The sequence below is a fragment of the Vibrio sp. J383 genome (assembly GCF_023503985.1).
Lineage (GTDB): Bacteria > Pseudomonadota > Gammaproteobacteria > Enterobacterales > Vibrionaceae > Vibrio > Vibrio splendidus.
Genome location: NZ_CP097293.1, coordinates 1,383,850 through 1,441,520 on the forward strand (window position 1 = coordinate 1,383,850; position 57,671 = coordinate 1,441,520).

General features: G+C 44.3%; 53 protein-coding genes (2 of these 53 only partly in view). 32 read left to right on the forward strand and 21 right to left on the reverse strand.

Going from position 1 to position 57,671, the window contains the following annotated elements; all coding sequences use genetic code 11:
• The 5 genes from M4S28_RS06290 to M4S28_RS06310 form a co-directional block, all read right to left on the reverse strand.
• Window positions 1–278: the 5' portion of a hypothetical protein gene (locus M4S28_RS06290; RefSeq protein WP_249632522.1), read on the reverse strand. It extends 211 nt beyond the left edge of the window; 278 of the gene's 489 nt are visible here — the first part of the coding sequence; its start codon is at window positions 276–278; its stop codon lies beyond the left edge, outside the window.
• A gap of 175 nt (window positions 279–453) precedes the next feature.
• Window positions 454–2,430 (reverse strand): alkyl sulfatase dimerization domain-containing protein, encoded by a 1,977-nt coding sequence (locus M4S28_RS06295; protein ID WP_249632523.1) that lies wholly within the window; start codon window positions 2,428–2,430, stop codon window positions 454–456.
• A 323-nt stretch (window positions 2,431–2,753) separates the two neighbouring features.
• Window positions 2,754–3,743: an efflux RND transporter periplasmic adaptor subunit gene (locus tag M4S28_RS06300; protein WP_004736298.1), complete on the reverse strand. Its 990-nt coding sequence runs from the start codon at window positions 3,741–3,743 to the stop codon at window positions 2,754–2,756.
• A complete protein-coding gene (locus M4S28_RS06305; protein ID WP_102494554.1) occupies window positions 3,743–4,384 on the reverse strand; it encodes a magnesium transporter in 642 nt (213 codons plus the stop codon). Before M4S28_RS06305 ends, M4S28_RS06300 begins: the two co-directional genes overlap by 1 nt.
• A gap of 996 nt (window positions 4,385–5,380) precedes the next feature.
• Window positions 5,381–6,616, reverse strand: a complete 1,236-nt coding sequence (locus M4S28_RS06310; RefSeq protein WP_249632524.1) for an OmpP1/FadL family transporter — start codon at window positions 6,614–6,616, stop codon at window positions 5,381–5,383.
• A 134-nt stretch (window positions 6,617–6,750) separates the two neighbouring features.
• On the opposite strand from M4S28_RS06310, the gene M4S28_RS06315 reads away from it, so the two are divergent.
• From M4S28_RS06315 to M4S28_RS06330, 4 genes are all read left to right on the forward strand, one after another.
• Window positions 6,751–7,686 (forward strand): LysR family transcriptional regulator, encoded by a 936-nt coding sequence (locus M4S28_RS06315; protein ID WP_249632525.1) that lies wholly within the window; start codon window positions 6,751–6,753, stop codon window positions 7,684–7,686.
• 216 nt (window positions 7,687–7,902) lie between these two features.
• The gene (gene gloA / locus M4S28_RS06320; protein ID WP_004736293.1) at window positions 7,903–8,280 is read left to right on the forward strand and encodes a lactoylglutathione lyase; all 378 of its coding nucleotides are present in this window, start codon (window positions 7,903–7,905) and stop codon (window positions 8,278–8,280) included.
• Between the two features lie 14 nt (window positions 8,281–8,294).
• Window positions 8,295–9,392 carry an alkene reductase gene (locus tag M4S28_RS06325; protein ID WP_065681181.1) on the forward strand — a complete coding sequence of 366 codons (1,098 nt, stop codon included), beginning with the start codon at window positions 8,295–8,297 and terminating at the stop codon, window positions 9,390–9,392.
• Between the two features lie 110 nt (window positions 9,393–9,502).
• Window positions 9,503–10,363, forward strand: a complete 861-nt coding sequence (locus M4S28_RS06330; protein WP_076645542.1) for a DMT family transporter — start codon at window positions 9,503–9,505, stop codon at window positions 10,361–10,363.
• Between the two features lie 103 nt (window positions 10,364–10,466).
• Here M4S28_RS06330 and M4S28_RS06335 read toward each other — a convergent pair whose 3' ends face one another.
• The 5 genes from M4S28_RS06335 to M4S28_RS06355 all read right to left on the reverse strand — a co-directional run bounded on the left by M4S28_RS06335 (window position 10,467) and on the right by M4S28_RS06355 (window position 13,541).
• Window positions 10,467–10,895, reverse strand: a complete 429-nt coding sequence (locus M4S28_RS06335; protein WP_249632526.1) for a MarR family winged helix-turn-helix transcriptional regulator — start codon at window positions 10,893–10,895, stop codon at window positions 10,467–10,469.
• A 122-nt stretch (window positions 10,896–11,017) separates the two neighbouring features.
• Complete coding sequence (locus M4S28_RS06340) at window positions 11,018–11,512, reverse strand: peptidylprolyl isomerase (RefSeq protein ID WP_249632527.1); 495 nt, start codon at window positions 11,510–11,512, stop codon at window positions 11,018–11,020.
• 254 nt (window positions 11,513–11,766) lie between these two features.
• Window positions 11,767–12,366, reverse strand: a complete 600-nt coding sequence (locus M4S28_RS06345) for a thiol:disulfide interchange protein DsbA/DsbL (RefSeq protein WP_249632528.1) — start codon at window positions 12,364–12,366, stop codon at window positions 11,767–11,769.
• An 89-nt stretch (window positions 12,367–12,455) separates the two neighbouring features.
• Window positions 12,456–12,830, reverse strand: coding sequence for a hypothetical protein (locus tag M4S28_RS06350; RefSeq protein ID WP_108150694.1), 375 nt, complete (start codon window positions 12,828–12,830; stop codon window positions 12,456–12,458).
• A 102-nt stretch (window positions 12,831–12,932) separates the two neighbouring features.
• Window positions 12,933–13,541: a TetR/AcrR family transcriptional regulator gene (locus tag M4S28_RS06355; RefSeq protein ID WP_249632529.1), complete on the reverse strand. Its 609-nt coding sequence runs from the start codon at window positions 13,539–13,541 to the stop codon at window positions 12,933–12,935.
• Between the two features lie 197 nt (window positions 13,542–13,738).
• On the opposite strand from M4S28_RS06355, the gene M4S28_RS06360 reads away from it, so the two are divergent.
• Window positions 13,739–14,695 (forward strand): glycosyl transferase family protein, encoded by a 957-nt coding sequence (locus M4S28_RS06360; protein ID WP_032546021.1) that lies wholly within the window; start codon window positions 13,739–13,741, stop codon window positions 14,693–14,695.
• Window positions 14,696–14,791: 96 nt separating this feature from the next.
• On the opposite strand, the gene M4S28_RS06365 is transcribed toward M4S28_RS06360, so the two are convergent.
• Together M4S28_RS06365 and M4S28_RS06370 are read right to left on the reverse strand one after the other, a co-directional pair.
• On the reverse strand, window positions 14,792–15,088 hold the full coding sequence (locus M4S28_RS06365; protein ID WP_102449355.1) for a hypothetical protein: 297 nt from the start codon (window positions 15,086–15,088) through the stop codon (window positions 14,792–14,794).
• Window positions 15,089–15,272: 184 nt separating this feature from the next.
• On the reverse strand, window positions 15,273–15,506 hold the full coding sequence (locus tag M4S28_RS06370) for a hypothetical protein (protein ID WP_017078937.1): 234 nt from the start codon (window positions 15,504–15,506) through the stop codon (window positions 15,273–15,275).
• A 283-nt stretch (window positions 15,507–15,789) separates the two neighbouring features.
• Here M4S28_RS06370 and M4S28_RS06375 point away from each other — a divergent pair, with 283 nt between their 5' ends.
• The 4 genes from M4S28_RS06375 to udp all read left to right on the forward strand — a co-directional run bounded on the left by M4S28_RS06375 (window position 15,790) and on the right by udp (window position 21,451).
• The gene (locus M4S28_RS06375) at window positions 15,790–16,206 is read left to right on the forward strand and encodes a CBS domain-containing protein (protein ID WP_017078938.1); all 417 of its coding nucleotides are present in this window, start codon (window positions 15,790–15,792) and stop codon (window positions 16,204–16,206) included.
• A 185-nt stretch (window positions 16,207–16,391) separates the two neighbouring features.
• On the forward strand, window positions 16,392–17,855 hold the full coding sequence (locus tag M4S28_RS06380) for an MATE family efflux transporter (protein WP_017086104.1): 1,464 nt from the start codon (window positions 16,392–16,394) through the stop codon (window positions 17,853–17,855).
• A gap of 174 nt (window positions 17,856–18,029) precedes the next feature.
• Window positions 18,030–20,378 carry a zinc/cadmium/mercury/lead-transporting ATPase gene (locus M4S28_RS06385; RefSeq protein WP_249632530.1) on the forward strand — a complete coding sequence of 783 codons (2,349 nt, stop codon included), beginning with the start codon at window positions 18,030–18,032 and terminating at the stop codon, window positions 20,376–20,378.
• A gap of 314 nt (window positions 20,379–20,692) precedes the next feature.
• Window positions 20,693–21,451: a uridine phosphorylase gene (gene udp, locus M4S28_RS06390; protein WP_004736272.1), complete on the forward strand. Its 759-nt coding sequence runs from the start codon at window positions 20,693–20,695 to the stop codon at window positions 21,449–21,451.
• A 243-nt stretch (window positions 21,452–21,694) separates the two neighbouring features.
• Here udp and M4S28_RS06395 read toward each other — a convergent pair whose 3' ends face one another.
• The gene (locus M4S28_RS06395; protein ID WP_004736271.1) at window positions 21,695–22,861 is read right to left on the reverse strand and encodes a DUF1887 family protein; all 1,167 of its coding nucleotides are present in this window, start codon (window positions 22,859–22,861) and stop codon (window positions 21,695–21,697) included.
• Between the two features lie 197 nt (window positions 22,862–23,058).
• Window positions 23,059–25,050 carry a methyl-accepting chemotaxis protein gene (locus M4S28_RS06400; RefSeq protein ID WP_065607623.1) on the reverse strand — a complete coding sequence of 664 codons (1,992 nt, stop codon included), beginning with the start codon at window positions 25,048–25,050 and terminating at the stop codon, window positions 23,059–23,061.
• Between the two features lie 277 nt (window positions 25,051–25,327).
• Between M4S28_RS06400 and hinT the strand changes: the two genes are divergently transcribed.
• From hinT to M4S28_RS06435, 7 genes are all read left to right on the forward strand, one after another.
• Entirely contained in the window at window positions 25,328–25,678 is a 351-nt protein-coding gene (gene hinT, locus M4S28_RS06405) for a purine nucleoside phosphoramidase (protein WP_249632531.1), read from the forward strand.
• A 542-nt stretch (window positions 25,679–26,220) separates the two neighbouring features.
• Window positions 26,221–27,612: a COG3014 family protein gene (locus M4S28_RS06410; RefSeq protein WP_249632532.1), complete on the forward strand. Its 1,392-nt coding sequence runs from the start codon at window positions 26,221–26,223 to the stop codon at window positions 27,610–27,612.
• Window positions 27,612–27,995, forward strand: a complete 384-nt coding sequence (locus tag M4S28_RS06415) for a YcfL family putative periplasmic lipoprotein (RefSeq protein WP_017060222.1) — start codon at window positions 27,612–27,614, stop codon at window positions 27,993–27,995. The genes M4S28_RS06410 and M4S28_RS06415 overlap by 1 nt, the downstream gene beginning before the upstream one ends.
• A gap of 86 nt (window positions 27,996–28,081) precedes the next feature.
• Window positions 28,082–28,672 (forward strand): penicillin-binding protein activator LpoB, encoded by a 591-nt coding sequence (lpoB, locus tag M4S28_RS06420; RefSeq protein WP_004736264.1) that lies wholly within the window; start codon window positions 28,082–28,084, stop codon window positions 28,670–28,672.
• 205 nt (window positions 28,673–28,877) lie between these two features.
• Window positions 28,878–29,732, forward strand: a complete 855-nt coding sequence (locus M4S28_RS06425) for a phosphotransferase (protein WP_249632533.1) — start codon at window positions 28,878–28,880, stop codon at window positions 29,730–29,732.
• A 108-nt stretch (window positions 29,733–29,840) separates the two neighbouring features.
• Window positions 29,841–30,380 (forward strand): alpha/beta hydrolase YcfP, encoded by a 540-nt coding sequence (gene ycfP / locus M4S28_RS06430; protein WP_004736262.1) that lies wholly within the window; start codon window positions 29,841–29,843, stop codon window positions 30,378–30,380.
• A gap of 512 nt (window positions 30,381–30,892) precedes the next feature.
• Window positions 30,893–32,182 carry an NAD(P)/FAD-dependent oxidoreductase gene (locus M4S28_RS06435; RefSeq protein WP_004736261.1) on the forward strand — a complete coding sequence of 430 codons (1,290 nt, stop codon included), beginning with the start codon at window positions 30,893–30,895 and terminating at the stop codon, window positions 32,180–32,182.
• Between the two features lie 111 nt (window positions 32,183–32,293).
• Here M4S28_RS06435 and M4S28_RS06440 read toward each other — a convergent pair whose 3' ends face one another.
• From M4S28_RS06440 to M4S28_RS06455, 4 genes are all read right to left on the reverse strand, one after another.
• Window positions 32,294–32,839 carry a GNAT family N-acetyltransferase gene (locus M4S28_RS06440; RefSeq protein WP_249632534.1) on the reverse strand — a complete coding sequence of 182 codons (546 nt, stop codon included), beginning with the start codon at window positions 32,837–32,839 and terminating at the stop codon, window positions 32,294–32,296.
• A 129-nt stretch (window positions 32,840–32,968) separates the two neighbouring features.
• A complete protein-coding gene (locus M4S28_RS06445; protein ID WP_017086100.1) occupies window positions 32,969–33,736 on the reverse strand; it encodes a peptidoglycan binding protein CsiV in 768 nt (255 codons plus the stop codon).
• A 63-nt stretch (window positions 33,737–33,799) separates the two neighbouring features.
• Window positions 33,800–37,261: a transcription-repair coupling factor gene (mfd, locus tag M4S28_RS06450; protein ID WP_249632535.1), complete on the reverse strand. Its 3,462-nt coding sequence runs from the start codon at window positions 37,259–37,261 to the stop codon at window positions 33,800–33,802.
• 6 nt (window positions 37,262–37,267) lie between these two features.
• Window positions 37,268–37,837: a PilZ domain-containing protein gene (locus M4S28_RS06455; RefSeq protein ID WP_102315157.1), complete on the reverse strand. Its 570-nt coding sequence runs from the start codon at window positions 37,835–37,837 to the stop codon at window positions 37,268–37,270.
• 227 nt (window positions 37,838–38,064) lie between these two features.
• Between M4S28_RS06455 and lolC the strand changes: the two genes are divergently transcribed.
• The 3 genes from lolC to lolE are packed head-to-tail and all read left to right on the forward strand — an operon-like array spanning window position 38,065 to window position 41,203.
• The gene (lolC, locus tag M4S28_RS06460; protein ID WP_032546254.1) at window positions 38,065–39,273 is read left to right on the forward strand and encodes a lipoprotein-releasing ABC transporter permease subunit LolC; all 1,209 of its coding nucleotides are present in this window, start codon (window positions 38,065–38,067) and stop codon (window positions 39,271–39,273) included.
• Window positions 39,266–39,958: a lipoprotein-releasing ABC transporter ATP-binding protein LolD gene (lolD, locus tag M4S28_RS06465; RefSeq protein WP_017083246.1), complete on the forward strand. Its 693-nt coding sequence runs from the start codon at window positions 39,266–39,268 to the stop codon at window positions 39,956–39,958. Before lolC ends, lolD begins: the two co-directional genes overlap by 8 nt.
• Entirely contained in the window at window positions 39,959–41,203 is a 1,245-nt protein-coding gene (gene lolE / locus M4S28_RS06470) for a lipoprotein-releasing ABC transporter permease subunit LolE (protein ID WP_004736253.1), read from the forward strand.
• Window positions 41,204–41,416: 213 nt separating this feature from the next.
• Here lolE and M4S28_RS06475 read toward each other — a convergent pair whose 3' ends face one another.
• Window positions 41,417–41,929, reverse strand: coding sequence for a DUF2062 domain-containing protein (locus M4S28_RS06475; RefSeq protein WP_017078948.1), 513 nt, complete (start codon window positions 41,927–41,929; stop codon window positions 41,417–41,419).
• Between the two features lie 17 nt (window positions 41,930–41,946).
• Between M4S28_RS06475 and M4S28_RS06480 the strand changes: the two genes are divergently transcribed.
• The 11 genes from M4S28_RS06480 (at window position 41,947) to pyrF (ending at window position 53,547) form a co-directional block, all read left to right on the forward strand.
• Complete coding sequence (locus M4S28_RS06480) at window positions 41,947–44,274, forward strand: DNA internalization-related competence protein ComEC/Rec2 (RefSeq protein WP_249632536.1); 2,328 nt, start codon at window positions 41,947–41,949, stop codon at window positions 44,272–44,274.
• Between the two features lie 31 nt (window positions 44,275–44,305).
• Window positions 44,306–46,054, forward strand: coding sequence for a lipid A ABC transporter ATP-binding protein/permease MsbA (msbA, locus tag M4S28_RS06485; RefSeq protein WP_249632537.1), 1,749 nt, complete (start codon window positions 44,306–44,308; stop codon window positions 46,052–46,054).
• A 14-nt stretch (window positions 46,055–46,068) separates the two neighbouring features.
• On the forward strand, window positions 46,069–47,076 hold the full coding sequence (gene lpxK / locus M4S28_RS06490) for a tetraacyldisaccharide 4'-kinase (RefSeq protein WP_249632538.1): 1,008 nt from the start codon (window positions 46,069–46,071) through the stop codon (window positions 47,074–47,076).
• Window positions 47,057–47,236, forward strand: coding sequence for a Trm112 family protein (locus M4S28_RS06495; RefSeq protein WP_004736429.1), 180 nt, complete (start codon window positions 47,057–47,059; stop codon window positions 47,234–47,236). The genes lpxK and M4S28_RS06495 overlap by 20 nt, the downstream gene beginning before the upstream one ends.
• Window positions 47,236–47,982 (forward strand): 3-deoxy-manno-octulosonate cytidylyltransferase, encoded by a 747-nt coding sequence (kdsB, locus tag M4S28_RS06500; protein ID WP_009847141.1) that lies wholly within the window; start codon window positions 47,236–47,238, stop codon window positions 47,980–47,982. The genes M4S28_RS06495 and kdsB overlap by 1 nt, the downstream gene beginning before the upstream one ends.
• Window positions 47,983–48,275: 293 nt before the next feature.
• The gene (gene cmk / locus M4S28_RS06505) at window positions 48,276–48,956 is read left to right on the forward strand and encodes a (d)CMP kinase (protein WP_249632539.1); all 681 of its coding nucleotides are present in this window, start codon (window positions 48,276–48,278) and stop codon (window positions 48,954–48,956) included.
• A 106-nt stretch (window positions 48,957–49,062) separates the two neighbouring features.
• Window positions 49,063–50,733, forward strand: a complete 1,671-nt coding sequence (gene rpsA, locus M4S28_RS06510) for a 30S ribosomal protein S1 (RefSeq protein WP_017057038.1) — start codon at window positions 49,063–49,065, stop codon at window positions 50,731–50,733.
• A 121-nt stretch (window positions 50,734–50,854) separates the two neighbouring features.
• Window positions 50,855–51,139: an integration host factor subunit beta gene (ihfB, locus tag M4S28_RS06515; RefSeq protein WP_017073307.1), complete on the forward strand. Its 285-nt coding sequence runs from the start codon at window positions 50,855–50,857 to the stop codon at window positions 51,137–51,139.
• Window positions 51,140–51,268: 129 nt separating this feature from the next.
• Entirely contained in the window at window positions 51,269–51,541 is a 273-nt protein-coding gene (locus tag M4S28_RS06520) for a LapA family protein (protein ID WP_004734544.1), read from the forward strand.
• A 12-nt stretch (window positions 51,542–51,553) separates the two neighbouring features.
• Window positions 51,554–52,729 carry a lipopolysaccharide assembly protein LapB gene (gene lapB / locus M4S28_RS06525; RefSeq protein ID WP_114633217.1) on the forward strand — a complete coding sequence of 392 codons (1,176 nt, stop codon included), beginning with the start codon at window positions 51,554–51,556 and terminating at the stop codon, window positions 52,727–52,729.
• A 122-nt stretch (window positions 52,730–52,851) separates the two neighbouring features.
• Entirely contained in the window at window positions 52,852–53,547 is a 696-nt protein-coding gene (gene pyrF / locus M4S28_RS06530; RefSeq protein ID WP_017078954.1) for an orotidine-5'-phosphate decarboxylase, read from the forward strand.
• 130 nt (window positions 53,548–53,677) lie between these two features.
• Here the strand turns inward: pyrF and miaE are convergent, their stop codons facing one another.
• Both miaE and M4S28_RS06540 read right to left on the reverse strand, forming a co-directional pair.
• On the reverse strand, window positions 53,678–54,472 hold the full coding sequence (gene miaE / locus M4S28_RS06535) for a tRNA isopentenyl-2-thiomethyl-A-37 hydroxylase MiaE (RefSeq protein ID WP_017080436.1): 795 nt from the start codon (window positions 54,470–54,472) through the stop codon (window positions 53,678–53,680).
• A 102-nt stretch (window positions 54,473–54,574) separates the two neighbouring features.
• The gene (locus M4S28_RS06540) at window positions 54,575–55,339 is read right to left on the reverse strand and encodes a hypothetical protein (RefSeq protein WP_004734562.1); all 765 of its coding nucleotides are present in this window, start codon (window positions 55,337–55,339) and stop codon (window positions 54,575–54,577) included.
• A gap of 322 nt (window positions 55,340–55,661) precedes the next feature.
• Here M4S28_RS06540 and cysB point away from each other — a divergent pair, with 322 nt between their 5' ends.
• Window positions 55,662–56,636 carry an HTH-type transcriptional regulator CysB gene (gene cysB, locus M4S28_RS06545; RefSeq protein WP_009848858.1) on the forward strand — a complete coding sequence of 325 codons (975 nt, stop codon included), beginning with the start codon at window positions 55,662–55,664 and terminating at the stop codon, window positions 56,634–56,636.
• Between the two features lie 342 nt (window positions 56,637–56,978).
• Window positions 56,979–57,671 carry the 5' portion of a methyltransferase gene (locus tag M4S28_RS06550; protein WP_249632540.1) on the forward strand. 504 nt of this gene lie beyond the right edge of the window, so 693 of the gene's 1,197 nt are visible here — the first part of the coding sequence; it begins with the start codon at window positions 56,979–56,981; its stop codon lies beyond the right edge, outside the window.

Sequence of the window (57,671 nt, forward strand, 5' to 3'; positions counted from 1 at the left end):
TTGATTTCGCTGTAGTGGCCTTTAATCGCTTCAAATAGGTTGAACTCAATCTTGTTTGGATGCTCTTTGCCAAGTGCTGCTTGGATTGCAAAAAGGCGGAAATGGTCAGGCTTATTTAAATTGCCAAATTCGTCATCTTGTCGTGCATTAATGATGTTGCCAAATACTTCGAGTGAGCCCGGTTCGGTGATCAAGCTAAGCCCAGTATCCTGATGTAGGCCGCAGGCAAAAACCAGAGATGAACTGAGTGAAAGTAGCAGAGCGAAACGTTTTAGCATCTAGAAACCTTAAATTGAACGAGTAAATTTCCCATCACGTCATCATTAAAGTTGATGTGAGCGGATGAGATTAAAAAATACACAATAAGCAATAAGCAATAAGCAAAAGGGACCACGAGGGTCCCTATGTTTATCCGCTTGCTATCCTAGCGAGCCGTTAACTAACGTGCATCAGTTAACGAACGATAAGCATGATCTCTTCAGGAGACATTGATTTATCGAAGTAGCTCATGAATAGGCCAAAGGCTTGAATGTCGCCATTCGAGAACTTAAACGCGCCAGACTGCATGTTGGTACCAATCACTTGTTGAGCATTTGGACCTGCCATCAAGATTTGGTTCAATATTTGACGAGAAGTGTTGATTTGAACATCTGCGCCTTCTAGTGCTGTTTCATGAAGCTGTGCAATACCGTTACGAACTTCGATAGTGAATGATTCATTCGTATCAGAGAAGTTGTACGTTAGCGCAGTGTTCACATCTAGCGTGTTTTCTGCGATTAGCGTCGACGTCATCATATCGAAGATTTGCTTACTTGGTAGGGCCGTTAGTACGTCTACAGAAGCAAAGCTGATCATGTTAGAGAAATCACGAGTACCTTCTAGTTCAGCTGCAGCATTCAATGCCCAGTTGCGCCAGTTGATGTTCACTTGATCGGCAGACCATGCTTTGTAAGCTTGTGCTTTCAGTAAGCGTGCTTCCATGTCATCTTTGTTTACCGTGATTGGGTAAGAAAGAATCTCTGCTGCAAAGGTGTAGTTCTCTGCTTTCATCGCCGCTTTTGCTGTGTCGATGATGTTGTCACGACCGCCCATGATCTCTACGAATGCTTTAGCGCGTTGCTCGTAAGCCATTGGCTCTAGCTGCCATGGATCCGCTTCGAAGAAACCGTTGTAACCTACGTAAATCTGGCGAACGGCGTGTGCAACAGTGCCGTAGTGCTCACCTAACCAAGGGTGTTCTGCAAGGTGCTTAGGAAGTTTAACCACTTCAACTAGCTCGTCTGGCGTCATACCTTTGTTCATGTAACGGATTGTTTGGTCATGCGTGTATTGAATCGCATCACGGTAGGCCGTTAATACGTCAGATACCGCTTCTTTACCTTCAACAGGACGACCGTGAGAGTTAATCATGATCTCAGTGTCGAACTTACGCATTACGTCGATGCCCTTGAACCACATTGATGGGTCACGGAATTTAGTACCACGGATGGTGTGAAGGTTAGGGAAGTTCTCACCTTGAAGTACTTCAGCCGCGTGCAGGATTTTTTGCTCTGGGAAGTAAACCACTAACTCATCTTTAGTTTCAGATGGCACGTTCTCGATGTGCATCTTAACGCCAGCAATTTCGATTTCGATGTGGCTTTGGCTTGGTACAAGCAGGTTTGGTTCAATGAACGAGATAGCACCTTGCATGAAACGTGGACCAAGGCCGTCGTTTACTGTGCCGTGCTCACCTTCTTCTACGTGCTTAGCACCTGTGTAAGAAGTACGGTGACCAAATAGAGTACCTAGGTTTGAAGACCAGTTAGCCACTGCTGCGGTTAGGCCTTCTTCAGCGATGATTTTTACTTCGCCTGATGCTACTTCTTCATCAGTCACCCATGCACGCACACCAGAGATGTGGTCGATGTGGTTGTGAGAATAGATGATGGCTTTAACCGGCTTGTCTGTGATTTGACGGAACTGTTCTTTAACCGATTGAGCCATTTCTACCGACTCGCCTGGATCAACAATGATGATGCCGTCCGTACCTTCGATCATGACAGGAGTGTCTAGACCGAAGCCGTAACCAAGATAAATATTGTCATCCACTTTGATGATTGCTTGGTCCATTTTACGACCGTGCTTGGTGAGGATTGGATGAACGTGATCAGATTCTTCTGTGTAAGCCAGAGAGTCGCCCGTTTTCGATACAACTTGGATGCGCTCGCCTTTGCCCCAGAATAGGTTTGACTTGTGTTCGAATAGAACCTCGCTCTTGTAGCGAGCATCAAGGTCAATGTTTTGGTATTGCGCAGCATTTGCTGTCTGAAGTTCTTGGCCTACTTTCGATGTCGCTTCTACAGTTGGAGTTGCAGATGCAAAACCAGAAGCAAATAGAGCGCTCGCAACAGCAACAGGAAGTGCCATTTTTTTGAATGTATTAGTCATGGTAGTGACCTTATATTTGGATACAGGAATTGGATTTCTTGAGTCAAATAATAGAGATGGGAGAGGTCGCTATCTACGCGCTAATAGGATATCGATATATCGTTTTTTCGATGATTTATTTAACCAATGATTGTATTGACGATTTATTTTGATCTAAATCAATTAATAAGTGGGGCTTGTGACAGATACAAAAATGCCCTGAAATTCAGGGCATTTAATTTGGAACTAATGGCTGTTATATAAGTGTTTACCGAGAACCTGAGTACTTACCGAGAACCTGAGTACTTACCGAGAACCTGAGTACTTACCAAGCACCTGAGTACTTACCAAGCACCTAAGTAAGACTTGTAAGATTGTAGGCGAACCGTTGCTGCGCCGATTACATCGATGAAGCCCCAGAACGGATGCGGCTTCTCAGCCGAGATCCAAGCCGCGCCAGTTGAACCAATAGGGATGTTGTAACCTTCTGGTTCGATGATCTCAAGTACGATAGTACGACCTAAAGCATTACCGTTTCTTACTACGTGTTGACCGACACTTTGTGGCCCCTGAAGTGGAGAAATACTCGACTCACCGGTACCGGCATTAAAGCTGTGTACTTTTGCTCGGAACACGTGCCCCGGGTAGGCATCAACGAAGAACTCAGCGAAGTCTCCTACTTGAACATAGCCATAAGTTTGGTCTGAAATGCGCATCTCAAGGAACTTTTTGCTGGTGTTGTAGAGGTGCATGTTACCCATGACAGAACCTTCAGCAATATTCACTATCGATACCTGACCGTCAAATTCCGCTCTAATGGTTTTCTTCTCTTGCGCCCAGTTCACTTTTTGTAGATCGGCTTTTAACGACACAAGTTCAGCATGCAGCACTCGAAGATCGGAGTCGTACTTTTCTACGTCACGCATATTGAAGATTTCAGGTGACGTTTCAGCACGCTCTAAGTCGCGAGTCATTTGCTTGATTTCTTCTTCTTTCTGAACAATTGAAGATTCGATCTTTGCTTTGTCTGCGGCAGAATCGATGTCGACGAGCGTGTAGATTATGTCGCCTTCTTTAACCATTTGGTTGTGATCAACAAGCACTTTGTCGATCTGCTGGCCGAAGATAGGTGACATAACCGCGTGTGGTGCTTTCACTGTGGTCGAGTTCGTTAAATCAACCGGTGCCCATAAGCGAGAGATTACCGCTAATACCGCAAGAATCGTTACACCGCCAATGGCAGCCCAGGTATAGTTTTTGAAGTTCTTCTTAAGTGCGCCTGTCGCAAACAGTGACCATACAATTAGGATGTATGGAATCATCATCTCTTTCATTATGCGACCTCTTTTTCTGTAGGGGATGGTTTTGTTGGAGTTTTTTCTTCTGAAGCCTGTTCTTCTGAAGATTGCTCTACTGGAGACTGTTGTGTTTGAGATTGATTTGTTTGAGACGGCTCTGTTACCGATTGTTCAGGTGATACGTGGACAGCGGCTGTCTCTGTATTGGTCGCGTCTTGTTTAGGCTGTACACCACGGCGAATCACATCACTCAGTGATTGACCAATATGCTTCCAGTTCGCCAATGCGATAACCAAAGCGATAACCCAGAATGTTTTGCTGATGAAGAGCCCGCAAAGTGACAGTGCAAACACGATTTGTACGTGAGCGCTTTTGTGCTCTTTTGCTTTATGCACTCCCAGTTCATGCAATTGCCACATGCCGTAAACACCGGCTAATACCACAGCAATGGTCACTGAGAACAAGTAACCAGAGAAGTACTCCATCTGGAAGAAGTTCATCATCATTTCATTGGGATGATTGTTGAATTGAGACATGTCGATGTCTTTAGAATGGATAGTGCCTAACGGTGCAAGAGCCCATGCACCAGCAAACATCACCGCCATAAACAGGCAGAATTTAATCAAGACCATAGCAACGGCCCAGATCTTCTGGAAAACGATTTTTATAAAGTTCATATCTCAACCTACATCAATAAGTAGAGAGAATTTGCAGCCTAGAAGTCACCTTTAATGACATCTTAAAAAGTAGATGTCTATTATGTGGGTAGATTGGTGCTCATAATAAACAAAAGTAACAGATGATATTTAAAGTGATATTGCTCAGTCCAGACAACCGATTCTCGGTATCAAGAAGCGAATATGCTCCTCTACAAATCAATTCTTATTGTTAGCCTGAAACGCAGGTTGAATGACGATGCACTGTTGAACGAAATATTAGGCTCGTTCTTTTAGCTACTGTCTTCTTTACGTGTAAACCTCGTCTGTCGAGGGGATCTTCCATGGCAATTGACATAGTGTTGTAAAACATTTGTCAGCATTCTGTTTGGGCTAAGAATTGATTTGTTAGCAGGATAATAGGAAGAGTTTTGAGCAGTATCTACCCAGAATTACGATTTGATAATATCGTAATTACGATTAGTAGTTATAACTCTAAATCGGTAGGTCGATTTATTTGAAAAGGCTCATATACAGATAGAAAACATTGTTCATTAACTTGGTTTGGATCAATGAAATGAATAATAAAAGCATCAATAAGCAATTTGGTGGAATTAATCTTTTTACACGCTTCTTACAATAAAAGGAGTAATAGAAACGAATGATGGATGACAGATAACTGATAATAGATTTTTGAACACTGGAAAAATAGGTTTCTGTTTACGGTAGAGCGCTGGATTCGAAATATTGTAGCTTTAATTCCTCAAATGTATATCTCAATGTCGCTGAACACAGTGTCATGATAAACGAGACAATATCGTATTGTTTATGTTCTATTGAATATGTAATCTAACCCAATCAAATGCGATGTTGATTGGGGATAAAACATTGCAGTTGAAGAACAGATAGAGAAAGACCTAGCGGATAGCTAGGCCTTGATGTTGTGCACGAGTGAGGCCATGAATCAGGCACTGTGCGTTACTCATAGATAATCGACGAAAAGTCGAGACTGCCGCTTTACAGGAAGCGGTAGTTCGCTTGCATACCAAAGAAGTGCGCGCTGTTATCATAAGCGCCTTGAACATTGATAACTTGCCCCTTCGAGTAATTAAGCTCAGGCTCGTCCAGATCAATGTAATCGTAGTAAGCGCGCAGTTCCCAGTTCTTATTGAGCGCATAGGTGGCACCGGCGCCAATACGTTTGGTTTCGCCTACAGGAAGATCCATATATTGATGAGTTGCGTCATCTTGAGGCGAAGTCTCGTAGCTGATGCCTGTTTCTAGTCGCAAGGTTGGGGTGATTTGGTAATGAGTACCTATGGCTAGGTTCCACACATCGTCAAAGTTACGGTCGACAACTTTTACTGAATTATCATTGATGTCTAGCGTGAGGTCAGTCCAAGTTGATAGGTCATACCAAGTCACACTCCACAGCATGTCCCATTGGTCATTGACGGCGTGCACGCCGCTAATTTGGATGTGTTGAGGCATGACAAAGTCGAGCCCAACATCACGCTTGGTGTCGCTAGCCGAATGTTGAAGATCCCCTTCACCGTAATGAGCAAGTTCAGAGCGGTAGATAAAGCCAAAACGGTGTTGTTCGTTCGGTTGGTAAAAGGCACTAAGAGAGTAGCCAACCGTGAAATCATCCGCGTCTGCTTCGAATAAGTGTTCAGAACCAATGTCGCCAGTGCCGATAAAAGGATTCAACTCGCCGTTTGCAGTGAGGTATTCCGCATTGACTGAGGCACCCAACGAAAGCTGCTCATTCACTTTGTAAGATATCGAAGGCATTAGTTGAACAGTCATGAATTCAACATTCTTTAATAAACGCTGCCCAGAAAAGTTATCACCATAATCGATCCCTGAACCACCTTGAGAAGCCAAAGCAAAGCCAGCGTGAAATTTGTCGTTGATAGGGGTGACAAAGTAGAAGCTTCCTACCGGAGCCCAACCACCAGCATCAATGTTACTGTCAAAACGCTCTGTTGGGTCTGTGTCTGAATAGTTGATGTCTGTGTAGAGGCCTGCCAGATTGACGGTGAGTTCAGGGTTTTCTAGCTGAGACATAGCTGCAGGGTTAGTCCATGCGGTTAACGCACTTTCAGCTAACGCTGCCGATCCTGCGCCTGCGGTACTTGCGTTGAGAGAACCAAGTTCAGGAAGAAGGTGAGCCGCAGCCAGTGCTGGGTTTGAAAGCATCGCGTTACTCGTCATCATCGCAATAGTGATGGCAAGGTAGTGTTTTTTCATGGGGAAACCTATTAAGAAACTAATTACGCGGGATGTTAGTGTCTCAATTTGGGACTTTAAATGAGGGATTCTTATTTCATTCTATCGCTTTTACGATAGCATAGTACTCATGGTCGCCTAACGAGTAATGATATATGAGCAACGACATCCCCAACTTCAATCTACTTGCCGTGTTTTCTGCGGTGATGGAGCAGGGCAGTTTAAGTAAAGCTGCGGATCAACTCAGTACCAATCAATCGACCATCAGTACCGCGTTAGCTCGCCTAAAAAAAGAGATTGGCCAAGAGCTTTTTGTTCGTAAAGGAAGAGGTGTTGCGCCTACGTCTTATGCGCAAAGCTTGTATGAACAAATTAAAGCGCCGATCAATGAACTTAATGGCGTGTTTCAGTCGTTGGCTAATTTTGATGAGCAATCCTCTGAACGTAAGTTTGTGATCTCTGCGCCTGAGCACTTACAGTGGGTGCTGCTTAATAGTTTCGCGGCGCTTCCCAATCAAAATTTGTCGTTAGAAGTGTTTGATCAACCAGACAGTGATGAGCGCATTTACGAAGATCTTTTGACGCAAGAGTTCGATGCGATGATCGATATTGTGGTGCCTGAACACCCAAGTATCGTCAGTGAAACACTTTATGAAGGCGAGTTTGTGATCGTGTGTCGAGCTGATCACCCACGAATCCAAGGTGAAATCAGCGAAGCTCAGTTCCTAAGTGAAAAGCATGCCGTATTAGACAGAACACGACGCAAAGTTCGCAGTTTGAATCACTACACATCTTTGGATCTGTCCCAACGTAAAATCGTATTTCATGGGCGTTCACTATTCAGTAATATCTTGCTGTGTAGCCAATTTGATTACATTACAGTGGTGCCTTTATCAATGGCCGTGCAGTTCCAAGAAAAGTTAAGTTTGCAGCTGTTCAAGCCGCCTTTTGAATATCAGCCGATGTCTCACTACCTGATTTGGTTGAAGAAGCAGAACAGCGACCCCGCTCATAAATGGTTTCGAGAGCAAGTGATTAATACGTCTGATGCGATGTCTAAAACGCTTAAAGATAGGCGTTTGCGGTTTTAATTGAGAGTTTAATTCTAGGGAAGCATTGGCTTCCCTTTTTTGTGTCATTGAGTTCGTGTTAGTCATAAATGTCATAACAAAAAATTATCACATTGAGAATTTTTGATAATTTCCTTAATTCCTCGCTGAATCGTATTATTTCACTCAGAGATTAGTGGATAACCTCCACTCAAAATAATAATGGCGCCATGCTTGTGGTGCTAATAAGGGCGAAATATGAAATTCCTACACACAATGATCCGAGTTACTGATTTAGACAAGTCTATCGAGTTCTACACCAAGGTATTGGGAATGAAGGAACTTGAACGCCATGAAAACAAAGACTACCGCTACACATTGGTTTTTGTTGGCTACGAACAAGGCGGCACGACTATCGAGCTAACGTACAACTGGGATACTAACGAGTACGAGATGGGCAGCGCGTTTGGTCATCTGGCATTGGGTGTAGACGATATTTACGCAGCATGCGACAAGATCAAATCGCTAGGTGGCAACGTCACTCGCGAAGCAGGTCCAGTGAAAGGCGGTTCAACACACATTGCTTTCATTACTGACCCAGACGGCTACCAAATCGAACTGATTCAACTAGGTTAATCGAGGATATAACAATGACAAATGCACTATTTCAACCAATTCAACTTGGTAATATCGAGCTTAAAAACCGTATTGTTATGCCACCGATGACGCGTTCTCGCGCAACGCAACCTGGTAATTCAGCAAACGACATGATGGCGGCTTACTACGCTCAACGCGCTTCTGCAGGTTTGATTATTGCGGAAGGCACACAAATTTCACCTATGGGCCAAGGTTACGCTTGGACTCCGGGTATCTATTCTGATGAGCAGATTGCTGGTTGGAAAAAAGTCACCGATGCTGTACATGAAAAAGAGGGTGTTATCTTCGCTCAACTTTGGCATGTAGGCCGTGTCACACACCCAGACAACATTGGTGGTGAACAACCAATTTCGTCTTCTGCACTTAAAGCAGAAAACGTAAAAGTATTCATCGATAACGGCACTGATGAACCGGGTTTTGTGGATGTGGTTGAACCTCGTGAGATGACGAAAGAAGACATCAAAGCAGTGGTTGAACAGTATCGCCAAGCGGCTTTGAACGCGATTGAAGCAGGCTTTGATGGTATCGAACTTCACGCCGCGAATGGTTACTTAATCAACCAATTCATCGATTCTGAAGCAAACAATCGCACTGACGAATACGGTGGCTCAATCGAAAACCGTTTACGTTTCCTAGGTGAAGTGGTTGAGGCTATGGTTGAAGCGATTGGTGCTGACCGTGTTGGTGTGCGTCTTGCTCCGTTCACATCGTTGAATGGTACCGTTGATGCTACGCCAGTAGAGACTTACACAGCGGCGGCAGCATTACTTAACCTATACAAAATTGTTTACCTGCACATTGCAGAAGTCGATTGGGACGATGCACCTGAAACACCAAAAACCTTTAAATCAGCAGTACGTAATGCTTATCAAGGTGTCCTGATTTATGCGGGTAAATACGATAGCGAGCGTGGCGAAAAAGCGGTTGCTGAAGGCGTAACTGACATGGTTGGTTTTGGTCGTCCATTCGTTGCTAACCCAGATTTACCAGCTCGTATTCAAAATGGTTACCCACTTGCGGCGCACGATCCAAACACATTGTTCGGCGGTGCTGAAAAAGGTTTAATTGATTACCCAGAATACGCAGGCTAAAAACAGCTGCCTGAAGCAGAGTATTGAGATAGTATCTTGATCCTGTTGAATGTTTATAAAAAGCAACCTTGCAGAGTCGGGTTGCTTTTTTTGTTATTGGACCAAGTAAAATGATGAAAGCGATGCGCGGTGAGCTTTACCTCCTATTTGCTACCCTGTTAGCTGGGATTGGATGGATTGCATCTAAGCTGGTGGTATTAGAAATGCCGGGGCCAGTGTTCATTGGTGTGCGATTCCTCGTCGCGAGTTTGATTCTTCTGCCGTTTTGTATTCATCACATTCGTAAGCTTTCGCTTAAGCAGGTTCTTTCTCTTTGCGGAGTGGGTTTGCTGCTGTCTGCCTCATTGCAGGTATGGGTGTTTGCAGTATCGGTGACAGAAAGCTTGTCGGAAGGGGCATTCATCATGAGCTTAGCCATGATCATTGCCCCCTTTGTGTCTTGGATTTTGTTTCGAGTTAAACCTAATCGTGCGTTTTGGATGTCTTTCCCTATCGCGATTATTGGCATGCTGTTGCTGACTTTGGGCAATGGCTGGCATGTTGAGCAGAGTCAGATTTACTTCTTGCTAGCATCGATGTTGTTGTCTGTTCACTTTGTGATGAACAAGCGTGTGATTACCAATATCAAACCTATCGCATCAATCTGTGTGCAGCTGTTTGTGGTGGGTGTGAGTGGTTTAGCCTTTGCTTCTATGACAGCTCAGCCGGAGTTCGAAATCACCAAAACCTTAGTCTTCTGGTTTATCGTTTCTGCGGTGATCGCAACGTCTATTCGTTACTTGTTGCAAACGGTCGGTCAGCACTCCGTGAACATGGAAGTGGCGGCATTGATCATGATTCTTGAGCCTGTGTGGACGCTGCTGTTAAGTGTGAGTGTGTTGGGTGAAAGTGTAGAGATGCAAAAGTTACTTGGTGGGGCGGTGATCATTGCTTCATTGTTTTGCTATATCAAATGGTCGAGACGAAAATAAAACACTCGGCGTAAGGCCGAGTGTTGGTTGTTTTTTAATACACGTTCAGAGTGTAACAAGCTTTGCTAAGCAGTGAGATTGGTAAGCAGTGAACGCGGTAAGATCAGATTGCCGCGACCATTTTTTTAAGTAACGTGATCATTTGTTGTTGCTCTTCAGCGTCTAACTCGCTCATCAACGCTTTGTTTACACGAACTGGGATAGGAATGAGTTGTTCTTCAAGTGCTTTACCTTTTTCCGTTAAGTAAATTCGGAAAGAACGGCGACTGTTTGGATCGGCTCTGCGTTCGACCAGTTCAAGCTTTTCTAACTTGTCTAATGTGCGTGTCGTTGTTGAATTCTCGACTTTGGATTTCGCAGCAATATCACGCTGAGTCACACCTTCTTCTTCCCAAAGACACATCATGGTTGGCCATAGTGCAATGGTTAAGCCATGTTCTTTCAATTCCGTGTCGAAATCTTTGGTCGCTTTATTGGCGATCACATTGATCATCCAACCAAAACTTTTTTGTCTATCAAACTCTTCTGGCATCCGTCGCTACCTAATTTTTACTGTGTTCTTACAACAATTGTCATCGTAACTAATACCAATGCAATTAGCACCAACATTGCTTTGTTATTTGATAAAAAAGCGAATTGACTGCCATTTCTTAATTAGTTGCGAACAGTGACTTTAGTAATCACAATATCTTCGCAAGGTACATCTTCATGTCCCCAGCGAATGGTGGTTGGTGCAAGTGCAATTTTGTTGACCACATCCATACCTGCCGATACCTTGCCAAACACCGCGTAGCCCCAACCTGAGTTGCTGGTTGCTGTATGATCAAGGAAATCATTGTCGTCAAGGTTGATAAAAAACTGAGCCGTTGCAGAGTGTGGTGCGTCAGTACGAGCCATTGCGAGAGAGCCAATCACGTTCTTTAAGCCACGGTTTGCTTCGTTGACGATGGGCGCGCGAGTTGGTTTTTCTGTCATGTCGATAGTGTGTCCACCACCTTGAATCATGAAACCTTCAATAACACGGTGAAATGTCGTGCCTTCGTAGAAGCCATCTTGGCAGTATTTAAGGAAGTTTTTCGACGTTACTGGCGCTTTTTCAAGGTTCAGTTCAATTTCAATGTCGCCAAAGTTAGTGGTCAGAATGATCATAAAGGTCCTAATATTTGAGTGCTATTATTTTGAATGCTACAACACAGTGGATAGCTTAATTGAGTGCAGTATATGAAAAATCTTGGAGGATGCCAGTTAACTATTGTTTATTAACTATTAACTATTAACTATGACCTTAGGTTTACTGGTTTTTGAGTTTATTCACAGAGTGTGGTGAGTTATGAGTGAGTATCAATAAAAAAGCCAGCGATGAAATCACTGGCTTTGAGGCAGTTAAAACAAGCGAATGAGTACTAAAGTGTGAGTAGGTAACTCACTAGCTGATTGTATTCTTCGTAGCTCTTGATTTGATCCGGTTTCACGATGTATTTGTTGTTAACCAGAACTCCAGGAACACCTGTTAGCGTGCTTTGAACAAACTCTTTATCGAAACGTTTTTGCATCGAATTCACTGCAAAGCTGTTGTATGCCGCATCAAACTTTTTCGCATCAATACCGTTATCAATGAACACTTCACGCAGTTCTGCCTCATTTTTTGGTGTTTGTTGCTTCTCATGGATCTGAGCAAACATTGCAGGAACCAAACTCTCTTCAGCGTCTAGAGCAATCATGGTCGCGTAAGCTTTTGCCATTGGTACTGCCATGTTGTTACCCATAAAAGCGACGTGCACTTTTTGGAAGCTTGCTGACTTTGGCAAGTCTGCTTTTAGGTATTTAATTACGCCTTCAAACTTGTAACAGTGCGGACAATAGAAAGAGAAAAATTCGGTAACGACAGGCTTGTCGGCCTTTGCTACATCAAGGATTTTGTAGTGCGTGCCTTCTTCAAATTGTGCGGCGTTTACTGAAGCGCTTAAGAGTAGAGCGGCAAAGAGGCTAAATAGTTTTTTCATGTGTTCATTTCCTAAATTCGGATGTCATTTGATACAGCAAAAATGCTGTTATAACTTGGTGGCAGAGATTGCCAAACAGGGACAAACGATTAGGAAATAGGGGGGCGGTATGGCGCTTGTGGTGCAACAATCGCTTTGTGCGAAGGCTCTTTTTCTATCAGTGCCAGTGATTCAATCTGCGGTTCGAAAGATTCAGAAACGATCAGTGGTGGCATTTTCAGTAGACAGACCGATCCACAACAGTGGTGCTCAACGTTGGGTTGTGCGCTGGAAAAAGGTGTTGGGGTGCTCTCTACAGAGCTGATGTTAGAAGCAGAGAAAGAGAAGCTATTGGCAGAAGTTGATTGAGCTTGGGGGGCTTGCAGAGCATTGCTGCTCGCGATGCTGTCCACACTAATGGTGGCCATTAGCATAGCGAAGAGCATGAAAGCGTGTACCCAAATTTTGTTAATCAACTTTGGCATGAATTCTTAGTCTTGGTAAACGAGTGAAGCGGGCGAATCATACCTCACTCGTTTGTGCATCTCTAATCAAACCCAATAAAACTTAACCGAGCTCAACTTTTATTACGCTTGATACTGTTTCAGGAACATCTCGACACTGGACTGGATGATCACCTGTTTGTGTTCCGCATTCGGTGACGGCGCATGACCAATGATTTGTGGCCAAAATGCAAAAGACTTTAACAGTGCAATAAATTGGGTAGATGCAAATAGAGGGTCTAGTTCAATTAAGCGGTCATCTGCCTGTGCTGCTTTAATCCAGGTTGTGAGTCCACTTTCTGCTTGGGAATATTTCTCCATAGCTTGATGCGCCAGTTCGGCGTTATGGAAATACTCTGAGAACAGCACGCGAGATAAATCGATAAAGCCTTCTGATTCTAAAAGCTCTAGTTCTTGATTAGCAATCGAAGCGAGCTGCTCATTAAGAGGCAGTTCTGCTTGATAAGGGAAATGCGTCGCGGCGAGAGTCTTGCTCCAAATACTGTCTAGAATCTCATCTAAAAGCAGTTCTTTGCTGGCAAAGTGGTTGTAAACAGTGCGCTTTGATACTTCCGCGCTGCTCGATATTTTATCCATGCTGGTGGCCTTGTAACCGTGCTCAGTAAACTCTGCGATAGCAGCGGCAACGATCGATTCACGTTTTCTTTGGCTCAGCGTTTTTTTTACAGTCATTTGGATATTACTCAATAGGTCGCAGTTAGCATTGCATACGATAATTTTACACCAGTAAGTTTACTTTTAGAACACCAATCCACGTATTGGTAATTAGGTCGATAGCAACTGAATCGCTTTGCAATGCACTGTGGGTATCATAGAATCGAAAGTGTATTCGAATTTTATTGATATCAACGGAAGAGAATAAACAATCAATGAGTAGTATTTTAGAGTGTATTCGTACAGTTGGACGAGGAGAAAGAGGGCGTAAGCCTTTATCGTTCGAACAAGCCTACCGCATCATGGATGAGTATTTAAGCGGAGAGGTCGGTGACGACCAAATGGCTATGCTACTGATGTTGATTCGTGTGCAGAATGAAACCAATGAAGAGATCGCTGGCTTTGTAAAAGCATTTCAATCTCGAGTGCCAGACTTAGGCGCCGATATTGACTGGCCGTGCTACGCAGGTAAGCGTAACGATACCGCCAGTGGTAAGCCTTGGAATTTGTTGGCGGCAAAAATCTTAGCTGATAATGGCTATAAAGTCTTAATGCACGGCTACATGGACAAACCAAGTGGCCGCACGCACGTTGAGACTCACCTAGAGTGTGTTGGTGTTCGCCGAGCTCAAGACCCACAAGACGCCAAGCAGATCCTTGAAGCGGATGGTATCGCCTATTTGCCTTTGGCGAACTTCGCACCTGAAGCTCAAACTATGATTGGTTGGAAACACCGTTACGGGCTGAGAACGCCGATTAATACTGTAGTACGAGCATTGAACCCAGGTGGTGGTCGTTTGGGTTTACGTGGCAGTTTCCACCCTGGATTCCCACAACTTCATGCAGAAGTAGAGCATGTGATTGGCAATAAATCGCACTCGGTGATTTCATTCAAAGGCATGAATGGCGAATCAGAATACAACCCTAAAGTGAGTCAAACGGTCTGGATGAGTTCTCCTGAGAAGGTGGAATCTTTCTACTGGGAAGGCACGATGAATGTTGAACTGCCTATGCCTTCTGAATGTGTACTGGGTACACCGGAAGATGAGATGGAGCTGATGGCGAACAGTGTTGTGGACAGTATGACTGCGATTTTATTCGCAGAAACGCACGATAAAACTGAGGCATACCAGAAAGCGGTGCGTCTGTGGCATGAGTATTGTGCGCGTTAGATGATGGTTTAACCAATGAGAGAAGGTCAGCGAGCGCTGGCCTTTTTTATGCTTAATTTCTAGCAAGGGCCTTTCGTGAATGCCCAAACAATAGAGCTACTTCACTCGCATCAATCGATGCATCTTGTCTTCGAATTGAATCTCAATCACTTGTGAAATTTTCATCTTCTCAACTCGTTCAAGCATTGCTGTTTGATAGGCTCGTTTCTTCATCCACTCTAACGGCTCTTTAAAGCCATCTTCATTTATCACAAAGGACTGATCGGTGATGGAGTCTTCAAAGATATGAACCACCCAAATGCGCGATTGGAAATCTAACAATTCGCTAAAGTAGCTTTTTAGCTTAGGGATAAAGTGAGATAGAGCGGTTTGAGGTGAACGAAGCGAAGTCATAGTGAACCGTTTGGACAATGAAAAGCGGTGCGACGGATGTCTCCAATTCGAGCGCTTATCGGTTAAAGCAGGTAATCATCGTCAATGTGATTACCTACTCAAGAACTTGCCACAAAATACGGTATTCATGTGTCGTTGACAATGCTTGTTGAGCTTGTCGGTCAAGACATGTGTGATGAGTCTGCTATTTAACGAACAAGCCGAAGTCGATCTCTTGTGCTCTTTGGTATTTGACCAACTTTACTTTCAAATTGTGTTTTGCCGCTAGATCAATCGCTAAGCTAGACATGTGTTTTATCTCATCGACGCAGCTAGAGATAAGGGGCTTTTCTTGGTTGTCGACAGTGGCGATGAGGGTGTTTTCTGTACCATCGACACCGGAATAAATGTACGCGTACATACTGTTGTTGTGTTGCATAAACGGCCTAATTGTAACGATATAATTATTTATGGCGTGAAGAGTACAAGGTTTATTCATTCAAGCCAGTGTCATAAAGTAAGGCTTTGTAAGGACTCTATTTTTTATTTTTTTGCTCGCGTAAAAATGCTCACAAGCCTTTTGTGACCTTGTTTTCTCGCCTTGGTAGGTTTTACCTATCAATAAAATTGTTGAAATCCATTTAGTAAAATCAAGATTTTAGACAACAATTAGGTTAACAAGATAGAAAAAGACATGACGAAAAGTATTTAGGGAGAACGCAATGCATTCAATAAAAGTGAAAGATTACATGACGCCGCAGGTTGTGACATTCACTCCTGACATGCCGTTAAGTCTCGCGTTAGATAGAGTAATGAGCAGCCATCACATGGGCGGTCCAGTAATTGATGATAATGAGCAAGTTATTGGTTTCCTTTCTGAGCAAGATTTATTAGAAAAATTGGTGAAGGTGAGCTATTTCTGCCAAGACACACACATTGTGGGTGATTGTATGTACCAAGAGGTGCTATCGGTATCACCAGACTTATCCATCATTGAATTGGCAGATATGATGCAAGTGGGTAAACCCAAAGCTTATCCAGTGCTCGATAATAAAAAGCTAGTGGGTATTATCACCAGAACCGATGTTTTGAGAGCAATCGGCAAGAACTTGGAAGAATGCTTCAAACATCAGGTATAGTAGCGTGTTAAGAACGATTATTTTTCTCAATACCCTCAATTGAAAAAGGCGCACTAGCGCCTTTTTTCTGTATAGAGCTTTTCTTGGTCGATCCTTTCTTTGTCGCTCCCTAGCTTGTGGAACGCTAGTTTTGGGTCACTAGTTTAGAGAGCTTGCTTGTGGGTGTCTCAGCTTTTGGAGGTTTCATGTCAAATCAAACGGCAAAGTTTGTAGAAGGTTCAACGATGCGCCACATCTTGGTGATGTCGGGGGCTGGCTCAGTCGGTTTGATGGCGTTATTCGTGGTCGATTTACTCGATATGTTGTTCATCAGTATGTTGGGACAAGTCGAATTGGCCGCTGCGGTGGGTTTTGCAGGCACGCTGACTTTTTTCTCTACCTCCGTTTCGATCGGTACTTCCATTGCTATGGGCGCGTTAGTTTCCAAAGCGATCGGTTCAAAGAATCAGGAACACGCTCGAAACCTCGCCACCAGTATTATGCTGACTGCTTTTGTCATCAGTTTGACGATTACCGCGGTGATGTTTGCTTATATCCCAGAACTGTTAGCCGCTATAGGGGCAAAAGGGGTTGCCGCAGAGCGTGCCCAAGCTTACCTACAGATTTTATTGCCAAGTGGCCCATTTTTGGCGTTGGCGATGGCGGCTGGTGCGGGTTTGAGGGCGGCAGGAGATGCCAAACGTTCGATGTGGGCGACTTTGTCGGGCGGTATCGTTAATGCGATTTTGGATCCTCTGTTTATTTTTGGTTTTGGTTGGAATATAGAAGGGGCGGCTATTGCTTCTGTTTTTGCCCGTTTTTCGGTGCTTCTTTTCTCGCTGTATCCTCTGATTCGTAGTCATCACTTGGTTGCACCTCCTTCACTGGTGCAGTGGCGCATTAATATTCGCCCTATATTGGCCATTGCGCTTCCCGCAATTATCACCAATACCGCAACACCTATCGGTAATGCGATTGTGACAACGGGTATCGCACAATACGGTGAGGATTTTGTCGCGGGTTTTGCCGTGATTGGTCGTCTAACGCCGGTTTGCTTTGCGGTTATTTTTGCCTTGTCCGGCGCTGTAGGCCCAATCATTGGGCAAAACTTTGGTGCAGAACGAATGGACAGAGTAAAAGAAACACTCAACAACTCATTGTTGGTTACTACGGCATACACTATCGCCGTCTGTATTCTGTTGTACTTTGTCCAAGACTATGTGATCCAAGGCTTTAGCCTGCAAGGTGATGCAGCAATTATTGTTGCAGCATTTTGTACTTATGTCGCCTTAACTTTTACCTTTAATGGCGCGCTGTTTGTTGCGAATACGTCTTTCAATAACCTGGGTAAACCGCTTTACTCGACAGCGCTGAATCTGGGTAAAGCCACTCTCGGTACATTGCCGTTCGTCTACTTAGGCTCGCAATGGTATGGCGCATTGGGTGTGTTGTATGGGCAAGCCTTGGGTAATGTTTTGTTCGGAATACTCGGCACCCTGGTGCTTCGCTATCATATTGCCGAGCTTATGCAAGGTTCCCAAGTTGACCCTGTAGAAGACGATGTGTCGATAGTGAGCTTGAATACGCAACCGTTTTGCTCACACGATGCGGTTCTTATTGATGATGTATCTGCGAACAGAGAAGAGTGTAAAGAGTTCAAGTCGCAATAACACCGGCATTCCAATATGAGATTGGTCGGTTTGCAAATTTCTTCTTGGCCTTGGACAATTTCTTCTTGACCTTGGAGTAGCCTCCAAGGTTTATACTTTTGATGAACTTAAGGTTTGGTTGCTGTGATTAGCCAGCAACAACCTCAAGGCTTTTGAGTATTAAGGAGATACATTATGTGCGCAAAACATGCAGCGTGCCGCTCAACAAAAGTGGACGTTCAACCTCAAGCGGCAGGAGCAAGCTGTTCCAGTCCTAAAATTTCCAGCATCACGGCAGCGGGTACTTCATCATGCTGTAGTTCTACGACGGCTTCTGCAGCAGCAGATGATTGTTGTGGTTCAGACAGTGGAGAAGAAGACCGGCTGCCCTTAACTGAGTCTCTTAACGCCCAATTTTCCAAAAGTTGGCTGGTTGCCGGAATGGACTGCCCAGCTTGTGCAAGAAAAATAGAAAACGCGATCAGTAATATTGACGGTGTTATTCAAGCGAAGGTTCTCTTTGCTACCGAAAAACTGGTTGTTAAATTCGATAATGAAGGTCTTGCCGACACCATTGAACAGGTCTCTATCAAAACGGGTTTCCCTCTTTCGGAAGTCGGTTCTAAGAAAGAAAAACAACAACCTGAGACTTTTTGGCAAGCGTACATCCAACCTAATTTTCAGATTATCGCGATTGCAGCGGCAATGCTGTTCGCTGCGCTTCTGAAAAGTACATATCCTCAATTAAGTGAGGGCTTATTCACCGCAACCTGCCTACTCGGATTATATCCGGTGGCTAAGAAAGCGGTTCAGCTGGCACGTTCAGGAACACCTTTCGCAATAGAAACTCTAATGAGTGTTGCCGCGCTGGGGGCCTTGTACCTGGGCGAAACCGCGGAAGCGGCGATGGTTTTACTGTTGTTCTTGATTGGTGAGCGCTTAGAAGCGTTTGCTTCATCAAGAGCAAGAAGTGGCGTTCAAGCGCTAATGGCATTGGTACCAGAAAATGCCACCAAGATTATCAACGGCGAACGTGTTGAAGTTGCAGTCAGTGAACTGGTTCCCGGTGATGTGATTGAAGTGGCGGCAGGCTCTCGTTTACCTGCTGATGGCCAACTGATTACCGACGCTGCAAGCTTCGATGAAAGTGCATTAACGGGGGAATCTGTTCCTGTTGAACATATCGAAGGCAATAGCATCATGGCTGGCGCTGTGGTGGTCGATAAAGTGGTGCGTATTACCATCACTTCAAAACAGGGTGAGAACGCGATCGACCGTATTCTTCACCTGATTGAAGAAGCAGAATCTCGTAAAGCGCCGCTCGAGCGATTCCTCGATAAGTTCAGTCGCTGGTATACACCGTTAATGATGTTGGTGGCTCTTTTAGTCATCATCACACCACCATTGCTGTTCGCACAGCCATGGGAAACATGGGTCTATCGTGGTTTAGCGCTATTGTTGATTGCTTGTCCGTGTGCGTTGGTTATATCAACTCCAGCCGCGATTACGTCTGGTTTAGCAGCAGCCGCGAAACGTGGTGCGCTAATTAAAGGCGGCGCAGCACTGGAGCAGCTTGGTAAAATTCAAACTATTGCCTTCGATAAGACCGGCACACTGACTGAAGGTAAGCCTCAGGTTACGGACATTCAGCCTCTATCAGGTTGGCAACAAGATGCGATGCTGCGTGTGGTTGGAGCAATTGAAGTGGGTTCTACTCACCCATTGGCGCAGTCGCTAGTTGCTAAAGTGAAAGAACTGAATATTGAGATTCCTGAATCACACAACAAGACCGCGCTGATCGGTAGTGGTGTTGAAGGTGATGTTGATGGTGTTAAGTATCAGGTTCTATCGCCTTCTAAGGTGACGTTCGATCTTGGTGCCGATGTTGTTTCTCAGGTTGAGGCATTAGAAGGCGAGGGCAAGACGGTTGTGGTTGCTCTTGAGCTTAAAGATCAAAAAGAATCAACCGAGCAAGCTGCGACTGTGATTGGTCTGATTGCTTGGCAAGACACGTTACGCAGTGACGCTAAGCTTGCGATTGAACGACTCAATGATTTGGGTATTCAATCTATCATGCTTACTGGGGATAACCCGCGAAGCGCGGCAGCGATCAGCTGCAAGATTGGTATGCAGTATAAAGCAAGCCTATTGCCAAGCGATAAGGTGTCTTACGTTGAACAGTTATCTCAGCAGTCACACGTGGCCATGGTGGGCGATGGCATCAACGATGCGCCAGCTATGAAAACGGCAAATGTAGGTATCGCAATGGGCGGTGGTACGGATGTTGCCCTTGAAACTGCGGATTCAGCACTGACTCACAACCGTTTAACTGAGTTACCAGCGATGATTGAACTGTCGCAAGCGACCATGAATAACATTCGCCAAAACGTAGCTCTTGCACTTGGTTTGAAAGGTGTGTTCTTAGTGACAAGCTTGTTAGGTATTACTGGTTTGTGGGTGGCAGTTTTAGCGGATAGTGGTGCGACAGCTTTGGTGACACTCAACGCTCTTCGTTTACTTCGATTCAAATCAAAAGCGGATTAGTTTCAGGTTCTTGATGTAGGACGCTCTCAATTTAAAAGCACCTAATATCAAAAACGCCTAATATAAAAAGCGCCTTTAGCGGTAATACGTTAAAGGCGTTTTTTGTCTCATTCGTATGCAACACATGCGTGTAGATTGCTTATTTTTGTGATGCCAATCGGTTTTTCGTGAAACTTGAAATCTTGTTGCGATCATTGGTGTGACGCTCGTCACTTCATTTTGTAATGAGCTTGGTTAGAGTGTGTTCGTACCCCACGAATTTACTATGAGCTTAAATAAGGGTAAAAAGCCCAATAAGCCAAAAGGAGCGAACTATGTCTCAAGCTGTTTTCCATTTAGGTGTTACTGAAGCAGATCTTAACGGTGCTACTCTTGCGATCATTCCTGGTGATCCTGCTCGTGTGCAAAAAATTGCCGAAGAGATGGAGAATCCTGTATTTCTTGCTAGTCACCGTGAATACACGCTTTACCGCGCAGAGCTAGACGGCAAGCCAGTTGTTGTATGTTCAACAGGTATCGGTGGTCCATCGACTTCTATCGCAGTTGAAGAGCTTGCTCAACTTGGTGTTCGCACTTTCCTACGTGTTGGTACTACTGGTGCTATCCAACCACACGTAAACGTGGGTGACATGATTGTTTCTACAGGTTCTGTTCGTCTAGACGGTGCTAGCCTGCACTTTGCTCCTATGGAGTTCCCAGCAGTGGCTGACTTTGAAGTTGCAACAGCAATGAAAGCGGCAGTTGATGAATCAGGTGCAACAGTTCACATGGGCGTAACGGCATCAAGCGATACGTTCTACCCAGGTCAAGAGCGTTACGACACGTTCTCTGGTCGCGTTGTTAAGCGTTTCCAAGGCTCTATGCAAGAATGGCAAGACATGGGTGTTCTAAACTTCGAAATGGAATCTGCAACGCTTCTAACTATGTGTGCAAGTTCTGGTCTTAAAGCGGGTTGTGTTGCTGGTGTAATCATCAACCGTACTCAAAAAGAGACGCCTGATCACGAAACGCTAAAAGTAACAGAAGCGCGTTCAATCAAAGTGGTTGTAGAAGCTGCTCGTAAAATGCTTTAAGTTGTAAACATACTTTTAGTTATAAAAATGCTTTAAGTCTGTTTCCAAGATTTAAAAATGGCCGCATCAAATGATGCGGCCATTTTTTATGGGGCAAAGAAATTAGAGACATAGAGAGTTGAAAGGTGGAAATAGAGCGGAACAGATAAATGGCTGGAGAACAAAAAAGGCGAGTGACTTAAGCAGTCATTCGCCTTTTTAGATTTACTTAAGAGCGTTGAGCTCTCAAGAGTCTATTGGCTTTTAGCATTCTAAATCTTCATCACCACCGGCAGCGGTAAACCATGCCGCTAGGTGTGTTTTAAGATCTTTTAATTCGTCAGGGCCAATCAATGCAAGGCCAAGATCTTCTGCTCGTGTGATGTCATTATGACGAAGAGGGCGGAAGCTCACCAACATTGCACGTGCTTGTAGGCCACCCAGAAGGTCTCTAAGCGATTCCAGCTTGTACAAGGTATCATCGCCATCATCACGCATACCTTTGGTCTTACACTCGATGATGTGCAGCTTATTGTTCACTACAGAAGCAACATCAAGCTCATTACGCACCTCGCGCTCACCGAGTTGACGATAAACCTGAACATTCAAAGAGCGATCTTGAATGGTCGGCATGTCATCTTGGATTTGCTTAACTGTGCTATGAACCAATGTTTCAAGCCATTCGCCGTTTGAGAAGCGTCGTGCGTCTTCATTGGCAAACGTCAAAATACCATTGTCATAAGTGGCGATCTTAGCTTCAACCAAATCGCTCAACAGCATGTTTAGCTCGCGATAACCTTGTTGTTTCTCTGACAACCCCACATCAAGCCTCTGTTCTTTGCGGCAGGTCGTTGCAAGATAGTTCAATGTAGCAAGGCCTGGGCCGAGTTCTAGTGCATTACTTGCCCAGCGTTCACCTAGCTCATAAAGCTTTTGATCAAGTTGCGGAGACAGCTGTACATCGCTGAATTCACCACGAGCGCCGAACACAGTCAGGTAGTCGTCGATAGTGATTCGATCTTGAACTTGTGCGTCTTCTTTGCCATTCGGGTAAAGCCAGCACAGCTTGTCACTGTTTGGTTCAACAACAAAGATTGGCCAGTGGTAAGTACGAAATACTTCGTAGACAGAAAGTAGGCGATGACGAAGGCCACAACTTGCATTGAGTTTCACTTCTTCACCACGAGCTTTGAGGTCTTCGGCAAGGTTTTGGATAGACTCTTTAATCGCGGATGTATTTACGAGGGTTGGAATCTCGAAAAATTCACTCGTAATGTCGCGCTTCTGCAAAACGCTGTCTAAGCGTTGGTAAATACTGACTTGATTCTTGTCACCGATGAACACGATGTGAGTGCTGATCGTTCGGTTATCGAGTAGTGGGGTGATCAAGCGAATGGGATCTTGATCGATAATGCCAACATGAACAGCCATATAAATTCCTTAATAGCGGCTCGCTCATAAAGGTGAAAGAAAAAACGGGAAGCAGCAAGCCTTAATAATCATATAATGACAAAGATCATAAAAAACAAGGGCAACCCTTGATAAAAGTTGCCCTTGTTCAAATAGTTATCACTATTGGGTAAGAAGTCCCAATATTCTCACTAAATATCTATCAATTTCTCAGCTACCTATAGCTTGAACTGATGAACCAAATCACCTTGCTGGTTTGCGAGAATTGTTAGGTTTTGGCTTGCCTCAGCAATTGAAGACATCGCTTGGTAACTCTTATCTGCGATGTGGTTGATGTCTTCTATATTCCGCGCAATATCACCAGAAGTTTCACTCTGCTCTGCGGCTGCTTGAGAGATGTGTGTACTCATGTGGCTGATCTCTAGAATCAAGGCTTGGATCTCTTCCATCGCACTGTTGGCACTTGAAGCTTGTTGAACCGACATGTCCATATCGCTCATACAACTTTCAATCACGTTGCTTGCTGTTTTCGAGCTTGATTGCAGGTTGCTGATCATGGTCTCGATTTCAGACGTTGATTGAGTGGTCTTCTGTGCTAGCACGCGTACTTCATCGGCAACCACTGCAAAACCACGGCCTTGCTCACCGGCACGCGCCGCTTCGATTGCTGCGTTGAGTGCAAGTAGGTTGGTTTGTTCTGCAATACCACGGATCACGTCGAGGATTGAGCCAATCTGGCTACTCATCTGTTGCAGCTCACCTACAGCACCAACAGATTCAGTAAGGCGAACCTCAAGCTGGTTAATGGTACTGATGTTGGTGTTCATTATCTGACGGCCAGACTCAGAAGCCGATTCTACTTGTTGAACCATGGTTAGTGAACTTTGCGCGCTGTTCGCCACTTCTTGTACAGAATGAGACATTTCTGTCATTGCGGTCGCGACAGTTGCCGTTTGCTCACGTTGGCTGTTCAGTTGAGCTTGCGTCTCTGTAGAGGTTTTCTGGTTTACGCTTGCGGTCTTCGTTAAGTCGTCTGAAGCGTCATTCAGTTTCACCAGAATATTGCGTAGGTTGTCGGCTAAGGTGTTGATGTGACGACTCACACGGCTGAATTCGTTGTCATAACGAATATCGATACGCTGAGTCATATCGCCTTCAGTTAGGCCTTCTAATGTACCTAGAATGCGAGTTAATGGCTCTCTTACACTATGTGCAATATGGTAACCAATTGCTGCAGCGAATACGGTGACAACAATACCAATTGCAATCGCATTGAACAGGCCTTTGTCGTAGATGCTGCTTGCGTCTTCAAGTGAAGCGTTCAGTTGCTCTTCCGCAGTCACGTTGAATGAGTCTAAAACAGCCATGGCTTGGTCTATTTCTACGGCTAAGTTAGCAATGTTGATGTACAGAGCTTGTTTCGCTTTCAAGTAGTTGTTGTGTTTGTCCAACACACCGCCTTTTTGACCAACGTCTTTGGTGAACTTCTGAACCGATTCATCAAAGACATTTTTAAGTGCTGGCAGTTGTGTGGATAGGCCGCGGTAAGCGTAGTTAAGGTGAGTAACGGCCTTTTTGTTTTGGTTAACAGCTTTCTGAACGAAGGCAACATCAGAACTCGCTAGCGCATCAGAGGTAATCACTTCAGCATCTTGAAGTTTAATGAAGTAGCTTTTTGCCATCACTTTTACAGAGATGCTTTTTTGGTCAGCAACGTACTCTTTCATGCCAACAGTTAGCTCTGAATGTAAGCGTTGGAAATCGCGAGATGCTTTCTGTACTTGCTCTTGAGCTTCAAACATTGCGACGTAGTTGTTCATCGCTTCGTCAGCTTCGGCGAAGTAGCGTTCTTCCATTACTCTTAATTGGGCAATGCGTTCAGTGAGCGAAACATTGTTTTGGCTTGCCGCTTCTAAACTTCCGAGAACTTCTGAAAACGAGTTTTGTGACGCAGCAAACTCAGTACGCATTGCAGACATGCGTTCAGCGTTTTGTGTGGTTAAGTAATCTTTGAATGATTTATCAGCAGAAAGCAATTGAACACTTGTTTGATTTGAAAGCGCGACAAGTGGTAGTGAGGTTTCTGAGACACTCTCAAAATTGCTGTGTATCTGATTCATGCTGTTCATCATGATGGTTATCGTGACTGCGAACATGATGATGATCAGTGCGAAACCAGCGTACATACGCTTGATCACAGATCCCTTCATGGCTTTCTCCCTAAATAAAAATGCAGACCTAATGTCAGGTCAAAGTAAAACTAACAAAATTATCAGCATTCTATTGAGCTCCGTTTACGCATTTTATGACGCACACGTCAAAAATAGCCCTCAGTTATAACCAACATGCCATTCTTGAGAGCTAAGGCTCGTTTTCTTTGATTTGAACGGTGTTTTTTATTATGCTTTAAAGCAGATTTATTGTGGTTTGATGCGGCATAGCGCATACTCAAAGCATTAAAAAATAAATGTTTTATCGGAGAGAAACATGGCTGAAGAAACCATTTTTAGTAAGATCATCAATAAAGAAATCCCAGCAGATCTGCTATACCAAGACGATTTAGTAACGGCATTTCGCGATATCAACCCTCGCGCTCCAAGCCATATCTTAATCATCCCAAACAAGCTGATTCCAACAACGAATGATGTTGAAGTAGAAGATGAAGCCATGATGGGGCGTATGTTTACCGTGGCTCGCAAGTTAGCAAAAGAAGAAGGCATCGCAGAAGAAGGCTATCGTCTTATCGTGAACTGTAACTCTCACGGTGGCCAAGAGGTTTATCATATTCACATGCACTTGGTTGGTGGCCGTCCACTTGGCCCGCTATTAATGAGCTAATAAAAAGTTAATGAGCTAATGCAAAGCTAACAAGTTAATGAAAGCTAACGAGCTAGTTTAAACGCGCTCATTAGTGGGTTAACACAAGTAGTTAGTTGGAAAATTTGTAGTTTGTATGCCAACTTTAAGTTCTATCTGTTGTCTGAATGTCGGCATCGCCTAAGCAGAAGCTAAATCAGTAGGGTTTCAACTGGCTTGAGATCCTTTTTACAACACGTTTCGTTTTGATAATGAGACTAGGGTCTGTTGATCTTTCGAGCTGATTTTTGCAGCACTTTGTGGGAAATTTCTACAAGGCAGAGGCTTTGAAGTGTAGCTAGCCTACATGAGAAGCTGATAACGCAGTAGAAATGAACCACAAAGACTGCCTGAAGGGTTCGGCTAGAATCGTTTTATGCTTTGTTAAGAAGTATTAACTTAGAATGACTAGGCTACATACTCCTTGCCGCGCCTAAAACGATTCTATCTCGAACAAAATTTAACCACGAAAGGTCAACAGACCCTAACAAAGTTGGCATTTTAAACATGCACGGAGACGATAAGTGAAGCAACAGTTTAGATTCGCTTCCATTGCCCTGTTATCGGCGTTGACTGTGGGCTGTGCAAGTATGTCTGCAGGAAACCTGTTCAGTCATTACAGCGCGCAAAACAAAGAGATCTACCAAGCCGTTAAATCTGGAGATTATTCAGAGGCTCAACAAGAGCTACCAGATTACGCTGCGGGTGACATCCTTGATAACTTTGAAAGAGGTAGAATTAACCTTCTGGATCAGCAATACCCAGAGAGTAAGTCTTCGTTTGAAGTGGCGGATCAGGCGGTAACTGAGCAGCAAAGAAAAGCCGTGATCTCGATTTCAGACAGTGCAACCAGCGTGGGTGCGTTGGCGGTGAATGATAATATTACCGAGTATGTGCCAGCCGATTATGAGCTGGGGTTTCTTCATCTGTATCTCGGTTTAAATTACCTCAAGAAAAACGATTTAGAAGGTGCGGTGATCGAAATGCGTCGCGCCAACCAAGTTCAAGAACAAGCAAAGAAGCAACGTGAGGCTGAGTTAGACAAAGCAGCCAGCGATGCGAAGAAGCAAGGCCTGTCTGCCAATGTGGGTAGCATCCTTGCTAATTACCCTGATGCGGGTAAAAAGCTGCAGTCAGTACAGAATGCGTATCTGATGTTCTTGTCTGGTCTGCTTTATGAAGCTTCAAATGATTTAAACAGTGCCTATGTTGAATATCGTCGTGCTTTGGCTGTGATGCCAGATAACCAAGAAATCATCGACAGAACGATGGCAACAGCTGCTCGTTTAGGGATGCGCCAAGATTTAGCGACATTAGAAAAACGCTATAAGCAGTCTTCTAAACTTAGTACAGGTGAAGGGCGAGTGATTGTTCTTCAAGAGCAGAGCGCTGTACAAGCTATGGACAGTTGGCGACTAGATTTACCTGTTTATGACAGTCGCGATCAGGGGGCAATATACTCTCTTGCGCTCCCCTATTACCCGAATCAAAACGTAGAGCGTTTTTCTGCCTTGCGAATCAGCGGGCAACCTTTACAAGAACACCTGATCACGGATGTAAACGCGATGGCTCAGAATGATTTATCTGAACGTATGACGAGCATTGTTATTCGCCAAGCGCTACGTGTAGTCGCGAAAGATCGCATTCGTAAAGAAGCAACCAAAGGCGATGATGTCGGTAATATTCTGTTCAACGTGTGGAACGCACTGACTGAGCAACCAGACACTCGTAGCTGGCAATCATTACCAGCAGAGATTAAGAGCAGCACGTTTGTAGCAAACAGCGGTCAATATACGTTGGAAGCGGGCGCTAAAACGTATGACTTTGATATTCGAGAAGGGCAGACCACCTTGGTGTGGATTTCTCGACAAGGAAACAATGCAACAATGTGGCATAAACAGCTAGGGAGGCTGTAATGAAAAAGTGGTTAGTGAGCTTAGCAGCGGTTATGGCTCTGGCTGGTTGTGCTGATAATACAGCTGGCGTAAGGGTCGATAGTCTGACTCAGAACGTTTTCTTTGGTGACAAGGTATTGGGCAGCCGTTTACAGGTTGAAGATATCCGTACCGATCTGGTCGACGGTCATACGCGCGGAATCGTTCGTTTAAACAGTAACTATAAAGGCGATCAACATATCCTTTATCGTTTTTACTGGTACGACGATGCCGGGCTTGAGGTCAACCTAAAGCAAGGCCCTTGGAAGCAAGCAATTGTTCGTGGTTTTGAAAGTATTTCGTTGTCGGAAGTGTCGGTAAACCCGAAAGCGACTCAGTTCAGAGTCCAGTTCCGAGAGCAGTAAGTCTGATAAAACGGGTCTAATGATTCGTAAATACAAGAATTTAAGAGTGTGGGTAACCCCGCTCAGTGATAAGTTGAGGAAACAAAATGAAAAAGAGTGTCGTTGCGCTACTAGGTTTAGCGGTTATTTTAGGCGGTTGTTCAAACAAGGTAAGCTACGGTGATGCACAAGCAGTAGAAACCACGACAATCGATTTCGGTTCAACTGACCTTCAAACGATTGCGGGTGAAATGGTCGATAGCATGATGGCGTCTGGTTCAGTGTCTTACATTACTCGTGAGCAACGTCCAATCGTGTTCGTAGAGCGAATTAAGAACAAGACAAGTGAGCACATCGATACTGAGTCAATCACTGACACTATCAGTACTAAAATGCTGAATTCTGGTAAGTTCCGTTTCGTTGATATGGACCGTGTAGAGTCTGTTCGTGACCAATTGAACTTCCAAAACAATGATGAGCTTGTAAATCAAAGCTCAGCAATTCAATTCGGTAAAATGGTCGGTGCTCAATACATGTTGTACGGCAACCTATCAAGCATCGTTAAGAAAGATGGTAGCGACGAAGACGTTTACTACAAAATGACTATGCGTCTAATGGATCTTGAGTCTGGCTTGATTGAATGGGCTGACGAGACTGAAATCCGTAAGCAACAATCTAAGAGCCTACTAGGCCTTTAATTTCGCTTACTTGCCAACTAAACGCAGCCAGTTTTGACAGCGTCTAGTCTTGGCAGCGTATAGCTTGGCCACACATAGCTTGGTCACACGCCAATGCAGTGCATGATGTGCTGTTTATGAAGAGACACTGGCTTTTGGTCAGTGTCTTTTTTGTAGGGAAATGAAGACGTTTATAGGGCAGTTAAGACGTTTATAGGGAGTAAATATGGCAATTTTTTCTTGGTCTGAGGCTAAGCTTCTTGATACCAGTTTGAGTTCGCTTGATGGTTACTTTTCTGAGCCACCTGTTAGAGCGCAAACGCTGACCGGCGGTTTGACCAATCGATGTTGGAAACTGGTTTCAGCCGATGGCACCGCGTATGTTTGGCGCCCAATCACACCCATCACCAAAGCGTTCTTCATTTCTCGTCATGAAGAGTACCAAGTGCTGTCTACGATTGAACGTCTAGGTATTGGACCAAGTCCAATAGTGGTCAATGAGCAAGGCTTATTGGTTGAATGGATTGCGGGTGAGACGCTTTACGAAGGCTTAGAGCTTGATGATTTGTTGAAGACGCTGATCTCGGTGCATTTGGTTAATACCGCGCGATTACCACTCCAACCGTTCAGTTTCACAGCACGAGTCGATCATTACTGGCTTCAACTTGATGCAATTCATAAGACTGAAGCCTGCACTAAAATTTACCAAGAGTGGCGAGTAGCACCGAGTGTTCCAAATGTTGACCTGTCTTTGTGCCATTTTGATTTAGGTGGTTATAACCTAGTGAGAAACAGTGACGGCATTAAGATTATTGATTGGGAATATGCTGCGTTAGCAGACCCTAGACTTGATCTTACGCTGACCATTGCTGTTGCAGGGTTACCTGTTGCTGAAGCCGTTGATAAGTACTGTCAGCTGCGAGGTATCCATGATGTTCAGCCTTGGCTCGATGGGGTAGAAGCATGGTTACCAAGAAGCCAAATGATGGCGATGCTGTGGTATTTACTTGCGCATCAGCTCTGGGGCGATGAAAGTTATCTGCGTGAAGCAGAGGCGCTGAGTCACACTTTATGTAGCTAGGATCACGTTTAGGAAGTGAAAAATATAATTTCGTTCGTGTTCCCTTTAAAACCTTATTTTTCATGTTAGATTAATTAAAACGTACCAATATTCAACAAGGAGGTACTAATGATTATTTATCTACATGGCTTCGACTCAACTAGCCCGGGCAATCACGAAAAAATACTGCAGTTGCAATTCATTGATGATGACGTTCGTTTCATCAACTACAGTACTTTGCATCCAAAACACGATATGCAACATTTGCTAAAAGAAGTGCATAAAGTGATAGAGCAATCCGATGACCCGCATCCGATCATTTGTGGTGTAGGCTTAGGTGGTTTTTGGTCTGAACGTATTGGTTTCTTATGTGGTATTAAGCAGGTGGTGTTCAACCCGAATCTGCACCCTGAGAACAACATGGTAGGTCGAATTGACCGTCCAGAAGAGTACGAAGACATCGCGACTAAGTGTGTTGCTCAATATCGTATGAAGAACAAAGGTCGCTGTTTAGTGGTGCTTTCTCGTGAAGATGAGATTCACGACAATACCAAAACAGCTGCCGCGTTAGAAGATTATTATGATGTCATCTGGGACGAAAAAGAGAGTCATAAGTTCAAAAAAATCTCTCAGCACTTGAAGACAATGAAAGCGTTTAAAAACGCTTAATTATTCCAGTTATTTTATAAAAGCAGTACTCAATTGAGTGCTGCTTTTTTTTACATCTGAACCCAAGAGCCGAACATTAATCAAATGGTTGTAGTTATTTTTTGAAGAGTTTGAGCATTTAAAGATAAGTTTGCGCAAACGTTAACTAATTCGCCGCGAATCCTCATTGTGGGTAAGGATTTTTGTTGCGGTCATCTTTTTGCTATATATAATGTTCCCAAGCAAAATATTTTGATAAATATCAAGAAAAATTGAGAGCGAGTGATAAAACTTGCCCATTATTTGTGCTCTACCTCTCAGGTAGTCACCTTTTTTATCCAAGTGAGCAAAGCGGCAAGCCAATGTTTGTTGCTTGTAACCCCTCTAACTACTCGGTGAGCTGTCGTTATTCTTTTTCGCGGTAATCCAATTTGTAACAGCCTTCGCATTCAAGGCCGAGTAGATACATAGAATTTATCGGTTGGAGTAATCGAGCCGAACCCCATTTATTCATTTTGTAGAGGATTGTCATTGTGACAAAAATTATCGTAGTAGGCGGTGGAGCTGGTGGTTTAGAACTAGCAACTAAGCTAGGCCGCACTTTAGGTCGTAAAAAGCGTGCCCAGATTACTCTGGTAGATCGTAAAGCAAGCCACCTATGGAAACCATTACTTCATGAAGTAGCAACGGGTTCATTGGACGAGGGTGTTGATGCGTTAAGCTACCGCGCACACGCAAAAAACCATTACTTCGATTTCCAAATGGGCAGCCTGAACGACATCGATCGTGAACGTAAAGTGATCGCTCTGAGCGAACTGAAAGATGATCACGGTGAACTGCTTATGCCAAGCCGTGAACTTGAATACGATATTCTTGTGATGGCGCTAGGTTCAACGTCAAACGACTTCAACACACCAGGTGTTCGCGACAACTGTATTTTCCTTGATAGTCCAGAGCAAGCGCACCGTTTCCGTACAGAAATGAACAACCAGTTCTTAAAGCTTCACGCTAAGAACGGCCAAGGCACAGTAGATATTGCTATTGTTGGTGCTGGCGCGACAGGTGTTGAGCTTTCTGCAGAACTGCACAACGCGGTTAAAGAGCTTCGTACTTATGGCTTTGGCGATCTAGATTCAAGCAAGCTGAACGTTAACCTTGTTGAAGCGGGTGAGCGTATTCTTCCAGCCCTACCTCCTCGTATTTCGAGCGCAGCACACTCTGAGCTTACGAAGCTTGGTGTAACTGTGCGTACGACTACAATGGTTACACAAGCTGATGCTGACGGCCTAACGACTAAAGATGGTGAGAAGATCCCAGCACAAATCATGGTTTGGGCTGCAGGCATTAAAGCGCCAGATTTCATGAAAGATATCGGTGGTCTTGAGACGAACCGTATCAACCAGTTGGTTGTGAAAAATACGCTACAAACTACGCTTGATGACAATATCTTTGCTATTGGTGACTTAGCGCAATGTACGCAAGCAGATGGTTCATTCGTTCCACCACGTGCACAAGCGGCTCACCAGATGGCAAGTTGTGCGTTTAGCAATATCATTGCTAAGTTAAACGGCCGCGACCTGAAAGATTACATCTACAAAGATAAAGGCTCACTTGTTTCGCTAAGCCGATTTTCTACGGTAGGTAGCTTGATGGGTAACCTAACTAAAGGTTCGATGATGGTTGAGGGTCGTATTGCTCGTATCGTTTACATCTCTTTGTACCGTATGCATCAGATGGCGCTTCACGGACTAATTAAAACATCGCTGATGATGTTAGTTGGTCGTATTAACCGTGTACTTCGTCCAAACCTAAAGCTTCACTAATCAGGCAAGCCTGCTAAAGGCGTTACGCTGATAATAAAAAAGAGCTCTTCGGAGCTCTTTTTTTGATCGTGTCGACTGCGTGTTGTGACGGATTGTTACTCTATTAAGCTTTTAAGAGGTTGGAGGTAGCACGGAATAAACCACGCCATCTTTCGGCTTACCGTTAAAGATAAAGCGATTCTTAGCAATGGTTTCGCGTTCAGCGCCACATTTCTCGATCAGCTTTTGGCTGGGTAGGTTCTCTGTATCGCAGACAATCTCCAAACGCGTTAACTTGAGCAGTGCGAAGCAAAATTCAAATAAGGCAATCATCGCTTCCTTGGCTATCCCTTTTCTTTGAAATTCATCACCCACCCAATAACCTAAACTTGCCATGTTAAAGGTGTGGTAAAGCTCATTAATGGCCACCATACCGACTAACTTATCGCTTTTTCGCTCGAAGATACCAAAGCCAAACGCTTCGGCTTTAACCCAGTTTAAGCGAGTCGCCAGAATGAATTTCTCGGCCTCGATGATAGAAAACTCGCTATGACACCAGTCGAGCCATGGCAATAAACTCGGGGAGGACTTAACCAGCTGTGAAAATTCTTGAGCGTCTGAGGCTTCAATAATTTTGAGGCTGAGATTTTGTGTATTGATCTGAAAGTCAGGGCTCATAAGGCGTACCAAGTAACGTGTAGATAAGGATAGTAAGTACTGCGTGAATATAGCCTGTACTAATAAAACGCCCTCACTAGGAGGGCGGATTGAATTATTTATATAATTATAGCTGAATCGGCAAGTAACTTACTGCGCCACACGTCGAACTTGAATCACCATACCAAGAAGCGGGTGATCAAGGTAGTGAGTCTCAGTACTGCGCATACGACGTTTTTGGTCCATGCGGTAGCTCTTAAGGAACTCTTCCACTTCAACCGTCGGAGAGATTTCAGTGAGGTTGCCCACTTGAACATTGCTTTCGGCGCCACTTACTGGTGAATCTAGCTCGATTTGTTGCTCTTGAAGAGTCACTTCACGAACGCTCGGCGCTTTTAAATCCAATGTTGTTTCAGCGTAGAGGTAATGCTGAACGTAGATTTGTAGCTTGCCGTCTAATTCGTATAGTGGCTTATCAATGGTCTCTTCTTTGAAGCCATCAGTATTTGCTGCAGTTACTGCACCTTTCTCTGAACCGTCAGCGTTGAAGTCTTTAGAGAAATCTTTACCTGCTTGAATGTGGAATACAGGTGCCGAGCTCTTACCTTGGTCGCCCTGACGCCAAGCGGTATGCATTAGCACTTCAAAACCAGCGTGTTTACGTAGCTTGTCTTTCTGAGGCGTTAACTTGTATTCCGAGTAAGGCAGCATTTGAACGCCTTTCTTTGCTCGGTATTGGGTATCTTGAAATGAACCAACGCGCTCAAGTGAAATCTTAGGCTGAGTGTTAGGCCAGGATTCATTCACTTTTTCTGCATCAACAGCACGCTTAAAAATGATCACTTCTATATCAAATTGTCTCTGCGCCAAACTTGGCAGTGAGACGAACAATAGTAGCAGTGGGATCAGTCTTTTCATTTTTACTCCGTCTTCCAGCCGATCTATCGGCTGGATAATTTATATGTGCAAGTGGATTGGGTCTTATGCTGAAGGCAGCAAGTTCTGTCTGAATTCGCCCAATAAATCACTAACAAATTGAATTCGTTTCCGTCTGTCGACCAATGGTATCGTAAACTTGAACTTTGTTGGTCCTTCCATTGAAAACTTTTGCGGTTGAGATTGCAACAGTTTAACAAGGTAGGCCGGGTTTATGTCAGCATCTGGGTAGAATTCTAAGAATCCACCTTTATCGTGAGCTTCAATTTTCTTCGCTTTGATTGACGCCGCGGCTAATTTTAGCTCAGAAACTGACAACAAGTTTTTGGTCGCATCAGGTAGAAGGCCGAAGCGATCAATTAGCTCGACTTTCAACTCGGCCAATTCATCCGTGTCACTCACACTCGCAATACGCTTATAGGTAGACAAACGTGTATTGATGTCTGGGATGTAGTCATCAGGCAACAGTGCTGGCAGGCGCATCTCAATTTCAGTTTGTTCACGCAGTAGGTCATCAAGCGATGGCTCTCGTCCCTCTTTTAATGCCTCAACCGCTTGTTCAAGCATCTCCATGTAAAGCGTAAAGCCAACCGACTGGATTTGACCACTCTGTTCATCACCGAGTAGTTCACCTGCACCACGAATCTCTAAGTCATGGGTTGCTAGCGTAAAGCCTGCACCTAAGTCTTCAAGTGAAGCAATGGCGTCCAATCGCTTGACGGCATCTTTGGTCATTGCTTTCGGGGGAGGTGTTAGCAAGTAGGCATAAGCTTGGTGGTGAGATCGACCCACACGCCCACGTAATTGGTGCAGTTGCGCTAAACCAAGGTTATCGGCTCTGTCCATTAAGATGGTATTTGCCGTTGGTACGTCGATACCCGTTTCGATGATGGTAGTACACACTAGCAAGTTAAAACGCTGGTGATAGAAGTCATTCATGATACGTTCTAGCTCTCGCTCTCGCATCTGACCATGGGCAACGGTGACACGCGCTTCTGGAATCAGTTTTTGCAGTGACTCTGCCGTCTTTTCAATCGTGTCGACTTGGTTGTGCAGGAAGTAAACTTGACCACCACGCATGATTTCACGCAGTACCGCTTCTCTGACTATTGCGTCATCACTCTCGCGAACAAAAGTCTTTATTGCTAAGCGTCGTGCGGGTGGTGTGGCGATGATCGACAAGTCACGCATACCGCTCATTGCCATATTCAACGTTCTCGGAATCGGTGTCGCGGTTAGCGTGAGGATATCGACATCCGCGCGCATCGCCTTCACTTTCTCTTTTTGGCGCACACCGAAGCGGTGCTCTTCATCAACGACTAACAAGCCAAGGTCTTTAAACTTAAGGTCACTGGAAAGCAGCTTGTGAGTGCCCACTAAGATGTCGACCTTACCGTCGGCAACATCTTGCATGATCAATTTCTGTTCTTTAGCTGATTTAAATCGCGACAGAACTTCGACACGTATCGGTTGGTTCGCGAAACGGTCTCGGAAGTTTTCAAAGTGTTGCTGAGCAAGTAGGGTGGTTGGAACTAACACGGCTACTTGTTTGCTGTTGTCGGTACAAACGAATGCTGCGCGCATCGCGACTTCGGTTTTACCAAAGCCAACATCACCACACACTAAACGGTCCATGGCTTTGGCTTGGCACATATCCGACATAACAGCATTGATGGCCATTGCTTGGTCATCCGTTTCTTCAAACGGGAAGCCAGACTTGAAGGTCGCGTATTGGCCACGATCGAGTACAAACTTGTAGCCAGGTTTTAGTTCACGTTTAGCGTAAACATCAAGCAGTTCGGCTGCAACGTCACGGACTTTCTCTGCGGCGCGCTTACGAGCTTTCTGCCATGCTTCGCCACCGAGTTTATGCAGTGGTGCAGAATCTTCAGCGCCGCCAGAGTAGCGCCCGATTAAGTTCAGAGAAGCAACAGGTACGTAGAGCTTGGCATCATTTTGATACTCAAGCGTTACGTATTCTGTTTTCATACCACCCGCTTCAAGTGTTTGCAGGCCGATGTAACGACCAATACCGTGGTCAATATGAACAACAGGTTGACCCGGTTTAAGTTCGGCTAAGTGACGAATTACAGTGTCGCTGTTAACGCTTTTCTTGTCTTTCTTACGACGTTGTACAACGCGATCACCTAACAGGTCGCTTTCACAGACAAGGGCGATGTTTTGCTCTTCGTGGATAAAGCCATGCTCAGCAGAACCTAGGATCAGGGTGAACTTATCTTTACCTTTAATCGCCGCGTCGAGGTTTTCAACTTCGCTTGGACGAACTTTGATGCCTCGAAGCAATTCACTCAGTGCTTCACGGCGGCCTTCAGATTCAACCGAAAAGACTACTTTGCCATCGAAGGCTTCAGTGAACTTTCTTAGGTTAGACAAAGGTTCTTTATTCTGATGTTGAACGCTGAGATCAGGCAGAGACACAACCGGAAGGTTGGTACGTCCGGCTTTTTCTTCAATTGAATCTAAGCTCAGATTGACCTGTGGTTTTTGTTTGAAATGTGCGAACAGTTCGTCTTTTTGTAGCCAAAGTTGTTCAGGTTTCAGCAGTGGTCGTAACGGGTCAACACCGCGTTGTTCGTATCGATGAGAAACGTCTGTTAGGAATGAATCTACCGCGGTCTCGACATCACCTAGAACGAGGATTTGCGCTTCATCGGCAACATAATCAAACAAGGTTTCAGTATGGTCGAAGAATAGCGGCTGCCAGTATTCAATACCTGCGGGCCAAGTGCCTTTTGAAACCTGCATATAAACCGATTCTGGTTCACGGCGCGCATCAAACTGTTGGCGCCAGCGAATGCGGAAATCTTCAATAGCACTTTCAGAGGTTGGGAACTCGTGAGCTGGCAGCAAACGGATCTCAGAGATGTCTTCGATAGAGCGCTGATTTTCAGGATCGAAAGTACGGATGGTGTCGATCTCGTCATCGAAGAAGTCGATACGATACGGGTCTTTGCTGCCCATTGGGAACAAGTCGAGAATTGAACCTCGGCTCGCATACTCACCCGGGCCAAACACTTGGTCTACGTAACGATAGCCAGACTTTTCAAGTTGAAGACGCAGCTTCTCTAACGAGTACAGATCGCCCGTTTTCACCATTAAGGTGTGCTGCAACAAGAAGTCACGTGGCGACTGACGTTGTAGTAGCGTGCTGATCGGTACGATCGTGATGCCATCTTTTAACGTTGGCAGTGCATAAAGGCGAGCGATACGGTCAGAAATGATCTCTTGGTGCGGTGAGAAGCTGTCGTATGGCAGAGTCTCCCAATCAGGGAATAGTGCTACTTCATGTGACGTAAATTGTTCAATTTCTAATTGAAGCTTGAGTGCGATTTGAGGATCGGGCACTGCAAGTAAAGTATGGCTGTTATGCTGCTCCGCAAGTCTAGCGATAGCAAGCGCTAGAGATGAACCAACTAGGTTACCGATGTGTTTTTTATCACCGGCACCTTTGAGCTTAGGTAGTGTAAAAATGGATTGTTTTGTCATGTCTAATTACTTGTTATCTCGTTCTAGAGAGCGTTGACGTAAAAGCTTTTGTTGTTGATGAAGCGCAGCTTTGATCAGCAAGTCTTGGTCAGTATCACGAAGATGAGCATATTTGAATTTGATTTCGAAACCTGAATCTTTAGGTTCACTAGCGAAGACTTCCGCGTAGCAATAAATAGCGGCGGCAGGGTGCTCGATAAAGAGCTTGGCTTTAACTAAGCGACCCACTTCGATATCTGTTTTGGAAAAACAAGAGAACTGACTCGCGCCAAATGAATACGTGTGGGTACGAAATTGTTCATCATCTTGTTGCGATAACATAAAGCTCAACAAGAGGTTTAATTTAGAGTTCTGTGCATCCAATAAACTGATGACATTCTTCAAGTCGCTGTTTTTCAGTTCGTTGCGAGCACTGTCGGCTAATAGATCCAATTGGCTAAATTCACTTGCCACGACAAACGGGGCAGGGATCTCAGATTCGAATTGAATCTGAGAAGGTAAAGCGAAGTTACTGTCCATTGGCTCAATATTAGCGGTAAGGCTGTGGTGAACGGTGAAAAACTCTTGTTCTGTCATGCGTTAGTTCCTTGAAGTGATCTATTGATTATCGCTATGTGGCCGCAGTAATCAAGGTCAGTTAATTGAAAGTCTCAAATAGTTGTTTGAAATCTGGCTATTTGACAAGGTTCTGTTTTTCAAGCCTAACTAATTGAGTTAATTCACTCTATATTTTCAATTAACCCCTACACAGTAACAGCAATACCCGTTACATTAACCCGCATCCCCTTTAGATGGTTCAAAGTATGTTTCATCCTATTTCGTTGTTTGTTGGCCTGCGCTATTTGAAAGGTCGTTCAGGTGATCGCTTTAGCCGTTTTGTTTCTTATATGTCGACGGCAGGTATCACCATTGGTGTGCTGTCTTTGGTTACTGTTTTATCGGTAATGAATGGATTCGAAGCGCAGTTAAAAGACCGAATTCTCGGTGTCCTTCCTCAAGCCGTCGTTTACGAGCAAGGAGGCACAACGTCACTGTCTGCTCAAGCGCCTAATTTTGCCGAGCAAATGTCGCTCAATGGTCACGTTGAACCTATTGTTCGCAGCGAAGCGGTAATTCAAAGTCCTGCTCAGTTATCAGCAGGTCTGTTGATCGGCATTGAACCTAATTCAGATGACCCTCTTCAGAACCACTTGATTGCGGGTAGATTGTCTTCACTTAAAGCGGGTCAGTATCAGCTATTTCTTGGCCATACCTTGGCAAGAAATTTGAAGGTATCTATGGGTGACAAAGTTCGCCTGATGGTGACCAGTGCCAGTCAATACACACCGCTCGGACGTATTCCTAGCCAGCGAAATTTCACGGTAGCCGGCATCTTCAATACAGGATCTGATATTGATGCTCAACTGATGGTGACAGATATTAAAGATGCTGGGCGTTTGATGCGCTATAAATCCGATACCATTTCAGGCTGGCGCTTGTTCTTTGAAGACCCGTTTGAAGTGGCGAAACTGTCTAATCAACCGTTACCTGAAGGTTGGTTGTGGAGTGATTGGCGAGACCAACGTGGTGAGTTATTCCAGGCCGTTCGAATGGAAAAAAATATGATGGGCTTAATGCTTGGGCTGATCATCGGTGTTGCTGCTTTCAATATTATTTCGGCACTTATCATGGTGGTGATGGAGAAGCAGTCTGAAGTGGCTATCCTTAAAACCCAAGGCATGACCGATGGTCAAGTTATGGGGATATTCATGGTTCAAGGCGCAAGTAGCGGCGTGATTGGTGCCCTATCAGGTGGCGTGTTAGGCGTTGCCCTAGCGATGAACCTTAATACTATTTTAGAGGCGATGGGCGTTGCTCTGTTTTCATTTGGTGGACAGTTGCCAATTTTAATTAACCCAATTCAAATCGCTGTTGTTGTGGTTCTGGCTATTGCACTTAGCTTGATTGCCACTGTATTCCCATCTTATCGTGCATCGTCTGTGAAACCTGCTGAGGCCCTTCGTTATGAGTAATTTTCTTCAATGTAATGATATCCGTAAAACGTACCGTGAAGGCTCGTTAGATACTGAGGTTCTCAAGGGAGTCAGCTTTGAAATCGAAAAGGGTGAGCTAGTCGCTATCATTGGTACCTCTGGTTCCGGTAAAAGTACGTTATTGCATATTTTAGGGGCATTGGATGATGCGTCTGACGGCAGTGTGAGCTTTCTCGGACAAGACTTAGCATCTTTGAGCTCAAATAAGCAGGCGAAGCTTCGCAACCAGCATCTTGGCTTTGTTTATCAATTCCATCATCTTCTTTCGGACTTTTCAGCGTTAGAAAACGTGGCAATGCCGCTGCTGATTGGTGGTGAAAAGCCAGCTAAAGCAAAAGAAGAGGCGCAACGTCTGTTGGATAAAGTTGGATTGAGTCATCGTGTTGACCACCGACCTTCAGAGCTTTCTGGTGGTGAGAGGCAGCGTGTGGCGATTGCTCGAGCTTTAGTGAATAAGCCGGCTTTGGTGTTGGCGGATGAGCCTACCGGCAACCTTGATCACAACACAGCACTTTCTATTTACGACTTAATGCGTGAACTAAACCGCGAGTACGACACGGCCTTTTTGGTAGTAACTCATGATGGTGAACTTGCAGGTAAGATGGATCGCCAGCTTCACATGCAAGATGGTTTATTGGTCAACGTAGAAAAAGAGGAGAGCTAAGTGTTTTCTTCTTTATCTCTATTGATAGGTGGCCGATTTAGCCGAGCGAAACAACGAGACAAAATGGTGTCGTTCATCTCTTTGTCTTCGACGATTGGTATTGCCGTTGGTGTGGCGGTGATCATTATCGGTTTGTCTGCAATGAATGGCTTTGAGCGAGAGCTTGAGTCGCGTGTACTTTCCGTTATTCCACATGGTGAATTCGAGGGTGTAAATGAACCTGTGACTCGCTGGGAGCACGTGATTGAGCAGTCGGTGAAAAATGATAAAGTTGTAGCTGCAGCACCCTATGTAAAAATTACCGCGCTTGCTGAAAAGGGCAAAGAACTCAAAGCAATTGAAGTTCGCGGTGTTGACCCACAACTTGAACAACAGGTATCAAGCCTATCGAAATTTATTGATAAACAAGCTTGGAGTGAGTTTAAAGCAGGGCAACAACAAATCATCTTAGGTTCTGGTGTGGCTAACGTGTTGGGGGCGAAAGTGGGTGACTATCTGACTTTGATGATTCCAACGGTTAACGGTTCTGTGAAAGTTCAGGCGCCAAAACGAGTTCGAGTGAAAGTGGTTGGCTTACTGACGCTTAATGGCCAGATCGACCACAGCTTGGCGCTAATCCCGATTGGCGATGCTCAAGCTTATGCAAACCTAGGCGAGGCAGTAACCGGAGTTTCTTTAAAAGTGACCGATGTGCTGAACGCGAACTCTATTGTGCGTGAAGTGGGTAATCAGCTTGATGTGTATGTGTATCTACGAAGCTGGCAACAGAAGTTTGGCTTCTTGTATCGAGATATTCAGTTGGTTCGCACCATTATGTATCTGGTGATGGTACTGGTTATTGGTGTTGCTTGTTTCAATATTGTCTCGACCTTAATGATGGCAGTCAAAGACAGAGCATCGGAGATCGCGATCTTAAGAACCATGGGCGCATCAGACGGCCTTGTTAAACGCATCTTTGTTTGGCAGGGCGTATTCTCGGGTGTGCTAGGCAGCTTAGTCGGGAGTGCGATAGGTGTCTTGGTGGCGCTTAATCTCACTACGCTTATCAAAGGGCTCGAAACGTTGGTCGATCACCAATTCTTGTCCGGTGATATCTATTTTGTCGACTTCTTGCCATCACAACTTGATATGACGGATGTTGTTGTGGTTTCCGGTACCGCGATTGTGTTGAGCTTACTGGCTACATGGTATCCAGCCTCACGAGCGGCTAAGCTAAACCCGGCCTCGGTGCTTAGCTCGAAGTAATACGCTAAGTAAACGTCACGTTGCGCGATAGACTAACGGCATAAACAAAAAAGGATCCCTGATGGGATCCTTTTTTATTGAATTCAATTCGTGTTATTTACGACTTTCGTTACATGTCAATCTTGCAGAGTTCAGTGGTTCATCTGACTTTAACTTATGTGCATTTTAAGAGAAGCGCATACAAGGATAGATTGAATAACAAGGAACGGTCGTTCAGTACCTTGCTTGTCGCTTCTTCCAGCTTCTTACTACTGAGTAACGCCATAACCCGCGAATACCAAAGTAGCCAACCATTGCAGATACCACACCACAAATCAGACAACCCAGCAAGAACGGAGGTCCTATGGTGCTCATTTGCGCCAAGATGAAATCCCAAGACAGTTCGAAATGAAAGGCTTGAGGCGGCACATGCATCACAAACGCGCCTACTTTATAAGCAAAGTAGAACAGCACTGGCATAGTCACAGGATTACTGATCCAAACCAATGCGACAGACAGTGGTAGGTTAACACCACATGCGACCGCAAGGCCTGCAGACATAATCATTTGACTTGGTAAAGGGACAAACGCCATGAATAACCCAACAGCGAACGCACCAGCCGCAGAGCGACGATTAAGGCACCATAAGTTGGGGTTGTACAAAACATTGCCAAAAACTTTCAATGCTTTCTGACGCTTGATTAGCTCATGGTCAGGCATAAATCGTTTGATAAACTTTCTTGGCATAGGAGGAAGCTACTCTCTTGTTTAACACTTGGTTCTTGATTTCATTTGCTGCGACAGTTGTGTCTGCCAGCTTCTGGCCTGTGATGCCACATTGGGTTTGGGCACCATTGATGCTGTTGTTACTGCTAGCATCAACAAAGTATAGCGTTTTCCGGAGTGCAAGAGGTCTAGCAACAGCATTGATACTAGTTATCTGCCTAGGGAATGCGATTGAAATACAAACGAGTCGCTTATTCCAATCAGGGCAGAATACTACCATAAATGCTTCGGTTGTTAGCCTTTTTAGTGAAAATAGCCACGGTTTTGAAAGCGTAATAGTAGCCAGATCAATTGGCGGCGAAAAATTAATCTTTCCCCAATTGATAAAATTACGTTTGTTTACTCCTTTTAAGTTGACGCTCGGGGATGATGTCTATTTATCAGTCTCAATAAAACCAGTGTGGGGTAAACTCAATGAAGCAGGCTTTGATCTAGAAAAGTATTTGTTTAGCACCGGTGTGGTTGCCAATGCAACTTACAGAGCCGATACCAAATATCGAATTCACACCAATACCAATATACGGTCTCATTGGTTTGAAAACCGTCTTGAAAGGTTAAGTGAGTTAGCAAATCAAGACCTCATTATGGCTTTGAGTTTTGGTTATCGAGACCTTATCCATCCGCAGCGTTGGGATTTGCTCAAAAGCAGTGGTTTGATTCACTTGATGGCTATCTCGGGGCTACATATTGGGATTGCCTTTGGTATCGGCTATCAGGTAGGAAAGATATTCAGGTTACTCTCACCTTCATTTCTTTGGTTTCCCACAATATTCGGGCTCGGCTTAGCCTATTTCTATAGTTGGTTTGCTGGATTCACGCTGCCAACCTTGAGAGCTTTAGTGATGTGTATTATCGCGAGCTATTTCTTGTGGCGTGGGCAAAATATCAGTGTGCTTCGGTATGTCGTCTTAAGCCTGTGCGTGGTTCTGCTGATTTGGCCGTTTTCAGCATTGTCGAGCAGCTTTTGGCTATCCTTTGGTGCGTTGGGTGCCGTTATTTATATTGCCTTGAATAGTAGGCCATCATCTTCAAACGCCACTCTTATCGAACGAGGGCTGCAGCTCATCAAGATTCAACTGATGCTGACATTTCTTATTGTTCCTTTTTCGATGCTGTTTTTCAAAGGGGTGAGTCTAGTCTCTGTTCTCTACAACTTGCTCCTTTTGCCTTGGGTATCAATGGTGACGATCCCGCTACTGTTTCTTGCGATGTTACTTAGCTTAATATTGGAGTCAGTGTCTGAGGTGATGAGTTTGACAGCGTTAAGCAATGGTTTTTCTGAACAGCTATGGATGTTGGTCGACTTGTCGCTTGATCCTCTCGTATTTAGCCTTCCTTTCTCTGAACGATTTTGGATTCAAGTTGATAATCACAGTATGGCGCTGTCTGTATTCCTCATCTTATTTTTCGGGTTCGTCAGTCGATATCTCAAACGAACACTATCAATATTGGTCATTGCAGTGTTTGTACTGTGGTGGGAATTCGGCAAGCAGCAAAACAAATTAACAATCGATATCTTGGATGTTGGGCATGGGTTGTCTTTAGTTTTGGAAAAGAACAATCAGGTCGTTGTTTACGATCTCGGCAACGTGTGGCAGGGAGGTTCGATTGTTGAATCCTTGTTGATTCCCACCCTGAATCAGAGAGGAGTTCATGAGGTGAAAGGTGTGATAGTGAGTCATTTCGATTCTGACCATGCTGGTGGCTATCCGGCGTTACTTGAAAACTACAATCCTAAGTGGATAAGAGCCAGTCAGAACATCAATCAACCAACAAAATCGACTGTTCAAGTTCAGTCGAATATCCAAACATGTACTTTTGGAGAGGCGTGGAACTGGCAGGGTCTAGAGTTTGAGGTTTTATGGCCACCTCAAAGAGTAAAGAGGGCGTACAACCCACATTCGTGTGTGGTCAGGATTTTTGAGCCCAATTCTGAGTTCTCGATGTTGCTCACTGGTGATATTGAACGGGTAAGTGAGTGGCTACTTGCTCGTGAAGGTCAGCGGCTCAAGAGCGACGTGATGCTTGTCCCGCATCATGGTAGTAATTCGTCGTCGATTAAGCCGTTTATTGAGGCAGTTTCACCTCAGTTAGCAATCGCTTCTTTGGCTAAAGGTAATCAGTGGGGAATGCCCAGCAAATCTGTGATTGAACGTTATCATGAAACGGGTAGTGCTTGGCTTGATACCGGAGAAAGCGGACAAATAACCATCACTATCAGTAAGGAAGGTTGGAAATATCATACGATTAGAGAACAACAAGGCAGGCAGTGGTATAGGCAGATGCTTCGTAAGGGAGTAGAATAGATAGATTATTGTGAGAAAATTAAGCGATTCTATGTCAACACAAACAGATGAAACTACCTGGGTCACATTTAAAAGACTTTGGACTTATATTCGACTGTATAAGGCCGGCCTTGGTGTTGCGGTTATTGCGCTTATTATAAATGCCGTCTCTGATACCTATATGATTTCTTTACTGAAGCCTCTGCTTGATGAAGGTTTTGGTAACGCTGAGTCAGACTTCCTACGTACACTTCCAATTATCATATTTGTTATGATGTTTGTTCGTGGCGTCAGTGGTTTTGTTTCAACCTATTGTCTCAGTTGGGTTTCTGGCAATGTGGTCATGGAAATTCGTCGTAAGATCTTTAGCCACTTTATGCACATGCCTGTTTCTTTCTTTGATAAAGAGCAGACGGGCGCACTGCTATCTCGAATTACTTACGATTCAGAACAAGTATCTGCTGCGACCAGTAAAGCTTTGGTGAGTATCGTACGTGAAGGTGCCAGCATCATTGGCTTGCTGACGCTGATGTTCTGGAATAGCTGGCAGTTGTCTTTAGTTCTATTTGCTGTCGCTCCTTTTGTTGCTTGGGCAATTAGTATTGTATCAAAGCGATTCAGAAAAATTTCTAAGAACATGCAAACCAGCATGGGACATGTTGCTTCTTCAGCAGAACAAATGCTGAAAGGTCATAAAGTGGTTCTAACTTACGGTGGTCAAGAGCTAGAAAGAGGCCGTTTTGATACCGTTAGCAACCAGATGCGCCAACAAAGCATGAAGCTGGTAACGGCTCAAGCTGCCGCTAACCCAATTATTCAGATGATTGCCTCTATTGCGATTGTTGTTGTTCTTTATCTCGCGAGTGTTGATTCAATTAAAGCTGAGCTAACAGCAGGTACGTTTACAGTTGTTTTCTCCGCGATGTTTGGCTTACTGCGCCCCCTTAAAGCTTTAACCAATGTAACGTCTGAATTCCAACGCGGTATGGCAGCGAGTACGACCCTATTTGGTTTGATGGATCTAGATACGGAACAAAATAAAGGTACGTTGAAGCCTGAAACCGTAGCGGGTGAAGTCGAAGTAAAAGATGTGACATTTACTTACCAAGGTGCTGAGAAACCAGCGCTTGATAAGGTCAGTTTTAATATACCGAAGGGCAAGACCGTTGCACTTGTCGGCCGATCAGGTTCGGGCAAGAGTACCATTGCGAACCTGTTTACTCGTTTTTATTATGTAGACTCAGGCTCTATCGAACTTGATGGCCACGACATTCGTGATTACGAATTGAGAAACCTACGTGAGCACTTTGCGCTTGTTTCTCAAAATGTACACCTGTTTAACGATACGGTAGCCAACAACATTGCTTACGCAGCAGAAGCTAAATATTCTCGCGAACAAATCGAACACGCCGCTAAGCTTGCTCATGCTACTGAATTTATCGAAGGCATGGAAAACGGCATTGATACGATTGTTGGTGAGAATGGGGCAAGCCTATCTGGCGGCCAAAGACAACGTATCGCTATTGCAAGAGCGTTGTTAAGAGAGGCTCCAGTATTGATTCTTGATGAAGCTACATCGGCTTTGGATACTGAATCAGAGAGAGCGATCCAATCTGCGTTAGAAGAGCTGCAAAAGGACAAGACAGTATTGGTTATCGCACACCGACTCTCTACTATTGAACAAGCCGATGAGATCTTAGTGGTTGATGATGGTCGTATTGTAGAAAGAGGTGCACACGCGGAGCTAATTGCGCATGATGGCGCTTATGCGCAACTACACCGAATTCAGTTTAGCGGATAAGATTAGGTCTTGTTGTGATCGAAAAGATTTGGTTTAACAATCACCCGTTAAAATACATTCTCTGGCCGTTATTATGGCCATTGAGTCTGCTTTTCAAAATGATCAGCGGTCAACGACGTGACGCCTATCTATCCGGTAAAAAAGAGACCTACCGTCCGCCCTTACCAGTAATTGTTGTTGGTAATATTACCGCTGGTGGCAATGGTAAAACACCGGTTGTGATTTGGTTAGTTGAGGTGCTTCAAGCTAACGGCTTTAAACCTGGAGTGGTTTCTCGAGGTTATGGGGCAAAAGCGCCAAGCTACCCGTTAGTATTGGATGAGAACACGCCTGCTGAACACTCTGGCGATGAACCTCGTTTAATTCGAAAGCGAACGGGTGCACCTGTCGCAGTCGATCCTGTGCGTGCAAACGCGGTGAAAGCTTTATTGAACGAAGGTGTTAATGTCATTATCACTGATGACGGCCTTCAGCATTATGCACTTAAACGCGATATTGAGTTTGCGGTTATCGATGGTGCGAGACGCTTTGGTAGTGAATGCCTCATTCCTTTGGGTCCATTAAGAGAGCCAGTATCTCGTTTAGATGACGTAGACTTTTTGGTTAACAATGGCGGTGAAGTGCAGGGGCGGGAATTCTCTATGTCTTTGCGACCAAGCCAAGCCGTTAACCTAAAGACTGGTCAGAAAATATCGGTAGCAGAACTACAGAAGTTGGTGGCTTTTGCTGGTATTGGTCATCCGCCACGCTTTTTTAAAACATTGGAAGATCTTGATGGTGATGTGGTTTTCACACAGGGCTTCGCCGACCATCAAGATTTCGATAAAGATGAACTTTATGCCTTAGCAAAGAAAGGCATGAATATGATTATGACAGAAAAAGACGCTGTAAAATGCGAAGAATATGCTCAAGACAACTGGTGGTATCTTCCAGTATCTGCGCAGTTTGATGAAGATTCGCAACAGCAAATTTTAAAAAGAATAAAAGAGGTTATGGAATACTATGGATCACCGTCTACTTGAGATCGTTGCTTGCCCTGTATGTAAAGGTAAACTAACTTTTGACAAGGATAAGCAAGAGCTTGTTTGTAAAATTGATCGCCTTGCTTACCCAATTAAAGAGGGTATTCCTGTTCTTTTAGAACCTGAAGCTCGCACCGTTTCAATGGATGAGGGTAAGTAATGTCTTATACGGTTGTTATACCTGCGAGATACCAATCGAGCCGTTTACCTGGGAAGCCGCTTGCTGATATTGGTGGAAAGCCGATGATTCAATGGGTATACGAACAGTCAATGAAAGCGGGTGCCGATAACGTTATTATCGCTACCGACGACGCTCGAGTTGAAAAAGCGGCTAAAGCATTTGGCGCGACCGTTTGTATGACATCACCGAATCATGAGTCAGGTACTGAACGCCTAGCTGAAGTGATTGAAGTTATGAAGATTCCTGATGATCATATTATCGTGAATGTTCAAGGTGATGAGCCACTTATTCCACCTGCGATCATTAATCAGGTTGCTAACAATCTTGCGAACAGTACAGCTCCGATGGCAACATTGGGTGTGGAAATTACTCATGCTGATGAAGTGTTTAATCCTAACGCCGTAAAAGTTGTGACGGACAAAGATGGGTATGCCCTGTACTTTAGCCGAGCTACTATTCCTTGGGATCGCGATGCTTACGCGAACAATGGTACAGCCGCGGAATCGCCTTTGCTGCGTCACATTGGCATCTACGCTTACCGTGCGGGTTTTATCAATACCTATATCAATTGGGAACCAAGTACACTTGAGCGTATTGAGTGCTTAGAGCAACTACGAGTGCTGTGGTACGGAGAGAAAATCCATGTAGACGTTGCGGCTGAAGCACCTGCTGCGGGTGTTGATACGCCTGAAGACCTAGAAGCGGTTAGAGCTATTATTGGCTAAGCTTCTTTGAGCTACTTCTTCTTCTTTGCTCTACAAAATGCAAATTCATGAGCCTTGCTAGTTGCGAGGCTTTTTTATCTATCGAAAAGTGCGCTATCGAAAAGCGCGTGTGTGTCTTATTGACCTAAGCAAACGGATATTGGGCTGGTTGCATGGGTTTATGCATCATCAACTCGGAATTATCTGAGATTTACCTCGCTCGACTTCCAATTTTTCTCTATAATATGCCGCCTATAAAGTAGTGGCGAATCGCTAGTACAGAATAAAACTTACGACAAAACGTGGAGTAAAAGATGCCTTCTCAAAGCCCAGTGATTACGGTTGATGGACCAAGTGGTGCAGGTAAAGGTACCCTGTGTATGTTGCTAGCAGATAAGCTAGGCTTTCATCTTCTAGACTCAGGCGCGATCTATCGCGTATTGGCTTTAGCGGCAATTCACCATGGTGTGGATACTGAATCAGAAGATGCTTTAGTACCGCTTGCGACACACTTAGACGTGCAGTTTATTGCTGAAGGCGACTTAGTTAAGGTTATCCTAGAAGGTGAAGATGTGTCTGGTGAACTTCGCAAAGAAGAAACTGGCATGGCAGCTTCAAAAGTAGCAGCTTTACCTCGCGTTCGTGAAGCACTGCTTCGTCGTCAACGTGCTTTTAGCGCTGCTCCTGGTTTAGTTGCAGACGGTCGTGACATGGGAACCGTTGTATTTGTTGAAGCTGAAGCGAAAATATTTTTAGATGCAAGTGCTGAAGAGCGTGCGAGTCGCCGCCTTAAACAGTTGCAAGAGAAGGGGTTAGATGTTAAATTTGACGACCTTTTGAGCGAGATCCAAGAGCGAGACGACCGAGATCGTAATCGCCCAGTGGCGCCACTTCGCCCTGCAGAGGATGCTCTAGTGCTTGATTCCACCTCAATGAATATTGAGCAGGTAGTAGAAAAAGCACTACACTATATTGAATCGAAACTGGCTGGGTAATTTCGCCGAGCTAGTACGAACGTTGGTCGCAAGGATGATGACCGGCGAATTTATCAACCCCATGCGGTAGGATACCCATGGACGTTTAATTATTGAAGATTAAATAATGACTGAATCTTTTGCTCAACTCTTTGAAGAGTTTCTATCTGAAACTGAATTCCAACAAGGCAGCATCGTTAAAGGTACTGTAGTAGCTATCGAGAACGGTTTCGTTCTTGTAGATGCTGGTCTTAAGTCTGAATCTGCTATCCCTGCTGAACAATTCAAGAACGCTGCTGGCGAACTTGAAGTTGAAGTTGGTGCTGAAGTAGACGTAGCTCTAGACGCTGTTGAAGATGGTTTCGGTGAGACTCAACTTTCTCGTGAGAAAGCTAAGCGTCATGAAGCTTGGATCGTACTTGAGAAAGCTTGTGAAGAAGCTGAAACTGTTGTTGGTATCATCAACGGTAAAGTTAAAGGCGGTTTCACTGTTGAACTTAACGGTATCCGTGCTTTCCTTCCTGGTTCTCTAGTAGACGTACGTCCTATCCGTGACACTGCTCACCTAGAAAACAAAGAGCTAGAGTTCAAAGTAATCAAGCTAGACCAGAAGCGTAACAACGTTGTTGTTTCTCGTCGTGCTGTTATCGAATCTGAAAACAGTGTTGAGCGTGACGAACTTCTTGAAACTCTACAAGAAGGTACTGAAGTTAAAGGTATCGTTAAGAACCTTACTGACTACGGTGCATTCGTTGATCTTGGCGGTGTTGACGGTCTTCTACATATCACAGATATGGCTTGGAAGCGTGTTAAGCACCCATCAGAGATCGTTAACGTTGGTGACGAAATCCTAGTTAAAGTTCTTAAGTTCGATCGTGAGCGCACTCGTGTTTCACTAGGTCTTAAGCAACTTGGCGAAGATCCATGGGTAGCAATCGCTAAGCGTTACCCAGAAGGTCACAAACTTTCTGGTCGTGTTACGAACCTAACTGACTACGGCTGCTTCGTTGAAATCGAAGAAGGCGTTGAAGGTCTAGTACACGTTTCTGAAATGGATTGGACTAACAAGAACATCCACCCTTCTAAAGTTGTTAATGTTGGCGACGAAGTTGAGGTTATGGTTCTTGATATCGACGAAGAACGTCGTCGTATCTCTCTAGGTCTGAAACAGTGTAAAGCTAACCCATGGCAGTCATTTGCAGAAATGCAAGCTAAGGGCGACAAAGTTACTGGTAAGATCAAGTCTATCACTGACTTTGGTATCTTCATCGGTCTAGAAGGCGGTATCGACGGTCTTGTACACCTATCTGACATTTCTTGGAACGCTGCCGGCGAAGAAGCTGTACGTGAATACAAGAAAGGCGACGAAATCTCTGCTGTTGTTCTAGCAGTAGATGCAGAGCGTGAGCGTATTTCTCTTGGCGTTAAGCAAATGGAAAACGACCCGTTCAACGCATACGTTGCTGACAACAAGAAAGGTGTTCTTGTAAACGGTACTGTAACTGCAGTTGACGCGAAAGGCGCTACTATCGAGCTAATCGAAGGCGTTGAGGGTTACCTACGTGCTTCTGAAGTTTCTCGTGACCGTATCGAAGATGCATCTCTAATCCTAAGCGTTGGCGACAGCGTTGAAGCGAAGTTCACTGGTGTAGACCGTAAGAACCGCGTAATCAACCTATCTATCAAAGCTAAAGATGAAGCTGATGAGCAAGAAGCAATGGCTTCACTGAACAAGTCTGATGAAGGCGCGTTCGGTAACGCAATGGCAGACGCATTCAAAGCTGCTAAAGGCGAATAATAGCTTCTCATTAAGAGAATTATAGCTATATAGCCAAGAAAGGAGCCGCAAGGCTCCTTTTTTTTTGCTTATTTTTCCGATAGGTCTATAATTTCTAAAAAGAAAACCAACGAGGGTAACTATGACTAAGTCTGAATTGATTGAAAGACTGTGCGCTGAGCAAACGCACCTTTCTGCAAAAGAAATTGAAGACGCTGTAAAAGACATTTTAGAGCACATGGCTTCAACACTAGAAAGTGGTGATCGAATCGAAATTCGCGGTTTTGGCAGTTTTTCTCTGCATTTCCGTGAACCTCGTGTTGGACGTAATCCTAAAACTGGTGACAAGGTTGAGTTGGAAGGCAAATACGTTCCTCACTTTAAACCAGGTAAAGAGCTACGCGAACGAGTAAACTCAGGACTGTAGACTACTTATCGGAATTAAGAAAAGCGGCATACTATAATGTATGCCGCTTTTTTATGACCATAATATGGTGGTCTGATTAGTAATTTTCCTGCATAATCGTACAGCTAACTAACCAATGAGTGATGAACTATGAAAATTATAAAAATAGTCGCCGTTATCGCACTTTTCCTAATTGCACTGGCTTTAGGCTCTCAAAACCAAACAAGTGTGAATTTCAACTATCTGCTAGCGCAAGGTGATTTTCACCTATCAAGCTTGTTAGGTGTTGTCTTTGTTTCAGGTTTTGGTCTTGCTTGGTTAGTCTTCGGCAATATGCACATGCGATCTCAACTGCGAATTCATCGTTTGAAGAAACAACTCAATAAGCAATCAAAGCAGGTAGCTGCTGATACCAAAGCTTAAAGGTCTTATTTGATGTTAGAGTTACTGTTCTTGCTCTTACCTATTGCCGCCGCTTACGGTTGGTATATGGGTAATCGTAATGCTCAGCAAGAAAAACAGAAACAATCACACCAGATTTCCCGTCAATACGTGACGGGTTTGAACCTATTACTGTCAGATCAGTCTGACAAAGCGGTTGATCACTTCATTGAACTCCTTCAAGTCGACAATGAAACCATCGATACTCACTTAGCTTTGGGCAACTTGTTCCGCTCTAGAGGTGAAGTCGACCGTGCTATTCGTATCCACCAAAACCTTATCTCCCGTTCGGGGCTTACTCTCGATCAGAAAAACCTCGCACTACAACAATTAGCTAAAGATTATATGGTCTCTGGCTTTCTTGATCGCGCCGAAAAAATCTTTGAACAGCTTGTAGAAGAACCAGATCACAAAGAGGGTGCTCTACAGCAGTTGGTTGCTATTTATCAGCAAACTCGAGAGTGGAACAAGGCTATTCATTACGGAAATATCCTAGTTAAGCTCGGTAAGAAGAAAATGAAGATGCGCGCGACCGTTGCACATTTCTGGTGTGAACTTGCGATGCAAGAGCAAGCCGATGGTAATCGCTCTAAAGCGCTTCAGAATTTCAAAAAGGCACTTTCTGAAGACCCTAAATGTGTTCGTGCTAGCATTGCTCTAGGCAAGTTCCACTTAGCGAACGAAGACTACCAAAAGACAATCGATTGTTTGGAGTCGGTACTCGAGCAAGATATCGACTTTATTAGTGAGGTGTTGCCAACCCTTGCTGAGTGTTACCACAAGCTTGGGCAAGAGGCTCAATTGGTCGAGTTCCTTAAAGCTTGTATTCAGAATAAAGCTGGTGTATCCGCTGAACTGATGCTCGCTCAATTGGTTGCTCACCATGAAGATGTTGGTTCTGCTCAAGAGCTACTAACAAAGCAGCTAGTCAAAAATCCAACCATGAAGGGTTTTTATCGATTAATCGATTATCACCTAGCGGAAGCAGAAGAAGGTCGTGCGAAAGACAGCTTAACCACACTTCAATCTATGGTTGGTGAACAACTTAAGGTTAAGCCTCATTATCGTTGTCGTCAGTGTGGTTTCTCAACACACTCAATGTATTGGCACTGCCCTTCATGTAAGGGGTGGGGAACGATCAAGCCTATTCGTGGGCTTGATGGTGAATAGATTTGTGGTCATTTTAAGACCAAATTATTAATTGCAGCTTTCGGGCTGCATTTTTATGACTGTTATTTATGGCCTGATTGGTATAAATATTTTGTAGAAAGTTAACTGCGTTAGGAGATGAAATGAACGACCAAAAAATCATTGTAGCATTGGATTATGATAACCAAGCGGATGCGTTAGCCTTTGTTGATCGTATTGACCCTGCATCCTGCCGTCTAAAAGTGGGCAAAGAGATGTTTACCTTGTTTGGTCCTGAATTTGTTCGTGAATTGCATAAACGTGGTTTCTCAGTATTTTTGGATCTTAAATTCCACGACATCCCGAACACATGTTCAAAAGCTGTGCGAGCTGCCGCGGAACTAGGCGTTTGGATGGTGAACGTACATGCAAGTGGTGGTGAGCGCATGATGACGGCGTCTCGCGAAATTTTGGAACCGTATGGTAAAGATCGTCCGTTGCTGATTGGCGTGACAGTACTGACAAGTATGGAGCAATCTGACTTGGCGGGTATTGGTTTGGATCTTGAGCCACAGCAGCAGGTGATGCGCTTGGCATCTCTGACTAAAAACTCAGGCTTAGACGGCGTTGTATGTTCGGCACAAGAGGCTTCTTTGCTTAAAGGTGCACTTGGCCAAGAATTCAAGCTAGTAACTCCTGGTATTCGTCCTGTAGGTGCTGATGTTGGTGATCAGAAGAGAATCATGACGCCTTCTAAAGCGATTGAGTCAGGTTCTGACTACCTTGTTATCGGTCGCCCTATCACTCAAGCGATAGACCCTGCCGCTGTACTTGCAGAGATCAACGGTACGCTAGCTTAAGTTTGCATCAGAAAGCTATTCGGATAAGAAGGAAGGCCAGCAAATTGCTGGCCTTCTTATTTGTGTACGAGGCCTTTTCATTTGTGTACGAGGCATTGAATTGGTCTGGACTTGAGTTATCTTGCCTAGTCTAAACCGGAGCGCCGCTATGGAACTTAAAATCGCTGTCTTCTGAAGTGATAAGATCCGCTTCTACTTGCGCGAAATGAGCAATACGTTCTGAGATATCTTTTCCTGCGATTTGCTCTGCTAACTCAAGGTAATCTTGGTAATGACGAGCCTCTGAGCGAAGCAGAGATACGTAAAACTTCTCCATATCTTCTTCCAAGAATGGAGCTAATTTAGCGAAACGCTCACAAGAGCGAGCTTCGATAAAAGCACCGATGATGAGCTTATCAACTAGAGCATCGGGTTCGTAAGTTTTGACTTGCTTGATTAAACCCTTAGCGTAGCGACCCGCTTCAATCGGTTGGTAAGTGACGCCTTTCTTTACCATCAATTCCATGACTTGGTAGAAATGATGCAGCTCTTCTTTGATCAGCAATACCATTTTATCGATCAGGTCAGCGCCGTAATTGCAGCCTTCTTTCGCTGTAATTTGCTTTGATACGTTGCTTTTACCACGCAGAGACTCTAAGTCCCCGATACGACGGTAAGCAAATTGCTCGTAGGGCAAAATCCATTCATTCAGTTGCTTTGCGCTTTCTTTATCAACTGCGTACTTGCGGATAAGGAACAAAGCACTCTGTGCCGCCTTAAGCTCACAAAGCATGTGATCGCGTAGAATGATGTGAAGGTTTTCAGGCTTTTTGGCTTCATCGATCCATGAATCTGGCGTTTCAGCTTTAAGAAAAGAGTGGATTGGAGCTAATAATTCTTGATACATGGTCAGGGCAAGTTTGTTGATAATGCGGGATTTTATCACAGCTCAAGAGATCTCCCTATACAGAGAAAGGAAATTCAACAGCTACAAAAAAGGCCGCTAATTTAATGTAAATAAGCGGCCTTTAAGTATTGCGTTATACAGTTACCATTTCTTTTTCTGACCGAAGAGGGCGTCCATGTCTTCGTCACGCTCTTTAGATTCAATCTGTTGTAAATCTTGCGCGTTTTTATCTTGGCGCTTCTGATCAAGATCGTTAAGCATCTGCTGAAGCTTTTCTTTCGCTTGAGTAGAGTATGAATCGTTCTTAGTTGCTAATGCGTCGATACCTTTACGCAGTAACTGAATTGCTGTGCCTGGCTGTCCGCGAGAAATCGAGTCGTTTGCACGCTTGATAACATTTTCGATGTTGATGCGAATTTGAATCGTCTCTAAACGAGCGTTTTCAACCACATAAGCTTGAGTCTCGAAGCGGCCTTTATTGTGCTCGTTACGGACCGTATCACGTAGGCGCTTAACTAGCTTCAGCATCATGATCGCTTGTTTGTCACTGCTTGGAACGCGGAAGGTAGTACTTTCACCACCTTGGTAGTTCTCTTTAAGCTGAGTGATTTGTTGTTTTACGCTTTCAATACGTTGGGCAAGCTGCTTGTTTTTGGGATCGAGCTGATACATGTTTTCTAACGCATCAAGAATTCGATTGTTTAAGCATATAAGAAGATCTTGGCTAAACGGCATGTGATGAGCATTGCCAATCAACTCTTCTGTTCCGTCAATAATGGTTAGATAACGAGAAGCTTCCTGTTTCTTCGCTGTTTCTACCTTAACTTTGTATTGAAGCATGATGTTGTAGCCTAAAACCAACACCAAAAGAACGGCGACTAAGGCGATTATTAAACCAATATTCATATATTTGTGTCTGCTTGTTGTTTTCTATAGCTAACTTGAGAGGATACACGATTCCATTGTGTATCGGCACTCGTAAATTGCAATTTCTGATTATCTCTTGTTGAGCACAATCGGCAATCAAAACTTACCAACTAATGTATGAGAATGAGGTGTGGGTTGCAAAGCGTTAGTGATGTTTTTGTTTGTTAAGCTAGAAAAACTCATTATTTCTGTCATTTTGGTTCTCGAAGCGTTATAACTATTAATTATATTACACGAGACTATAAAGCTCTATTTGCAAATAAGTTAGCGCAGAAATGAGTAAAGGATTACGAGGTTAGATATGAAGTTACAGCAACTGAAGTACATTGTTGAGGTTCTAAACCATAACCTAAATGTTTCAGCGACAGCAGAGAGTTTGTATACATCTCAGCCCGGCATTAGTAAGCAAGTTAGGTTACTTGAAGACGAGCTAGGCATTCAGATTTTTGAACGTAGCGGTAAGCATTTAACCCAGGTTACACAAGCCGGTGAGGATATTATACGTATCTCTCAAGAGATTTTAGCACGTGTAGAGAGTATTAAAGCAGTAGCGGGTGAGCATACTCATCCTGAGATGGGCACATTGAATATTTCAACCACTCATACTCAAGCTCGTTATGCGCTCCCTGATGTGATTAAAGGTTTCACGGCACGTTATCCAAAAGTGTCGCTTCACATGCACCAAGGTACACCAAGCCAGATGTCAGAAGCGGTCGCTAAAGGGACTGCGAACTTTGCGATTGCAACGGAAGCGCTGCACCTATATCAAGATGCAATTATGCTGCCTTGTTATCATTGGAACCGTTCGATAGTGGTAACGAAAGATCACCCTCTTGCACAGAAACGAAATATCTCGATTGAAGATCTTGCTGCTTATTCCCTCGTGACTTATGTATTTGGTTTTACTGGCCGTTCCGAGCTTGATACTGCATTCAACAAAGTAGGATTAACACCTCGAGTTGTATTTACCGCAACGGATGCAGACGTAATCAAAACTTATGTTCGTATGGGGATCGGAGTTGGTGTAATCGCAAGTATGGCGATTGACCACGAGCAGGATACAGATTTGGTTGCTATTGATGCGAGTCACCTATTTGGTGCTAGCACCACAAGCATTGGCTTTAGAAAAGGCACTTTCCTGCGTTCTTACATGTTTGATTTTATGGAGCGTTTTGCTCCGCACTTAACTCGTCCTGTGGTTGAACAAGCTATTTCTTTGAAATCGAATGAAGAAATCGAAGAGATGTTTAAAGACATCGACCTGCCTGTTCGCTAAGGGGCACAGTCTTTAATTCGATTCCTATTCGGCCTGTTTACAGGCCGTTTTCATTTGAACTCGGTTTTGGTTTATACCAATCGTAGTAAATAACTGGTCACCCTAGCTTGTTAAAACGCTCGATAACGTTGTTAGAACTTTTGATTGCAGAATAAGTACTTATCGAAACGACTTGCCGAACAGAGCTGCCTTGTTCTCAAGCCTTTACCTGCGCTACTTCTGTTCACTGACTTTCCGTGATTGGTATTACTTACTGATAGCCTGTCCCTATAGCCTCGATTTGTATCCTTCCTTTCCATTTCGGCCTCTTACCCCTACAATCCTCGCACCATAGGGGGAAGCATGCATTCACGATTTACAATACTCGACTCATTCTTGTTAGAGCACCAAGTCTATTGGCGTTCGGAGCCTTTTCATCTATGCCAAACTCACCATCAACCATGGAAAGATGTGAATCGCCCACTTGTCGATTGGTTAGAAAGTTTGAGTATTGAGCGCATTCAAACGTTAAAAGAGCAGCCTCAGCTTTTGGTCGAGGAACTGACTCGCTTCCTCCCTCGATTAGATGCTGCTAACCAAAATATCCAGTTTGATAATACGGCTTTGGTTGGATTAGACCTCCCACGTGGTACTGCTGATGGTATTCCCGGCAGAAAGCTGCAACAAATCGTGGCGATGGGAGAGGCTGCACTTGAACACCATCATGGTAAAGAGTGGCTAGAGTGGTGTTCTGGCAAAGGTTTTCTGGGCCGAATTTTATCTCAACAATCAGATCAAAAGGTCACTAGCTTTGAATGGCAACAATCGTTATGTGAAAGCGGACAAAAGGTAGCAGACGACCAGAAATTAGAAATGCACTTTGTCCAAGGTGACGCGTTTTCAGAGGAAGCAGATGGCGTATTTAACTCTGATCAACATGCTGTTGCGCTCCATGCTTGTGGTGATCTGCATGTTGAACTGGTGAAAAAGTCTGTTTCACATGGGCTATCGGCGGTAACAATTTCACCTTGTTGCTATCACCTTATTCGAGGCGAT

Coding starts and splice junctions, on each gene's coding strand:
- udp (WP_004736272.1), top strand. CDS start 20,693: ATGTCTCAAGCTGTTTTCCATTTAGGTGTTACTGAAGCAGATCTTAAC.
- M4S28_RS06310 (WP_249632524.1), bottom strand. CDS start 6,616: ATGAAAAAACACTACCTTGCCATCACTATTGCGATGATGACGAGTAAC.
- gloA (WP_004736293.1), top strand. CDS start 7,903: ATGAAATTCCTACACACAATGATCCGAGTTACTGATTTAGACAAGTCT.
- lolD (WP_017083246.1), top strand. CDS start 39,266: ATGAGTAATTTTCTTCAATGTAATGATATCCGTAAAACGTACCGTGAA.
- cysB (WP_009848858.1), top strand. CDS start 55,662: ATGAAGTTACAGCAACTGAAGTACATTGTTGAGGTTCTAAACCATAAC.
- M4S28_RS06370 (WP_017078937.1), bottom strand. CDS start 15,506: ATGCAACACAACAACAGTATGTACGCGTACATTTATTCCGGTGTCGAT.
- kdsB (WP_009847141.1), top strand. CDS start 47,236: ATGTCTTATACGGTTGTTATACCTGCGAGATACCAATCGAGCCGTTTA.
- M4S28_RS06340 (WP_249632527.1), bottom strand. CDS start 11,512: ATGATCATTCTGACCACTAACTTTGGCGACATTGAAATTGAACTGAAC.
- M4S28_RS06355 (WP_249632529.1), bottom strand. CDS start 13,541: ATGACTGTAAAAAAAACGCTGAGCCAAAGAAAACGTGAATCGATCGTT.
- M4S28_RS06345 (WP_249632528.1), bottom strand. CDS start 12,366: ATGAAAAAACTATTTAGCCTCTTTGCCGCTCTACTCTTAAGCGCTTCA.
- rpsA (WP_017057038.1), top strand. CDS start 49,063: ATGACTGAATCTTTTGCTCAACTCTTTGAAGAGTTTCTATCTGAAACT.
- M4S28_RS06380 (WP_017086104.1), top strand. CDS start 16,392: ATGTCAAATCAAACGGCAAAGTTTGTAGAAGGTTCAACGATGCGCCAC.
- M4S28_RS06425 (WP_249632533.1), top strand. CDS start 28,878: ATGGCAATTTTTTCTTGGTCTGAGGCTAAGCTTCTTGATACCAGTTTG.
- M4S28_RS06305 (WP_102494554.1), bottom strand. CDS start 4,384: ATGAACTTTATAAAAATCGTTTTCCAGAAGATCTGGGCCGTTGCTATG.
- M4S28_RS06325 (WP_065681181.1), top strand. CDS start 8,295: ATGACAAATGCACTATTTCAACCAATTCAACTTGGTAATATCGAGCTT.
- lapB (WP_114633217.1), top strand. CDS start 51,554: ATGTTAGAGTTACTGTTCTTGCTCTTACCTATTGCCGCCGCTTACGGT.
- mfd (WP_249632535.1), bottom strand. CDS start 37,261: ATGACAAAACAATCCATTTTTACACTACCTAAGCTCAAAGGTGCCGGT.
- M4S28_RS06295 (WP_249632523.1), bottom strand. CDS start 2,430: ATGACTAATACATTCAAAAAAATGGCACTTCCTGTTGCTGTTGCGAGC.
- M4S28_RS06440 (WP_249632534.1), bottom strand. CDS start 32,839: ATGAGCCCTGACTTTCAGATCAATACACAAAATCTCAGCCTCAAAATT.
- M4S28_RS06375 (WP_017078938.1), top strand. CDS start 15,790: ATGCATTCAATAAAAGTGAAAGATTACATGACGCCGCAGGTTGTGACA.
- ycfP (WP_004736262.1), top strand. CDS start 29,841: ATGATTATTTATCTACATGGCTTCGACTCAACTAGCCCGGGCAATCAC.
- M4S28_RS06400 (WP_065607623.1), bottom strand. CDS start 25,050: ATGAAGGGATCTGTGATCAAGCGTATGTACGCTGGTTTCGCACTGATC.
- M4S28_RS06475 (WP_017078948.1), bottom strand. CDS start 41,929: ATGCCAAGAAAGTTTATCAAACGATTTATGCCTGACCATGAGCTAATC.
- M4S28_RS06365 (WP_102449355.1), bottom strand. CDS start 15,088: ATGACTTCGCTTCGTTCACCTCAAACCGCTCTATCTCACTTTATCCCT.
- M4S28_RS06385 (WP_249632530.1), top strand. CDS start 18,030: ATGTGCGCAAAACATGCAGCGTGCCGCTCAACAAAAGTGGACGTTCAA.
- M4S28_RS06350 (WP_108150694.1), bottom strand. CDS start 12,830: ATGCCAAAGTTGATTAACAAAATTTGGGTACACGCTTTCATGCTCTTC.
- M4S28_RS06360 (WP_032546021.1), top strand. CDS start 13,739: ATGAGTAGTATTTTAGAGTGTATTCGTACAGTTGGACGAGGAGAAAGA.
- M4S28_RS06315 (WP_249632525.1), top strand. CDS start 6,751: ATGAGCAACGACATCCCCAACTTCAATCTACTTGCCGTGTTTTCTGCG.
- M4S28_RS06495 (WP_004736429.1), top strand. CDS start 47,057: ATGGATCACCGTCTACTTGAGATCGTTGCTTGCCCTGTATGTAAAGGT.
- ihfB (WP_017073307.1), top strand. CDS start 50,855: ATGACTAAGTCTGAATTGATTGAAAGACTGTGCGCTGAGCAAACGCAC.
- M4S28_RS06300 (WP_004736298.1), bottom strand. CDS start 3,743: ATGAAAGAGATGATGATTCCATACATCCTAATTGTATGGTCACTGTTT.
- lpoB (WP_004736264.1), top strand. CDS start 28,082: ATGAAAAAGAGTGTCGTTGCGCTACTAGGTTTAGCGGTTATTTTAGGC.
- M4S28_RS06455 (WP_102315157.1), bottom strand. CDS start 37,837: ATGACAGAACAAGAGTTTTTCACCGTTCACCACAGCCTTACCGCTAAT.
- lolC (WP_032546254.1), top strand. CDS start 38,065: ATGTTTCATCCTATTTCGTTGTTTGTTGGCCTGCGCTATTTGAAAGGT.
- M4S28_RS06395 (WP_004736271.1), bottom strand. CDS start 22,861: ATGGCTGTTCATGTTGGCATTATCGATCAAGATCCCATTCGCTTGATC.
- hinT (WP_249632531.1), top strand. CDS start 25,328: ATGGCTGAAGAAACCATTTTTAGTAAGATCATCAATAAAGAAATCCCA.
- M4S28_RS06540 (WP_004734562.1), bottom strand. CDS start 55,339: ATGAATATTGGTTTAATAATCGCCTTAGTCGCCGTTCTTTTGGTGTTG.
- cmk (WP_249632539.1), top strand. CDS start 48,276: ATGCCTTCTCAAAGCCCAGTGATTACGGTTGATGGACCAAGTGGTGCA.
- pyrF (WP_017078954.1), top strand. CDS start 52,852: ATGAACGACCAAAAAATCATTGTAGCATTGGATTATGATAACCAAGCG.
- M4S28_RS06415 (WP_017060222.1), top strand. CDS start 27,612: ATGAAAAAGTGGTTAGTGAGCTTAGCAGCGGTTATGGCTCTGGCTGGT.
- M4S28_RS06520 (WP_004734544.1), top strand. CDS start 51,269: ATGAAAATTATAAAAATAGTCGCCGTTATCGCACTTTTCCTAATTGCA.
- M4S28_RS06445 (WP_017086100.1), bottom strand. CDS start 33,736: ATGAAAAGACTGATCCCACTGCTACTATTGTTCGTCTCACTGCCAAGT.
- msbA (WP_249632537.1), top strand. CDS start 44,306: ATGTCAACACAAACAGATGAAACTACCTGGGTCACATTTAAAAGACTT.
- M4S28_RS06335 (WP_249632526.1), bottom strand. CDS start 10,895: ATGCCAGAAGAGTTTGATAGACAAAAAAGTTTTGGTTGGATGATCAAT.
- M4S28_RS06330 (WP_076645542.1), top strand. CDS start 9,503: ATGATGAAAGCGATGCGCGGTGAGCTTTACCTCCTATTTGCTACCCTG.